56 protein-coding genes, 1 tRNA gene, 1 other RNA gene and 1 pseudogene (1 of these 59 running past the window's edge) are annotated in these 55,943 nt (G+C 65.3%); 37 read left to right on the top strand and 22 right to left on the bottom strand.

The genetic code is table 11. The features are described 5' to 3' along the window. The 8 genes from ACX80M_RS09355 to ACX80M_RS09320 form a co-directional block, all read left to right on the top strand. A protein-coding gene (locus ACX80M_RS09355) for a LacI family DNA-binding transcriptional regulator (protein WP_252602152.1) crosses the window boundary here: on the top strand, nt 1-453 show its 3' end. 609 nt of this gene lie to the left of the window's left edge; only the last 453 of its 1,062 coding nucleotides appear in the window; its start codon lies off the left edge, out of view; its stop codon occupies nt 451-453. A gap of 81 nt (nt 454-534) precedes the next feature. Next, nucleotides 535-1,941 carry a glucuronate isomerase gene (uxaC, locus tag ACX80M_RS09350; protein WP_252602155.1) on the top strand — a complete coding sequence of 469 codons (1,407 nt, stop codon included), beginning with the start codon at nt 535-537 and terminating at the stop codon, nt 1,939-1,941. Beyond that, nucleotides 1,938-3,365, top strand: a complete 1,428-nt coding sequence (locus ACX80M_RS09345; protein WP_374210049.1) for a mannitol dehydrogenase family protein — start codon at nt 1,938-1,940, stop codon at nt 3,363-3,365. The genes uxaC and ACX80M_RS09345 overlap by 4 nt, the downstream gene beginning before the upstream one ends. 300 nt (nt 3,366-3,665) lie before the next feature. Then, the gene (uidB, locus tag ACX80M_RS09340) at nt 3,666-5,081 is read left to right on the top strand and encodes a glucuronide transporter (RefSeq protein WP_459309435.1); all 1,416 of its coding nucleotides are present in this window, start codon (nt 3,666-3,668) and stop codon (nt 5,079-5,081) included. 45 nt (nt 5,082-5,126) lie between these two features. After that, entirely contained in the window at nt 5,127-6,356 is a 1,230-nt protein-coding gene (manD, locus tag ACX80M_RS09335) for a D-mannonate dehydratase ManD (protein WP_056348669.1), read from the top strand. 56 nt (nt 6,357-6,412) lie between these two features. Beyond that, nucleotides 6,413-8,692 carry a gluconokinase, GntK/IdnK-type gene (locus tag ACX80M_RS09330; RefSeq protein ID WP_459309493.1) on the top strand — a complete coding sequence of 760 codons (2,280 nt, stop codon included), beginning with the start codon at nt 6,413-6,415 and terminating at the stop codon, nt 8,690-8,692. Between the two features lie 127 nt (nt 8,693-8,819). After that, nucleotides 8,820-9,401, top strand: a complete 582-nt coding sequence (gene pyrE, locus ACX80M_RS09325; RefSeq protein ID WP_252602161.1) for an orotate phosphoribosyltransferase — start codon at nt 8,820-8,822, stop codon at nt 9,399-9,401. A gap of 70 nt (nt 9,402-9,471) precedes the next feature. Next, nucleotides 9,472-10,512, top strand: coding sequence for an alpha/beta fold hydrolase (locus ACX80M_RS09320; RefSeq protein ID WP_459309434.1), 1,041 nt, complete (start codon nt 9,472-9,474; stop codon nt 10,510-10,512). Here ACX80M_RS09320 and ACX80M_RS09315 read toward each other — a convergent pair. Further along, nucleotides 10,509-11,339 carry an HAD-IIA family hydrolase gene (locus tag ACX80M_RS09315; protein ID WP_252602164.1) on the bottom strand — a complete coding sequence of 277 codons (831 nt, stop codon included), beginning with the start codon at nt 11,337-11,339 and terminating at the stop codon, nt 10,509-10,511. The genes ACX80M_RS09320 and ACX80M_RS09315 overlap by 4 nt on opposite strands. Before the next feature lie 61 nt (nt 11,340-11,400). Here ACX80M_RS09315 and ACX80M_RS09310 point away from each other — a divergent pair, with 61 nt between their 5' ends. The 6 genes from ACX80M_RS09310 to ACX80M_RS09285 all read left to right on the top strand — a co-directional run bounded on the left by ACX80M_RS09310 (nt 11,401) and on the right by ACX80M_RS09285 (nt 15,221). After that, nucleotides 11,401-12,084 (top strand): TrmH family RNA methyltransferase, encoded by a 684-nt coding sequence (locus tag ACX80M_RS09310; RefSeq protein WP_459309433.1) that lies wholly within the window; start codon nt 11,401-11,403, stop codon nt 12,082-12,084. 224 nt (nt 12,085-12,308) lie between these two features. Next, entirely contained in the window at nt 12,309-12,512 is a 204-nt protein-coding gene (locus ACX80M_RS09305) for a hypothetical protein (protein ID WP_252602169.1), read from the top strand. A gap of 48 nt (nt 12,513-12,560) precedes the next feature. Next, nucleotides 12,561-13,226, top strand: a complete 666-nt coding sequence (locus tag ACX80M_RS09300) for a lipase family protein (protein ID WP_459309432.1) — start codon at nt 12,561-12,563, stop codon at nt 13,224-13,226. Continuing rightward, entirely contained in the window at nt 13,196-13,564 is a 369-nt protein-coding gene (locus ACX80M_RS09295; protein ID WP_252610078.1) for a lipase family protein, read from the top strand. The genes ACX80M_RS09300 and ACX80M_RS09295 overlap by 31 nt, the downstream gene beginning before the upstream one ends. A gap of 212 nt (nt 13,565-13,776) precedes the next feature. Further along, nucleotides 13,777-14,796, top strand: coding sequence for a class II fructose-bisphosphate aldolase (gene fbaA, locus ACX80M_RS09290; protein WP_056348649.1), 1,020 nt, complete (start codon nt 13,777-13,779; stop codon nt 14,794-14,796). A 2-nt stretch (nt 14,797-14,798) separates the two neighbouring features. Beyond that, complete coding sequence (locus ACX80M_RS09285) at nt 14,799-15,221, top strand: DUF3151 domain-containing protein (protein ID WP_252602174.1); 423 nt, start codon at nt 14,799-14,801, stop codon at nt 15,219-15,221. Between the two features lie 139 nt (nt 15,222-15,360). Here ACX80M_RS09285 and ACX80M_RS09280 read toward each other — a convergent pair whose 3' ends face one another. Beyond that, entirely contained in the window at nt 15,361-15,990 is a 630-nt protein-coding gene (locus ACX80M_RS09280) for a uracil-DNA glycosylase family protein (RefSeq protein WP_056348638.1), read from the bottom strand. A gap of 308 nt (nt 15,991-16,298) precedes the next feature. Between ACX80M_RS09280 and ACX80M_RS09275 the strand changes: the two genes are divergently transcribed. From ACX80M_RS09275 to ACX80M_RS09255, 5 genes are all read left to right on the top strand, one after another. Next, nucleotides 16,299-17,363 (top strand): M14 family zinc carboxypeptidase, encoded by a 1,065-nt coding sequence (locus tag ACX80M_RS09275; protein ID WP_459309431.1) that lies wholly within the window; start codon nt 16,299-16,301, stop codon nt 17,361-17,363. A gap of 244 nt (nt 17,364-17,607) precedes the next feature. After that, entirely contained in the window at nt 17,608-18,897 is a 1,290-nt protein-coding gene (locus ACX80M_RS09270; RefSeq protein WP_056348633.1) for an adenylosuccinate synthase, read from the top strand. 255 nt (nt 18,898-19,152) lie between these two features. Continuing rightward, a complete protein-coding gene (locus ACX80M_RS09265) occupies nt 19,153-19,494 on the top strand; it encodes a YegP family protein (protein WP_252610083.1) in 342 nt (113 codons plus the stop codon). A 281-nt stretch (nt 19,495-19,775) separates the two neighbouring features. Next, nucleotides 19,776-20,327, top strand: a complete 552-nt coding sequence (locus ACX80M_RS09260) for an RNA polymerase sigma factor (RefSeq protein WP_252602176.1) — start codon at nt 19,776-19,778, stop codon at nt 20,325-20,327. Beyond that, entirely contained in the window at nt 20,324-21,103 is a 780-nt protein-coding gene (locus ACX80M_RS09255; protein WP_459309430.1) for a hypothetical protein, read from the top strand. The genes ACX80M_RS09260 and ACX80M_RS09255 overlap by 4 nt, the downstream gene beginning before the upstream one ends. A gap of 47 nt (nt 21,104-21,150) precedes the next feature. On the opposite strand, the gene ACX80M_RS09250 is transcribed toward ACX80M_RS09255, so the two are convergent. From ACX80M_RS09250 to acs, 4 genes are read right to left on the bottom strand one after another with little or no spacing between them, the layout of a single operon-like run. Then, entirely contained in the window at nt 21,151-21,645 is a 495-nt protein-coding gene (locus ACX80M_RS09250; RefSeq protein ID WP_252602180.1) for a CoA-binding protein, read from the bottom strand. Further along, entirely contained in the window at nt 21,642-22,997 is a 1,356-nt protein-coding gene (locus tag ACX80M_RS09245; RefSeq protein WP_252602182.1) for an O-acetylhomoserine aminocarboxypropyltransferase/cysteine synthase family protein, read from the bottom strand. Before ACX80M_RS09245 ends, ACX80M_RS09250 begins: the two co-directional genes overlap by 4 nt. Further along, entirely contained in the window at nt 22,997-24,187 is a 1,191-nt protein-coding gene (gene sfnG / locus ACX80M_RS09240) for a dimethylsulfone monooxygenase SfnG (protein ID WP_252610089.1), read from the bottom strand. The genes ACX80M_RS09245 and sfnG overlap by 1 nt, the downstream gene beginning before the upstream one ends. Next, nucleotides 24,184-26,400, bottom strand: coding sequence for an acetate--CoA ligase (gene acs, locus ACX80M_RS09235; RefSeq protein ID WP_459309429.1), 2,217 nt, complete (start codon nt 26,398-26,400; stop codon nt 24,184-24,186). The genes sfnG and acs overlap by 4 nt, the downstream gene beginning before the upstream one ends. Before the next feature lie 273 nt (nt 26,401-26,673). On the opposite strand from acs, the gene ACX80M_RS09230 reads away from it, so the two are divergent. Next, complete coding sequence (locus ACX80M_RS09230; RefSeq protein WP_252602191.1) at nt 26,674-27,099, top strand: CoA-binding protein; 426 nt, start codon at nt 26,674-26,676, stop codon at nt 27,097-27,099. Here ACX80M_RS09230 and ACX80M_RS09225 read toward each other — a convergent pair whose 3' ends face one another. Then, complete coding sequence (locus tag ACX80M_RS09225) at nt 27,100-28,128, bottom strand: isopenicillin N synthase family dioxygenase (protein ID WP_252602194.1); 1,029 nt, start codon at nt 28,126-28,128, stop codon at nt 27,100-27,102. Nucleotides 28,129-28,173: 45 nt separating this feature from the next. On the opposite strand from ACX80M_RS09225, the gene ACX80M_RS09220 reads away from it, so the two are divergent. Together ACX80M_RS09220 and ACX80M_RS09215 are read left to right on the top strand one after the other, a co-directional pair. Continuing rightward, nucleotides 28,174-28,590 carry an MmcQ/YjbR family DNA-binding protein gene (locus ACX80M_RS09220; RefSeq protein ID WP_252602197.1) on the top strand — a complete coding sequence of 139 codons (417 nt, stop codon included), beginning with the start codon at nt 28,174-28,176 and terminating at the stop codon, nt 28,588-28,590. Continuing rightward, nucleotides 28,551-29,135: a DUF1990 family protein gene (locus ACX80M_RS09215; RefSeq protein ID WP_252610103.1), complete on the top strand. Its 585-nt coding sequence runs from the start codon at nt 28,551-28,553 to the stop codon at nt 29,133-29,135. Before ACX80M_RS09220 ends, ACX80M_RS09215 begins: the two co-directional genes overlap by 40 nt. Before the next feature lie 41 nt (nt 29,136-29,176). Here the strand turns inward: ACX80M_RS09215 and ACX80M_RS09210 are convergent, their stop codons facing one another. Then, on the bottom strand, nt 29,177-29,422 hold the full coding sequence (locus ACX80M_RS09210) for a hypothetical protein (protein WP_459309428.1): 246 nt from the start codon (nt 29,420-29,422) through the stop codon (nt 29,177-29,179). Nucleotides 29,423-29,426: 4 nt separating this feature from the next. Between ACX80M_RS09210 and ACX80M_RS09205 the strand changes: the two genes are divergently transcribed. From ACX80M_RS09205 to ACX80M_RS09190, 4 genes are all read left to right on the top strand, one after another. Next, nucleotides 29,427-29,774: a hypothetical protein gene (locus ACX80M_RS09205; RefSeq protein ID WP_459309427.1), complete on the top strand. Its 348-nt coding sequence runs from the start codon at nt 29,427-29,429 to the stop codon at nt 29,772-29,774. Between the two features lie 34 nt (nt 29,775-29,808). Continuing rightward, nucleotides 29,809-30,126, top strand: coding sequence for a putative quinol monooxygenase (locus tag ACX80M_RS09200; protein WP_459309426.1), 318 nt, complete (start codon nt 29,809-29,811; stop codon nt 30,124-30,126). 30 nt (nt 30,127-30,156) lie between these two features. Further along, complete coding sequence (locus tag ACX80M_RS09195; RefSeq protein WP_459309425.1) at nt 30,157-30,450, top strand: DUF503 domain-containing protein; 294 nt, start codon at nt 30,157-30,159, stop codon at nt 30,448-30,450. 117 nt (nt 30,451-30,567) lie between these two features. After that, a complete protein-coding gene (locus ACX80M_RS09190; RefSeq protein ID WP_459309424.1) occupies nt 30,568-31,509 on the top strand; it encodes a hypothetical protein in 942 nt (313 codons plus the stop codon). Between the two features lie 70 nt (nt 31,510-31,579). Here the strand turns inward: ACX80M_RS09190 and purL are convergent, their stop codons facing one another. From purL to purS, 3 genes are read right to left on the bottom strand one after another with little or no spacing between them, the layout of a single operon-like run. Beyond that, complete coding sequence (purL, locus tag ACX80M_RS09185; RefSeq protein WP_459309423.1) at nt 31,580-33,910, bottom strand: phosphoribosylformylglycinamidine synthase subunit PurL; 2,331 nt, start codon at nt 33,908-33,910, stop codon at nt 31,580-31,582. Next, the gene (gene purQ / locus ACX80M_RS09180; RefSeq protein WP_252610117.1) at nt 33,907-34,680 is read right to left on the bottom strand and encodes a phosphoribosylformylglycinamidine synthase subunit PurQ; all 774 of its coding nucleotides are present in this window, start codon (nt 34,678-34,680) and stop codon (nt 33,907-33,909) included. Before purQ ends, purL begins: the two co-directional genes overlap by 4 nt. Nucleotide 34,681: 1 nt before the next feature. Further along, the gene (gene purS, locus ACX80M_RS09175; protein ID WP_056348600.1) at nt 34,682-34,933 is read right to left on the bottom strand and encodes a phosphoribosylformylglycinamidine synthase subunit PurS; all 252 of its coding nucleotides are present in this window, start codon (nt 34,931-34,933) and stop codon (nt 34,682-34,684) included. 261 nt (nt 34,934-35,194) lie between these two features. Between purS and ACX80M_RS09170 the strand changes: the two genes are divergently transcribed. From ACX80M_RS09170 to ACX80M_RS09160, 3 genes are all read left to right on the top strand, one after another. Then, nucleotides 35,195-35,380: a hypothetical protein gene (locus ACX80M_RS09170; RefSeq protein WP_252566883.1), complete on the top strand. Its 186-nt coding sequence runs from the start codon at nt 35,195-35,197 to the stop codon at nt 35,378-35,380. Nucleotides 35,381-35,476: 96 nt separating this feature from the next. Further along, entirely contained in the window at nt 35,477-35,701 is a 225-nt protein-coding gene (locus ACX80M_RS09165; RefSeq protein ID WP_459309422.1) for a hypothetical protein, read from the top strand. 414 nt (nt 35,702-36,115) lie between these two features. Continuing rightward, nucleotides 36,116-39,280: a S8 family peptidase gene (locus ACX80M_RS09160; protein ID WP_445260465.1), complete on the top strand. Its 3,165-nt coding sequence runs from the start codon at nt 36,116-36,118 to the stop codon at nt 39,278-39,280. Nucleotides 39,281-39,361: 81 nt separating this feature from the next. Here the strand turns inward: ACX80M_RS09160 and ACX80M_RS09155 are convergent, their stop codons facing one another. From ACX80M_RS09155 to ACX80M_RS09140, 4 genes are read right to left on the bottom strand one after another with little or no spacing between them, the layout of a single operon-like run. Next, the gene (locus ACX80M_RS09155; protein WP_252602213.1) at nt 39,362-39,715 is read right to left on the bottom strand and encodes a serine protease inhibitor; all 354 of its coding nucleotides are present in this window, start codon (nt 39,713-39,715) and stop codon (nt 39,362-39,364) included. Continuing rightward, the gene (locus ACX80M_RS09150) at nt 39,712-40,644 is read right to left on the bottom strand and encodes a 3-methyladenine DNA glycosylase (protein WP_252602215.1); all 933 of its coding nucleotides are present in this window, start codon (nt 40,642-40,644) and stop codon (nt 39,712-39,714) included. The genes ACX80M_RS09155 and ACX80M_RS09150 overlap by 4 nt, the downstream gene beginning before the upstream one ends. Continuing rightward, nucleotides 40,622-41,197, bottom strand: coding sequence for an SSI family serine proteinase inhibitor (locus tag ACX80M_RS09145; protein WP_252602216.1), 576 nt, complete (start codon nt 41,195-41,197; stop codon nt 40,622-40,624). The genes ACX80M_RS09150 and ACX80M_RS09145 overlap by 23 nt, the downstream gene beginning before the upstream one ends. 40 nt (nt 41,198-41,237) lie before the next feature. Then, nucleotides 41,238-41,720 (bottom strand): MarR family winged helix-turn-helix transcriptional regulator, encoded by a 483-nt coding sequence (locus tag ACX80M_RS09140; RefSeq protein ID WP_252602218.1) that lies wholly within the window; start codon nt 41,718-41,720, stop codon nt 41,238-41,240. 82 nt (nt 41,721-41,802) lie between these two features. Between ACX80M_RS09140 and ACX80M_RS09135 the strand changes: the two genes are divergently transcribed. Together ACX80M_RS09135 and ACX80M_RS09130 are read left to right on the top strand one after the other, a co-directional pair. Beyond that, on the top strand, nt 41,803-42,045 hold the full coding sequence (locus ACX80M_RS09135; protein WP_252602220.1) for a hypothetical protein: 243 nt from the start codon (nt 41,803-41,805) through the stop codon (nt 42,043-42,045). A 132-nt stretch (nt 42,046-42,177) separates the two neighbouring features. After that, nucleotides 42,178-42,393: a hypothetical protein gene (locus ACX80M_RS09130; protein ID WP_252602242.1), complete on the top strand. Its 216-nt coding sequence runs from the start codon at nt 42,178-42,180 to the stop codon at nt 42,391-42,393. 144 nt (nt 42,394-42,537) lie between these two features. Here the strand turns inward: ACX80M_RS09130 and ACX80M_RS09125 are convergent, their stop codons facing one another. After that, a complete protein-coding gene (locus ACX80M_RS09125; protein WP_252602223.1) occupies nt 42,538-43,896 on the bottom strand; it encodes an aspartate kinase in 1,359 nt (452 codons plus the stop codon). A 281-nt stretch (nt 43,897-44,177) separates the two neighbouring features. On the opposite strand from ACX80M_RS09125, the gene ACX80M_RS09120 reads away from it, so the two are divergent. Together ACX80M_RS09120 and ACX80M_RS09115 are read left to right on the top strand one after the other, a co-directional pair. Further along, nucleotides 44,178-45,071, top strand: a complete 894-nt coding sequence (locus tag ACX80M_RS09120; protein ID WP_459309421.1) for an ABC transporter ATP-binding protein — start codon at nt 44,178-44,180, stop codon at nt 45,069-45,071. Further along, nucleotides 45,068-46,219 carry an ABC transporter permease gene (locus ACX80M_RS09115; protein WP_252602229.1) on the top strand — a complete coding sequence of 384 codons (1,152 nt, stop codon included), beginning with the start codon at nt 45,068-45,070 and terminating at the stop codon, nt 46,217-46,219. Before ACX80M_RS09120 ends, ACX80M_RS09115 begins: the two co-directional genes overlap by 4 nt. Before the next feature lie 145 nt (nt 46,220-46,364). Here ACX80M_RS09115 and recR read toward each other — a convergent pair whose 3' ends face one another. From recR to ACX80M_RS09095, 4 genes are all read right to left on the bottom strand, one after another. Then, nucleotides 46,365-46,964, bottom strand: coding sequence for a recombination mediator RecR (recR, locus tag ACX80M_RS09110; protein ID WP_056348564.1), 600 nt, complete (start codon nt 46,962-46,964; stop codon nt 46,365-46,367). Between the two features lie 63 nt (nt 46,965-47,027). Beyond that, nucleotides 47,028-50,384: a DNA polymerase III subunit gamma and tau gene (locus ACX80M_RS09105; protein WP_459309420.1), complete on the bottom strand. Its 3,357-nt coding sequence runs from the start codon at nt 50,382-50,384 to the stop codon at nt 47,028-47,030. A gap of 66 nt (nt 50,385-50,450) precedes the next feature. Then, nucleotides 50,451-50,547, bottom strand: an RNA gene (gene ffs, locus ACX80M_RS09100) — signal recognition particle sRNA small type. Nucleotides 50,548-50,752: 205 nt separating this feature from the next. Next, entirely contained in the window at nt 50,753-51,079 is a 327-nt protein-coding gene (locus tag ACX80M_RS09095) for a hypothetical protein (RefSeq protein ID WP_459309419.1), read from the bottom strand. A 311-nt stretch (nt 51,080-51,390) separates the two neighbouring features. Between ACX80M_RS09095 and ACX80M_RS09090 the strand changes: the two genes are divergently transcribed. After that, a tRNA-Ser gene (locus tag ACX80M_RS09090) sits at nt 51,391-51,478 on the top strand. 102 nt (nt 51,479-51,580) lie between these two features. Here the strand turns inward: ACX80M_RS09090 and ACX80M_RS09085 are convergent. Next, complete coding sequence (locus tag ACX80M_RS09085) at nt 51,581-52,498, bottom strand: oxygenase MpaB family protein (protein ID WP_459309418.1); 918 nt, start codon at nt 52,496-52,498, stop codon at nt 51,581-51,583. Nucleotides 52,499-52,991: 493 nt separating this feature from the next. Here ACX80M_RS09085 and ACX80M_RS09080 point away from each other — a divergent pair. Continuing rightward, nucleotides 52,992-53,345: pseudogene (locus ACX80M_RS09080) on the top strand (M23 family metallopeptidase); the annotation flags it as partial. A 74-nt stretch (nt 53,346-53,419) separates the two neighbouring features. Here the strand turns inward: ACX80M_RS09080 and ACX80M_RS09075 are convergent. Further along, nucleotides 53,420-54,013, bottom strand: coding sequence for a hypothetical protein (locus ACX80M_RS09075; RefSeq protein WP_459309497.1), 594 nt, complete (start codon nt 54,011-54,013; stop codon nt 53,420-53,422). A gap of 130 nt (nt 54,014-54,143) precedes the next feature. On the opposite strand from ACX80M_RS09075, the gene ACX80M_RS09070 reads away from it, so the two are divergent. Then, nucleotides 54,144-54,671 (top strand): glutathione peroxidase, encoded by a 528-nt coding sequence (locus ACX80M_RS09070; RefSeq protein WP_308216219.1) that lies wholly within the window; start codon nt 54,144-54,146, stop codon nt 54,669-54,671. A 122-nt stretch (nt 54,672-54,793) separates the two neighbouring features. After that, the gene (locus ACX80M_RS09065) at nt 54,794-55,726 is read left to right on the top strand and encodes a phosphodiesterase (RefSeq protein WP_252603158.1); all 933 of its coding nucleotides are present in this window, start codon (nt 54,794-54,796) and stop codon (nt 55,724-55,726) included. The last annotated feature ends 217 nt before the right edge of the window (nt 55,727-55,943 follow it).

Below are 55,943 nucleotides of genomic sequence, written 5' to 3'. Positions count from 1 at the left end.
GCGGGGCCGCCGCAGTCCTGGATGTCCGAACGCCGTTGGGAGGGTGTGCAGGCAGCTTGCGAATGGTCCCGGCTCGAAGCCGTGCGGCTTGAGTCCAGCAAACCAACGGTCGACGGCGGCCGGCAGACTGCGCGCGATGTCCGCGCCAGCGGTGCCACCGCGGTCATGACGTACAACGACTTGCTGGCCATCGGGCTCATGCAGGAGCTCCAGGCCGCCGGCATGGTGGTGCCCGACGACATCAGCATCATCGGCTTTGACGACATCTTCGGCGCGGATTTCACGACGCCGCCGCTCACCACGGTGCGTTCGCCGCTGGGGGAATGCGGCGAGGCTGCCGCGACGCGCCTGTTGGACTTCCTCCACGGGAGCGGGGAGCAGGCCGGCACTTTGAGCGTGGAGACTGAGCTGGTGCTGCGCGGGTCCAGCGGTAGGATCCTGCCCGCGAAGTGAGTCCTGGACAGGCCGATTCCAGCATTTGGCAATTCATGGCAACCGGTTGACAAAACGAGGCGCCAGGCAGATTATTGATCTATGTCACAGTCGATTGCTGCCAACCCAGACAGGCTCCTGCCCGCCGACCCAGGAACGCGCAGCATTGCGCGGGACCTCCTTGCGCGCGTACAGGACCTCCCCATTATCTCCCCGCATGGCCACGTTGACGCCGCCGTCATCGAGCACAACACGCCGTTCCCGGACCCGGCAGCGCTGCTCGTCAGCCCGGACCACTACGTCACCCGCCTGATCCACGCCAACGGCGCCCCCCTGGACAAGCTGCGCGCCGGCGGTTCCACCACGCCCGGGTCACGCGAAATCTGGCGCACGTTCGTGGATGCCTGGCCCCTCTTCGAGGGCACGGCCTCCGGATACTGGCTGCGCAATCAGTTCAACAGTGTCTTCAATCTGGACGCAGACCTGGGCGAGATGTCCGCTGACGCCAGCTATGACGCCATCACCGCCAAACTCGTGGAGCCGGGCTTCCGTCCCCGCCAGCTGTTCAAGGACTTCAACATCGAGGTCCTGGCCACCACGGACGATCCCCTGGACAACCTGGCCAGCCACAAAGCCATCGCCGAGGACGCCTCGTTCAATGGCCGCGTCCTGCCGACCTTCCGCCCGGATGCCTACCTGAACATTGCGCACCCCACCTGGAGTGCCAACGTTGACCGCCTGATCGAAACCGCCGGTGACGGCGCCAACGGCTACGCGGGCTACATCACGGCCCTGGAAAACCGCCGCCGCTACTTCGTGGAGCACGGCGCAGTCTCCGCAGACCACGGTGTGGCCACTCCGGCAACGCTCAAGCTGGACCGCGCCGAAGCCGAGAGGATCTTCGAGCTCGCCCGCGCCGGCAAGGCCACGGCCGAGGACCGCAACACCTTCGAAGCCCACATGATGTACCAGATGGGCCGGATGTCGGTGGAGGACGGCCTGGTTATGACCATCCACCCGGGTTCGTTCCGGAACCACCACACCGCAACGTTTGATGCCTTCGGCGCGGACACCGGCCACGACATCCCGTTCGCCACCAACTACACCGAGGCCATCCGACCGCTGCTGCAGGACTTCGGCACGGCCAAGGACTTCCACCTGGTGCTGTTCACCCTGGACGAGACCGTGTTCTCCCGCGAACTCGCACCGCTCGCCGGCTTTTACCCGTCCGTCTACCTGGGCGCACCCTGGTGGTTCCTGGACGCTCCGGATGCCATGCTCCGGTTCCGCTCCGCCGTTACCGAAACGGCCGGTTTCTCCCGTTCTTCCGGGTTCATCGACGACACCAGGGCGTTCTGCTCCATCCCCGCCCGCCACGATGCGTCCCGCCGGATCGAAGCCTCCTTCCTGGCCCGTCTGGTGGCCGAGCATCGTGTCAGTGAAGACCGCGCCCACGAAATCATCGTGGACACGGTCGATTCTTCCCCTCGAAGGGTTTTCAAACTGTGAGCATCGAACAGACCGACGCAACAGCCAAGACGGCCGAATCCCTGCCGCAGCTGGACCGGACCTTGCAGGCTTCCGCCAAACCGCCGGTGCGGATCGTCCACCTGGGACTCGGTGCCTTCCACCGCTCGCACCAGGCCTGGTACACCAGCCAGGCCAGCGACGCCGCCGGCTGGGGTATTGCGGCTTTCACCGGCCGCCGCCCGGATGCTGCCCTGGCCCTTGCCGAGCAGGACGGCCTCTTTACGCTCGTGGAGCGCGCTGACAGCGGAGACTCGTTCGCCGTCCTCGGCAGCATCGTTGAAGCGGTCGACGGCGCGAACGTGCAGCGGCTCGCAGAGCTCGTTTCGGCACCGGCCACCGCCATGGTCACCCTGACGGTCACCGAAGCGGCGTACCGCCTCGGTGCCGACGGACAGCTGGACACTACGGCGCCCGACGTCGCCGGCGACCTTGCGCTGCTGGCTTCCGGCAGCGGAAACCCGTCGACGCCGCTGGGCCGGCTGGTCTTCGCCCTCGCCGCGCGCCGGGCTGCGGGAGCCGGGCCGCTCGCCGTTGTCTGCTGCGACAACCTCGCCAACAACGGCACGGTAGCCCGCAACGCCGTGGCGGGCCTGGCACGGGCCTGGGACGCGGAGCTCGCTGCCTGGGTCGAGGAAAACGTCAGTTTTGTCAGCACGTCCGTGGACCGCATCACGCCGCGCACCACGGAAGCGGACATCGCCGCCGTCGAGGCCGCCTGCGGCTACCGCGACAACTCGCCTGTAGTGGCAGAGCCTTTCACCAACTGGGTGCTCAGCGGCGATTTCCCGGCCGGCCGTCCACGCTGGGAAGATGCCGGCGCGGTCTTCGTTGACCACATCGAGCCTTACGAGAACCGCAAGCTGTGGCTTCTGAACGGCGCTCATTCCCTGCTGGCCTACGCCGGCCAGCTCCGCGGACACACCACGGTGGCGCAGGCCCTCGCGGACCCGCAGTGCCTGACCGCCGTCGAAAGCTTCTGGGACGAAGCCGAGGCGAACCTGTCCGGCGCCGCGGCCGGTGGCGCGGACCTGCAGATCCCGGCGTACCGCGCTGCCCTGCTGGCCCGCTTCAGCAATGCGCGCATTGCCCACCACCTGGCCCAGATCGCCATGGACGGCAGCACCAAGCTGCGCATGCGGGCCGTGCCTGTCCTCTTGGCCGAACGGGCCCAGGGCAGGTCCGGTGCCGCTGCAGCGCTGATGATCGCGGCCTGGATTGATTTCAGCGCCGCGGCCGAGACGTTCCAGGATCCGCTGGCAACTGAAGTGGCCGCGGCCAACCAGCTGGAAGGCGCAGAGCGCGTGCGGGCGGTCCTGGCGCTGGTGGATCCTGCCGTCGCAGCGGACGACGCCGTCGTGGAACTCGTTTCCGGCCTGCTCGGCACATTCCCGGCGGACGCCTAAGAATCACGCTCCAGCAGCCCTTCTGCTTCATAAAGAACAGCACTGCCCGGTCCAGGCGCCTGGACCGGGCAGTGCTGTTTCGATGACCTGCAGTTACATGAAGTTTCAACAGAAATTCATGGCAACCGCTTGCCATTTTATTGCCAAGTGACTAGGATTACAGGCAGAGAGAAAAACACTGCGATACGCCCGTCGGAGGCGGATTCTGCCGGCTCCAGCATCGCCAAAGATTCACCGCTTCATAGCATTTCAATAATTTTCGCTGGCCAACACGGCGGCAAGGGTAAAGGAGCCCAATTCATGAAAAAGCTAAACAAGCTCAGCATCATCGGCTATGGCGCCGGCGATGCAGCCAACAACCTCGCATTCACCACCGCCACCATGTTCCTGTTGGTGTACTACACGGACGTTGCCGGCATCTCCGCCGCGGCTGCCGGAACCCTGCTGCTCGTGGTCAGGCTCTTTGACGCTTTCGCTGATGTCTTCGCCGGCCGGATCGTTGACCGGACCTACAGCAAGCGCTTCGGTAAGTTCCGGCCCTTCATCATGTTCGGCTCCATCCCGCTGCTCCTGCTGAGCGTGGCAACGTTCTCCATTCCGCAGCTGGGTGAATCCGGCACACTGCTGTACGCCTACGTCACCTACGCCGCCCTAGGCCTTGCCTACAGCCTCGTGAACATTCCGTACGGCTCGCTGGCCGGCGCCATGACGCAGGATCCGGGAGAGCGCGCCAAGCTGGGTTCGGCCCGCATGGTGGGCGCCCTGCTGGTGGGCTCTTCGCTGGGTATCTTCGTTGCGCCGCTGATCAAGCCCGGTGCCGATCTCCAGTCGACGTTCACCACCATCACCCTGGTGTTTGTGGTCATCGGGGCGGCGCTGTACTTCTTCACCGCATTGACCGCCAAGGAACGCGTGCACCGCGCCGTCCCCAAGGTGACGTTCAAGCAGAGCGTGGACACGCTCAAAGGCAACAAGCCCCTCTTGATGCTGTGCCTGAGCTCCTTCTTCTTCCTCTCCGGCTACCTCGCCCTGACCTCCGTGCAGCTGTACTACCTGCGCGACGTCCTGGGCCGCCTGGACCTATACCCCGTACTGTCCATCATCCAGCTGGCGCTCACCTTCTTCCTGGCCGCCTTTATGCCCAAACTTGTCCGTAACGTCGGCAAGAAGAGCGTCTACATCTACTCTTCGCTGGTCACTGTCCTCGGCGGTGCGATCATCTTCTTCGCCCCGGCCGGCCAGGTCTGGATGGGCTTTACCGGCCTCGTGGTCAGCCTGGTGGGCGTCCTTGCCGTCAACATCGTGGTGTGGGCGCTGGAAGCCGACACTGTGGAGTACGGCGAATGGCGGACCGGTGTCCGCACCGAAGGAATCACGTACGCCCTGTTCTCCTTCACGCGGAAATCCGGACAGGCTGTGGGTGGTGCCCTGGCGGCATACGCCCTGGCACTGGGCGGCTACAAGTCCGGAGCGGCCCAGACCGCGGACGCCCTGTTCGGCATTCAGATAGCGGCGGGCGCAATCCCCGCTGTGCTGACTATCCTTGCGGTATTGGTAATGACCAAGTACTCGCTGACTGATGCCAAGCACGCGGAAATCCTCAGGGAAATCCAGGAACGCCGGACCAAAACGGTGGGAGCCGTCGAGGACGCTGACGCCAGCATCACCGCTGATGCTGGCACCCCGGTTGGCGCCGGCAAAACTGCCGGCCACTAACTCCCAGCACCACAAACTGACCAGAAGTCCCCGAAAGGATCTGCCGTGAAAATCATTGCCGCTGAAGTCTTTGTGACAAGCCCGTCACGTAACTTCGTGACCCTGCGCATCACTACGGACGACGGGGTCACCGGCATCGGTGACGCCACGCTGAACGGCCGCGAACTGGCTGTTGCCGCCTACCTCAAAGAGCACGTGGCCCAGCTGCTGATCGGCAAGGATCCGCACAAGATCGAGGACACCTGGCAGTTCCTGTACCGCAGCTCCTACTGGCGCCGCGGGCCGGTCACCATGGCCGCAATCGCCGCCGTGGACATGGCCCTGTGGGACATCAAGGGCAAGATGGCGAACATGCCGGTCTACCAGCTCCTGGGCGGCGCTTCACGCAACGGCCTGCGCGCTTACGGCCACGCTTCCGGCGCTGACCTCGAGTCGCTGTTCGATTCAGTCCGTGAGCACCTGGAACTGGGTTACAAGTCCATCCGCATCCAGACCGCTGTCCCCGGCATCAAGGCCGTCTACGGTGTGGCCGCGCAGGCCCAGGCCTCGGGCGAACGCTACGACTACGAGCCCGCCGGCCGCGGCGCGTTCCCCCAGGAAGAGGACTGGGACACCCGCGCCTACCTGCGCCACCTGCCCACCGTCTTTGAAGCCGTGCGCAACGAGTTCGGCCCGGAAATCCCGCTGCTGCACGACGGCCACCACCGCATGACCCCCATCCAGGCCGCCAAGCTCGGCAAGGCCCTGGAACCGTACGACCTCTTCTGGCTCGAGGACTGCACCCCGGCCGAAAACCAGGAGGGCCTGCGCCTGGTCCGCCAGCACACCACCACCCCGCTGGCCATCGGTGAAATCTTCAACACCGTGTGGGACTACCAGACCCTCATCAAGGAACAGCTGATCGACTACGTCCGCGCAGCCTCCACCCACTTCGGCGGCATCTCCCCGCTGAAGAAGGTCATGGACTTCGCCGCCCAGTACCAGATCAAGTCCGGCTTCCACGGCCCCACGGACATTTCCCCGGTGGGCTTCGCCGCGCAGTTGCACGTTGGCTTGGCCATCCACAACTACGGCATCCAGGAATACATGCAGCACTCGGACAAGACCAACGAGGTCTTCGAGCAGTCCATGACCTTCAAGGACGGCTACCTGCACCCGGGCGACAAGCCCGGTATCGGCGTCGAATTCAACGAGGAAGCCGCGGCGGCGTACCCGTACCAGCAGGCGTACCTGCCGTACAACCGCCTGGTAGACGGAACGGTGCACGACTGGTGACCGCCACTACATCGCCTTCCACAGCAGGAGGAGCTTCCGGCCCGCGCGTCATTGTTATGGGCGTCTCCGGCTGCGGCAAGACCACCATTGGTGACCTGGTGGCCCGCGAGCTGGGCGTTCAGTTCCTCGACGGCGATTCCCTCCACCCGGTGGAGAACGTCGCCAAGATGGCAGCGGGCACTCCGCTGACCGACGAGGACCGCTGGCCGTGGCTCGCCACGGTGGGCTTTGAACTGGCAGCTGCCAAGGGCGGCCTGGTTCTGGCCTGCTCGGCTCTTCGCCGCAGTTACCGCGACGCCATCCGCGCGCAGGCGCCGGGTACGGTGTTCCTGCACCTGCATGGCAGCAAAGAGGTTCTGAGGGCACGGACTGAAGGCCGCTCCGGGCACTTTATGCCGCCCGCGCTGCTGGAATCCCAGCTGGCCACCCTCGAAGCGTTGGAAGCCGATGAGGCAGGCATTGTGGTGGACATCGCCGCTCCAGTGGACCAGGTCGTGGCCGACGCGTTGGCCGGCATCGCAGCTGCGGTGACTGCCGCCGTCGGAAATTCCGCCGACGAAAGTGCCGCTGGTGCCGCTGGCACCCCAGTGCGCCAGTTCGACGTCGACCTCCAGGCCGCGCCGTTCAACCTCGATGACGCAGCGATCACCTGGGTGAACACCACCCTGGAATCGATGACGCTTGAGGAGAAGATCGGGCAGCTGTTCATCAACCACAACAACGATTACTCCCCGGAGTACCTCGACGGTGTGCTGGAGAATTTCCATGTGGGCGGCATGCGTTACCGGCCAGGCCCCTCCGCTGCCGTGCAGGAACACATCCGGCACGCGCAGTCGAAGTCCAAGGTGCCGCTGCTGGTGGCGTCCAACCCGGAAATGGGCGGCGCCGGAAGCTGCGACGACGGCACGTTTGTGTCCACGCACCTGCAGGCAGGCTCGCACCCGGACAAGTCCATCGCACGCCGGATGGGGCAGGTTGCCGGCGTTGAAACCGCAGCCCTGGGCTGCAACTGGGCCTTCGCCCCGATCGTGGACATCCACTACAACTGGCGGAACACGGTCATCTCCACCCGGGCCTTCGGCAACACGCCGGAGATCGTGGTGGAACGGGCCAAGGAATACTTCGACGGCATCAGTGAATCTCCCACGGCCTGCGCCATGAAGCACTTCCCGGGCGACGGCATGGACGAGCGCGACCAGCACGTGGTCACGTCGTACAACACGCTCGGTTACGACGAGTGGAACAAGACGTATGGCCACGTGTACCGCGAAATGATCGGGCACGGCGTGCAGTCCATCATGATCGGGCACATCGGCGCGCCGGACCTTTCCCGGCACTTCCGCCCGGGCCTGGCGGACAAGGACATCCGTCCTGCCACCCTGGCCCCGGAGCTGCTCCAGGACCTGCTGCGCGGCGAGCTCGGCTTCAACGGGCTCATCCTCACGGACGCCTCGCAGATGATCGGACTCACCCAGGCCATGAAGCGCAAGGACCTGGTTCCTGCGACCATCGCCGCCGGCTGCGACATGTTCCTGTTCTTCCGCAACGCCGACGAAGACTTCCAGTACATGCTGGACGGCTACAAGTCCGGCGTCATCACGGAGCAGCGCCTGCACGACGCCCTGCGCCGCATCCTGGCCCTCAAGGCCTCGCTGGGGCTGCACCTCAAGGACCGCAACGAACTGGTTCCGCCCGTGGAGGCACTTGCTGTGATCGGCAGCGAGGCGCACCGTGCCATCGCCGCCGAGATCGCGGACAAGACCGTCACCCTGGTCAAGGACACCGCCAACAACCTGCCCATCCGGCCGGAAACGCACAAGCGGATCCGCCTGTACGGCATCTCCGGCGGCTCGGACTTCACCATGGCAGATCCGCTGGGCTACCTCGACACCGTCAAGGAGGAACTCGACGCCGCAGGTTTTGAGGTCCATGTCTTCAAGACGGCGCCCCAGCGCATTGCCGCGGGCGAGACCGGCGTGAACTTCATGTCGGTCATCTCGGAAGAAGCCACCGGCGACTACGCGGACAAGTACGACGCGGCGTTCGTGTTCGCCAACGTCAAGGGCTTCGCCCAGGAAGCGGCAATCCGGATCAAGTGGTCCACCCCGATGGCCGCGGAAATCCCTTGGTACGTTACCGAGGTTCCCACGGTGTTTGTGTCGCTGAACCAGCCCAACCACCTCATCGACGTGCCGATGGTCAAGACCGCCATCCACGCCCATGCGGGAACTGTGGAGGCCATCCGCGCCACCATCGAGAAGATCATGGGCAAGTCTGAGTTCCAGGGGACATTCAACGAGAATGTCTTCTGCGAATCCTTCGACACCCGGCTCTAGGGTTATCGCTGGGGTTCTAGACTGACGACTCGCAGACGGACTGGCGCTACGCGGATACGCGTAGCGCCGTTCCTTTTCTGCGTCACAGGGCCATTTCCGCGTCGAGGCCTCCAGTAAACTGGACACCATGACTGCCACCCCTGATGCTGCTTCCAACACTGCTGCCCGTGCCCGCCTGCTGGAACTGATCAAGGAACTTGCCGTGGTCCGCGGCAAGGTGATCCTCTCCAGCGGTGCCGAGGCCGACTACTACATCGACCTGCGCCGCATCACGCTGCACCATGAGGCCTCCAAGCTGGTGGGACAGGTCATGCTGTCACTGACGGACGACGCCGGAATCGACTTTGAGTGCGCCGGTGGCCTGACCATGGGTGCTGACCCCGTGGGCACCGCCGTTATGCACGCTGCGGTGGACGCCGGCCGCACCGTGGACGCGTTTGTGGTCCGCAAAGCCCAGAAGTCCTACGGCATGGGCCGCCAGGTTGAAGGTCCGTCGGTTGACGGCCGCAAGGTCCTGGTGCTGGAGGATACGTCCACCACCGGCGGCTCCGCCCTCACCGCTGTTGAGGGTGTCCGGAAAGCCGGCGGCAACGTGGTGGCCGTGGCCGTCATTGTGGACCGGGACACCGGTGCCAAGGAAAAGATCGAAGCCGAGACCGGCGTGCCCTACCTGTTCGCCTTCGGCAAGGACGAGCTGGGCCTCTCCTAGCGGGTTCACGCCAGGGGTTACACGGCGCCGGGGTTGCAGCGGCGGCTTCCGCTGTGGCTACGGTAGAGGTGTGCCGTACAGGGGGGAAGCAGATCCGCAGGAACAGCGAGGTGCTCATCAATCCCGGCTGCTGGCCAATGCCGCCGCACTCAAGCGGTTTTCGCGCCGCGGGTTCCTGGCCGGCACGGGCGCCTCGGCCCTGCTGGCGGCGGACATGCTGGTCACCCGCCATGTCCAGGCGGAGCGGCAGGTCAACCGGATACTGCAGGTCGCGGACGACTTCGCCGACGCCTACTACCCGAACGCCAGCTGGTTCCTCTTCCCCGGCTACAAGACAAGCTGGGAAGAGGCGCTCTGGATCCTGAACGCGATGCGTGGTGCGCTGAACAAGCGCGGCCAGCTGGCCGCCGTCGGCTATTCCAACCTAGGGCTGGACATCGACGAGGTGGTAATCGCCGTCATCGAACATGTCCGGGCGAAAAAGCTGACCAAGCTTTTCTTCTACGGCCACAGCTTCGGCGGCATGGTGGCCACCCAGGTGGCCGCGCGGCTCAGGGAATTCCACGGCGTGGAGGTTGACTTTATCCTGCTGGACTCCAGCCCCTACAGCCGGAGCGACGTGCTGGACGAGAGCTGGTTCGACGGCGTGGTGTTCCTGTATGAGAGCGGCTTCCGGGTCCCGTCCGTGGTCCGTGGCAGCTACGAACTGGGGGAGCGCGTCATCCACAAGGACGAGCGGACCTGGCGGCAGATCCTGGACCAGACCATGGAGCAGCTGTCCCCGATCGCCCCGTCCAGTGTGCTCATCCAGTCCGAGTCGGCCTACATCTACCACTTCGACGGAAACCGGTTTGTGGACAAGCTCGGCGCCACGCGGATGGCGTACATCGGCAACCCGAAAGACCGCACGGTCCGGTACCAGACGGCCAAGGACGCGTGGTCGGCAGCGTTCCAACCCCACATGGTCTCCATGGACCTGCAAACGGACGGGGCCCTGCCGGCGCACGCGAGCCCGGGCTGGAATCCGCTCATCTACCGGCCCATCGTGGAGCGGCTGATGGACGACTTTTTCCCGCTGCCCCGCGGTGGCTCGAAGGTGACGGTCTTCTAGATCTGGTTCTTCAGGTCGGCCACGGAGTCCAGCACCTGGTTGGGCCGGAACGGGTAGGCGGCAATGTCTTCGCGCTGCGTAATGCCGCTGAGGACCAGGACCGTGTGCAGGCCTGCCTCCATGCCGGCGATGATGTCGGTGTCCATCCGGTCCCCGATCATTGCCGTGGTCTCCGAGTGCGCATCGATCTGGTTCATGGCGGACCGGAACATCATGGGATTCGGTTTGCCCACAATGTACGGTTCCCGGCCGGTGGCCTTCGTGATGAGCGCTGCGATGGCGCCCGTCGCGGGCATCGGGCCGTCCTTGGACGGGCCGGTGGCGTCCGGGTTGGTGGCAATAAAGCGGGCCCCGGCCAGGATCAGGCGGATGGCCATGGTGATGGCCTCAAAGGAGTAGGTACGGGTTTCGCCGAGCACCACATAGTCCGGGTCCTGGTCGGTGAGGATAAAGCCTGCCTCGTGCAGCGCCGTCGTCAGCCCTGCCTCGCCGATGGTGTAGGCGCGGTTCCCGGAGCCGGAACCCCGCACCTGGTCCTTCAGGAAGGTGGCGGTGGCCAGCGCGGACGTCCAGATGTTCTCCTCGGGGATCTCCAGCCCGGAGGCCCGCAGCCTGGCGGCCAGGTCGCGGGGCGTGAAGATCGAGTTGTTCGTCAGCACCAGGAACCGCTTGGACGTGTCCACCCAGCGCTGGATCAGTTCGGCGGCCCCTGGGACGGCATGGTTTTCGTGGACGAGTACGCCGTCCATGTCTGTTAGCCAGCATTCGATCTCCTGGCCGCTGCGGTAAACCGCCGGTGAACCCTGTACCTGGTCTGCTTCTGCCACGTTTACCTCCGCCGGTGATGAATGCTCCAGTGGTCCAGTCTAGTGTTGAGGGGTGAAACAAATGCCCGGAAACCCAGTCGAACCTCTTCCGATTCCAGCGGAGGAGCCAGCGCCCGAGGAGGCGCCGGAGCCAAAGGCGGAGGTCGGCGTCGGGCCCTGGGAGGGTTCGTGGCCGGAAGGTGACCACTGGGATCCGGACCTGCTCGCCGACGGCGACCGCCGCAACGTGGTGGACCAGTACCGCTACTGGAAGCATGACGCGATCGTGGCGGACCTCGATTCGAAGCGGCACAACTTCCACATCGCCATCGAAAACTGGCAGCACGACCTCAACATCGGCACCGTGGTGCGCACCGCCAACGCGTTCCTCGCCAAGGAAGTCCACATCATCGGACGACGCCGGTGGAACAGGCGCGGGGCGATGGTTACCGACCGTTACCAGCACGTCCGCCACCACCCGACCGTTGAGGACTTTGTGGTGTGGGCGCAGGGGGAGGGGCTCGTGATCATCGGGATCGACATCTTCCCGGATTCCGTGCCCCTGGAGACGTATGAGCTGCCCAAGGACTGCGTCCTGGTGTTCGGCCAGGAAGGGCCCGGGCTGACGCCGGAGGTCCACGAGGCGGCCCTTGCCAGCCTGTCCATCGAGCAGTTCGGCTCCACGCGCTCCATCAACGCCGCCTCCGCCGCCGCGATCGCCATGCACGCCTGGATCCGCCGGCACGTCTTTAGCCAGCCCGTCTGACCCCGCGCAACTTCTGAACCCCGCCGAGATGGCATTTCACGGCAGTCCCGGGCTCCGGCATTGCCGTGAAATGCCATCTCGATGCAGGCGCGGCTGGCCCCGGCGTTGAATCCGAGATGAAACTATCGGTAATCTTCGTGAATCCCTAGGTCTATAAGTTACCCGCCAGTAGCATCTGGCTTGGATCACACTCATTGGCGAGTGTGGCACTGACTGGAGGTTCAATGAAGCATCCTTCTGTACGCGTCTGTTCGGCCATTATGTTGGCCGCGGTTCTCACCTTCGGTTGTGGCGCGGTGGCCTACGCCGCTCCGGCACCTGCCCTTACACCGGCGACGACGGCCAACCCGCTCGACTTCTACTTCACCCCCGCCTCACTTCCGGCCAACAACGGCGACCTGGTCCGGACGGAGCCGTCTGTCTTCTAGGTCGATCCGCTCAAGACCATCCGGGCCCAGGCCTCCGTGCAGCGCATCATGTACCGCTCCGTGAACAGTTCCGGGGCGCCCGTCGCCGTGACCGGCACAGTGCTGGTGCCGTACGCGGCCTGGACCGGGTCGGGCCCGCGTCCGCTGGTCAGCTACGCCGCCGGAACCCAGGGGCAGGGGGACCAGTGCGCGCCGTCCCGGGCCATGGCCACCGGCGAGGAATACGAAGGAATCTTCATCGCCGGGCTGCTGGCGAGGGGCTACTCGCGGGCGGTGACCGACTATGAGGGCCTCGGCACGGCCGGCAGCCACACCTACATGGCGCGCGAATCGCAGGCGCATGCCGTTCTCGACGCCGCCCGTGCGGCCCAGCGGCTGGGGAACCCGCAGATCATGCCCGGCGGCCCCGTAGCCCTGGCTGGCTACTCGCAGGGCGGCGGCGCCTCGGCAGCCGCCGTCGAGCTTGCACCCCAATACGCTCCGGAACTGAACCTCAAGGGTGCGTACGCGGGGGCGGTTCCGGCGGACCTTCCCGCCGTCGGACGAAACCTCGACGGCGGCCTGTATACCGGCTTCCTGCTCTATGCGGTGACGGGCATGGGCGCCGCCGGCGGACTGGACCTGAGCCCCACCTCAACGCCGCAGGGCGGGCGAAGCTGGCGGCGACAGACAACGAATGCACTTTGCAGTCGATCGCCTCAAGCGGCTTCCTGAACACTGCGCAGCTCACGGTTTCGGGGCAGAAGCTGAGCTCGCTGCTGGAGCTCCCCGAGCTAAAAACCGTCATTGCCGCACAGAAGATCGGCAACGGCCGGGCGTCGCAGGTCCCCGTACTGCTCTCGCACAGCGTCCTCGATGACGTCATCCCCTACGACCAAGGCAGGCAGCTGGCCAAGCGCTGGTGCGCCGCCGGATCGTCGGTGTATTTCGATGTCACGGCCGGGGCCACCCACATCGGCGGCTACGCGGCCGCCATCCCGCAGGCGTTCATCTTCCTGGAGCGCCGCTTCTCAAACCGGTCCGCAGTGAGCAACTGCTGGCTGTACGGCTAAACCCCCTGCACGAGATGGCATTTCGCGGCAGTCCCGGGCTCCGACACTGCCGTGAAATGCCATCTCGGTGCGGCATGTGAGCGTAAGTGTTACCGGCCCGCGTGACCCGAAACACTGCCCCTGCACAGAAATGGCTAGGATGGTGGCTAGCCGTAAGAGGTCTACTCTCCAGGGTCACAACCCATAGACGAAAACTCAGCATAGGAGTCACCATGCCCATTGCAACCCCAGAGATCTACTCCGAGATGATCGACCGTGCCAAGGCCGGAGGCTATGCATTCCCGGCCGTCAACGTCACCTCCTCGCAGACGCTGAACGCCGCACTGCGCGGCTTCGCCGAGGCTGAGTCCGACGGCATCGTCCAGGTGTCCACCGGCGGAGCCGCCTACTGGTCCGGCGCGGCCACCAAGGACATGGTGGCCGGTTCGCTCGGCTTCGCCGCGTTCGCCCGGGAAGTTGCCAAGAACTACGGCGTCAACATTGCCCTCCACACCGACCACTGCCCCAAGGACAAGCTGGACGGCTTTGTCCTGCCGCTGCTCGCAGCTTCGGAGGCCGAGGTCAAGGCCGGCCGCAACCCGATCTTCAACTCGCACATGTGGGACGGTTCGCACGAGCCGCTCAACGAGAACCTCAGCACCGCGCGCGAACTGCTGGAACGCACCGCCGCCGCGAAGATGATCCTCGAAGTTGAAATCGGCATCGTGGGCGGCGAGGAAGACGGCGTGGAAAACGCCATCAACGACAAGCTGTACACCACGGTGGAGGACGCTCTGGCCACCATTGAAGCCCTCGGCGCCGGCGAGAACGGCCGCTACATCACGGCCCTGACCTTCGGCAACGTGCACGGTGTGTACAAGCCCGGTGGTGTGAAGCTGCGCCCGGAGATCCTCAAGGACATCCAGGCCCAAGTGGGAGCCAAACTTGGCAAGAACAGCCCTTTCGACCTCGTGTTCCACGGCGGCTCCGGTTCCTCCGACCAGGAGATCGCCGACGCCGTCTCCTATGGTGTGATCAAGATGAACATCGACACCGACACCCAGTACGCGTACACGCGTCCCGTGGTGGACCACATGTTCAAGAACTACGACGGCGTGCTTAAGGTTGACGGCGAAGTGGGCAACAAGAAACTCTACGATCCGCGCGTCTGGGGTGCCTCCGCCGAGGCGGGCCTGTCCGCCCGCGTCGTCGAGGCAACCAAGCAGCTGGGTTCCGCTGGAAAGACCTTCTAGGAATGTCCGACGAGTTCCGCAAGAACCTCATGGGCCCGGAGCCAACGCTCCTGCCTGCCGAGACCGACGTCTACGCGCAGCTGGACGCCGGCGCCGAAGCCCTGGACCTGGTTGAAAAGCACCCCACATCGTCGCTGTTGTGGGCTGTCCTGGCGGAGGAGGCGTGGGCCGAGGGCCGCACCATCGATTCCTACGCCTACTCGCGCGTTGGCTACCACCGCGGGCTGGACTCTCTGCGCCGCAACGGCTGGCGCGGCGTGGGTCCCATCCCGTGGGAGCACGAACCCAACCGCGGCTTCCTGCGCGCGCTCTACTCGCTGGGCCGCGCGTCCGCGGCCATCGGCGAGGCCGAGGAACCGGAACGCATCGAGAAGTTCCTTAACGACTCGGACCCGGCAGCCAAGGCAGCCATCGAGGGCAAGTAGTTTGAAGAGCAACGCNCCAATAAACCACGTCTTTGGGCAGAAAGTGACCCCGCATTGCTTGTTAACGAACGACGGCGGGCGGTCACCTTTTCAGAAAGGTGACCGCCCGCCGTCGTTCGGTGGTTGAGCGTTCCGTTGGTTAGACCTTCGCGAGCCCTGTGCGGGCCATGGCGTCGGTGTAGACGACGCGCATTTCCTCAAGGTACTGTTCCTGCCGCGCGGGCGTCCCGGCGAAGGCGCGGCCGCTGAGGGAGCGGACCTTGTAGGTCTTCAGCCCGCGGCGCCAGAGCAGCGGAACTTCGGTCTTCAACAGCAGGTTGGCCAGGCGGTTGGCTTCGGTGCCGTGGGCCACGATCACCGAGGCGCGGGGGACCACGGCGAGGAACTTCAGGAGCGGCTTGAGGCCGGCGGAAATCTGGTCCGGCGTGAACTTGCCGTTGACCTCGCCGGGGGTGTGCCACGGGTGTACGTTCCACGGCATCACGAACTCGGGGCGGAGGCCCAGCTTCCACTGGATGCCGAGCATGCGGGTGGCGGCGTCTTCGTCGCCGGCGGTGATGAAGCCGGACGGGTCAGCCTCGCCGATGTTGGAGTAGAGGCTGATGATGCGGCACTCGTCCACGTCGTGCATGGGGTCGACGTACGGGACTTCGGTGTGGGGCTTGACGCTCTGCAGGGAATCGCACAGCTCGTTGACGGCGGCAACGTTGGGCTCGTAGCGGCGGCTCAGGAGCTGTTCACGGAGGGATTCGGGGGCCAGGGCTGTCATATAGTGCAATGTCTCCTGCGGGGCTCGGCGATGCTGCCAATCCGGAAAATGGGCGCGTGATGGGCGCGCCCGTCCGGCGTGGTTTGAAATGTGGTGTGGACCGATTCCTGGTCGATCTCTATCAGTTTAGCAAGCCCCGCGAAATGCGGGGCCCGGCCCTAACCTCCCGTGATGGACGGCACAGGGCGATCAGTCTTTGTCAAGTTAATTGACAGCTTTCGTTTAGCTTGATTGGCTTCTGTGACAGCCCGCAATAAGGACGTTGCGGCTGGTCGCACCCTCCATGCAGTCGAGAGAGGTAACGTACCGTGAACAAAACCCTGGCAACTTTAAGGACCGCGGCCGTATCCGGAGCCCTGGTTCTGACGGCACTCGCCGCGCCGGCACCGTTGGCCCAAGCCGTGGGCGAAGGCCCCAACTATGACGGCAACGGCCAGATCACCACCTCGAAACTGGCAACCTATGACGAGTTGGTCTCCTTCCTGAAGGATCAGGACACCCGCCAGCCAGCCATGGATCTGGAAGTGATCGGCCAGACTGTCAAGGGCCGGGACATCCACCTGGTGAAGTACATTTCGGACCCGGCCAAGCCCACCATCCTGTACCTGACCCAGCAGCACGGAAATGAGCAGTTGACCACCGAGGGTGCCATGGCATTCGTGAAACACCTGGGAACCGGGAAATCGGGGGACATCCTGGACGGAGTGAACATCCTCATCGTTCCCATGCTCAACGCCGACGGCGCGATGGGAGATGTGAACTTCCCGCTGGATGATTACCTGGCCAAGGGCGACCGCCACATGACGCGGTACAACGCCGAGGAGGTGGACCTGAACCGCGACCACGTCGCCAAAATCCAGCCCGAAACCCAGGCCCTCCACACCAACGTCATGCGGAAGTACAACATTGACTACATGATCGACCTGCACCACCAGGGCACCCGGAGCGAACGCGACGGAAAGCTGGTCTCCGGGTCCATCCTGTACCCCACCACGCCCAATGCCGATCCGGCTGTTGTGGAAATGTCCAAGCAGTTGGGCGCCGTGGTCTTCAACAACGTCGATTCCACCGGTTGGGGCCACTTGGGCAAGTATGTGGGCGGCAGCGCCGAGACCATCAGCCGCAACGGCATCGCAGTGGAGTACGGGATTGCTACCCTGCTCTTCGAAATGCGTGGCATGTCTGATCACTATCCGGACGGCTACGCCCTCGGGCTCCGCAGCAACGGTTACCTGATCCAGCAGACAGTGACCACGCTGACGGCCACTGCGGCGGCCATCGCTGACGGTTCGATTGCCGACGCCGATACGTCCTTCTGGGACAGCCTGGACACCCAGACGTCCCGTCCCGGCGAGGAAGCTGACGACGAGTAGTAGACGGCGGGAAGTCTGCCCGTGGTCCTTTGCCGCGCGTGAAGGGCCACGGGCACCCTATTGAGTGGACGAAGTCCGTGATCGGCTAAACTTGGGTGGTAAGAGCCCCGGACTCTTGCGTGGTTGGCCGCCGTAGAGGTCCGGCCAGGCTATGGCCTTCGGGGCATTCTCATGAACGGCGCTACGCAGGCCTGCCATTTCGGTGGACGGACCTGTGCGGCCCGAACGAATGGGGGAGGATCCCATGCCAGCAATCGTGATCGTAGGAGCCCAGTGGGGCGACGAAGGAAAAGGCAAGGCCACCGATCTTCTGGGCGGCCGCGTTGACTACGTCGTAAAGCCCAACGGCGGCAACAATGCCGGGCACACCGTCGTCGTAGGCGGTGAGAAGTATGAGCTCAAACTCCTTCCGGCCGGCATTTTGAGCCCCAACGCGATTCCGATCATCGGCAACGGCTGTGTGGTGAACCTCGAGGCCCTGTTCCAGGAGATCGAAGGCCTGCAGGCCCGTGGCGCGGACACGTCCAAGCTGCGCATCTCCGCCAACGCGCACCTCGTGGCGCCCTACCACCAGGTCCTGGACAAGGTCACCGAGCGTTTCCTCGGCAGCCGCGCCATCGGCACCACCGGCCGCGGCATCGGCCCCGCCTACATGGACAAGGTGGCCCGCCTGGGCATCCGCGTCCAAGACGTCTTCGACGAGTCCATCCTCCGCCAGAAGGTGGAAGGATCCCTGCGCCAGAAGAACGAACTCCTGGTCAAGGTCTACAACCGCCGCGACATTGTGGTGGACGAGATCGTGGACTACTTCCTGGCTTTCGCCGAGCGCCTGCGCCCGCTGGTCATCGACAGCACACTGGTCCTCAACAACGCCCTGGACGAGGGCAAGGTTGTGCTTATGGAAGGCGGCCAGGCCACCTTCCTGGACGTGGACCACGGCACCTACCCGTTCGTGACCTCCTCCAACCCGACCGCCGGCGGCGCGTCCGTTGGCTCGGGCATCGGCCCCACCCGGATCTCCCGCTCCATCGGCATCATCAAGGCCTACACCACCCGTGTTGGCGCCGGACCGTTCCCCACCGAACTGTTCGACGAGATGGGCATGTACCTGCAGAAGACCGGTGGCGAGTTCGGCGTAAACACCGGCCGCCCGCGCCGCTGCGGCTGGTACGACGCCGTCCTGGCCCGCCACGCTTCCCGCGTGAACGGCTTCACGGACTACTTCGTCACCAAGCTGGACGTCCTCACCGGCATCGAGCAGATCCCGGTCTGCGTTGCCTATGACGTTGACGGTGTCCGGCACGACGAAATGCCCATGACGCAGACCGAGTTCCACCACGCAGTGCCCATCTTCGAGTACTTCGACGGCTGGACCGAGGACATCACCGGTGCCCGCACCCTGGAGGATCTCCCCGAGAACGCCCGCAACTACGTGCTGGCCCTCGAAAAGCTCTCCGGCACGCGCTTCTCCGCGATCGGCGTCGGCCCGGACCGTGACCAGACCATCGTGGTCCACGATCTGATCAACGACTGACAGCCTGTAAAGCACGACGACGGCGGGTCACCTGAAAGGGTGGCCCGCCTTTGTCGTCACTTGGGGGAATTTACACAGGCTTAACGCAGCCGGTCTTGTGAGGCAGTAGACGGGCCGGACAGACTCTTAAGCACACCCTGAACTGATCAGTTGATCATTCGACCAGACCCGCAGGTGCCGGACGCAGAGATGCTTCCGGGACCGCCCGTGGCGACGATGCCGCCCGGACGGGACCCCAGACCGGAAGGATTTATCATGGCCGGGAAGTTTGAAGTTTTCTTGGATTCGGATTCACATTTCAGGTTCCGCCTCACGGCGCCGGATGGCACGGTGATGGCTGTGTCCGGGGCTTTTGAGGACAAAGCCGCAGTGGTTGCCGGTATCGCCGCCGTCCGCGAATGCGCCGGGACAGGGCTGGTCACCGATCTCTGCCCCGCCGCCAAAGTTTCGCGGACCGCCCCCGCCCCCACGTCCGTGGTGGTCCCCGCCCAACTCCAGCCGAACTGCGGGGACCAACGCGTCCCCGCCACCAGGGCGCACACTTTTGTTATGGCCAAAGCACCGCGCCTGGGGGTGGCCGCCCCGCGCTGGATTTGAGGCGCGCTGGGCCTGAGCTGGGCTGGGCCAGAACGCGCTGGACGTAGCCAGCCCTGCCCGACGTTACGCTCCCGGAAGGTTTTTTGTCCGACGGCGTAACCCCTGCGGTGCGAAGAGCGATTACCCCTATGAAGCGCCGGCCTGGAACTTGTCCCCCATCATGTTCCAGGCCGGCTCTTTTGTTACTGGAAGGTAAGGTTGGCTGGCGAGGGCATTCCGCGTGCGACGTGCGGGCCCCAAGCTGAGCAAGCCCAGTCCCCTCCACCGAAGGCCCTGTGTCCGTGACCGATGCACTGACAGACGACGTTCTGCGTGCGCGCGCCCGCGATCCGGAGCTCTTCAGTATCGTGTACCGAACGTACGCGCCACAGGTCCTGGGCTACCTCACAGCCCGCGGGGTAGAAGATCCGGAGGCGGTTATGCAGGAAGTCTTCATCGCCGTCCTGCCACGGCTGCAGAAGGTTACCGGCGGCGTGGCCGGGCTGCGCACGTTTGTCTTCTCCGTGGCGCACGCCAGGATGGTGGACGATCACCGGAGACAGCAGCGCACCCCCAGTAAACTCCCGTTCGAACCCGACCTCGACGGACGCGAGGAGTCCTCGGCCGAGACTGAAGTGCTGCACCGGATCTCGCCGCAGGAAGTGGCCGATCTCCTCAAAGAATTGCCGGATGAACAGCGGGAAGTGCTGTCGTTACGCCTCGTCGCGGGCCTCACAGTGGACCAGGTGGCCGCTGTGATGGGCAAGAGTGCCGGCGCCGTCAAACAGCTCCAGCGCCGTGCATTGATCCGGCTGCGCGAGCAGTCCGCAGTGAAGGAGTACGTGGCGCCATGACCTCCAATGCCAGCTCCCTGATCGGTACTGTGGACGAAATGCTCCTTGACGCCGGTGGAACCGATTCCGCCGGGCTCCGAAAAACCCTGCTCGCGCTGGGCTCCCTCGCCTCCCTGCCGGTCCCCGAACCCGGCCCCGAACTGGCCGCACTCTTGTCTGGCCAGACCCACCAGCTCGCCCGGCACCGGCTCCTCCGGAAGCACCGGACCACTGTTGTGGGCCTTGCCGTCATCGCGGGGATGGGGCTGGGCGTCACCGGGGTGGCCGCCACCGCATCTCCGGACGCGCAGGCCAGCAGTTCCATCCAGAAGTTGTTGCAGGACTGGGCTCCCGGCTGGTCCATCGCAGGGACTCCCGCCGCCAGCGGGACCGCCGCAAATCGGACAGAGGCGCAGTTGCCCGCGGAGCCGGCAACCCGCGACGACGCAGCGCCGGCACAGCCGGAAAATGTTGAACGGGAAACTGCCCCGCCGGCGAACGGTCCGGAAAACGCAGGCCAGAACCGGGGCGCGGAGCCGGCCGGCCGCGGAAACGGTACGCCGTCCGGCAAGTCAAGGACGGACGACGGCGGCGTGCCGGGGAACGCTGCGAGCGTCACCCGTGACGCCGCTGCCGAACTCGACAAGGCCGGAAAGCTGGTTGCCGGTACCCTGGCCGAAGCCGGAACAGCGGCAGAGTCCCCGACGTCGGCCATGGTACCCCCGGCACTGACAGAAAAAACCGGGGCCGGCAAGGCCGGACCCGGTTCAATCTGGCTGAAGAAGTTCAGCCGTTAATCAGGTTTGCTTCAGGGAACGCCTGTCCGCCAGGAAGAGCATCTCCGTCAGGAAAGCAACTGCCGCTTGGAGGAGATCACGCCGGTGTCGAAGCCGGCCAGGTGCAGCCCGCCGTGGAACCGGGCATGCTCGATCTTCACGCAGCGGTCCATCACCACGTTGAGCCCGGCGGCTTCCGCGTCCGTGGCCACGTCCTCATGCCAGGAGCCGAGCTGCAGCCAGAGGGTTTTGGCGCCCGCCGCGACGGCTTCGTCCAGGACGCCCGGGAGGTCACCGTGCTTGCGGAACACATCCACGATGTCCGGGCTTTCGGGAAGATCGGCCAGTGAGGCGTACGTCGGTTCACCAAGGATCTCCTTGACCACGGGGTTCACGAAGTACACCTTGTACCGCGTGGACGATTGCAGGTAGGTTGCCACAAAATAGCTCGCCCGGGACGGCTTGTCCGAGGCGCCCACGATCGCAATCGAGGTGGCTGCGCGCAGCAGGTTCAGGCGCTCCGGAGCGGAAGGTCCGGTCCAGGTACGTTCGCCGGTTCTCATACGTTCGCTCCAACCGTGCAGGAATCCGCTTCGGCGGTTGAGCTCGCCTCGGTGGTTGAGCCCGTCGAAACCGAGGCCGCGTCCAGTGCCTGGTCCAGGTCCCACAGGATGTCGTCGATGTCCTCCAGGCCCACGGAAATGCGGACCAGGTCCTCGGGAACGCCCGCCGATTCCAGTTGGACCGGGCTCAGCTGCTGGTGCGTGGTGGAACCCGGGTGGATCACCAGGGTGCGGGAATCGCCTACATTGGCCAGGTGTGAGGCCAGCTGTAGGGATTCGATGAACTTCTGCCCGGCCGTGCGGCCGCCCTTCACGCCGAAGGAGAAGACAGAGCCGGGGCCCAGGGGCAGGTACTTCTTCGCGCGCTCAAAATGCGGGTGCGAGGGAAGCCCGGAGAAGTTGACGTAGGCCACGCGGGGATCGGCCTCGAGCCATTCGGCCACTGCCTGGGCGTTCTTGAGGTGCTCATCCAGGCGCTGCGGCAGGGTTTCCACGCCCTGCAGCAGCTGGAACGCCGAGAGCGGGGAAAGTGCCGGGCCGATGTCGCGGAGCTGTTCGCAGCGCAGCTTGGTGAGGAAGCCGTATTCGCCGAAGTTGCCCCACCAGGAGACATTTCCGTAGGACGCCACCGGCTCGGTCATGGTGGGGAACTTGCCGTTGCCCCAATCAAACCGGCCGCTCTCCACGATCACGCCGCCCAGCGTGGTGCCGTGCCCGCCGAGGAACTTCGTGGCGGAGTGGATCACGATGTCGGCACCGTGTTCGATCGGGCGCACCAGGTACGGCGTGCTCAAGGTGGCGTCGACCACGAGGGGGACGCCGGCGTCGTGCGCTACCTTCGCGAGGGCCGCCAGGTCCTGGACTTCCGACGACGGGTTGGCCACCACCTCGACGAAGATCGCCTTCGTGTTCTCCTGGACCGCCGCGGCATAGTCCGCGGGGTCGGTGCCGGGAACGAAGGTGGTGTCCACGCCGAAGCGGCGGAGGGTCACGTCCAGCTGGGTGACGGTGCCGCCGTACAGCTGGGATGCCGCCACGATGTGGTCGCCTGACTGCGTCAGCGCGGCGAAGGTGATGAACTCCGCGGCCATGCCCGACGACGTTGCCACCGCTCCGATGCCGCCCTCAAGCGAGGCGATGCGCTCTTCGAACGCTGCCACGGTGGGGTTGCCGATGCGGGAGTAGATATTGCCGTACTTCTGCAGGGCGAAGAGGTTGGCGGCGTCCTGGGTGTCCTTGAACACGAAGGACGTGGTCTGGTAGATGGGCACCGCACGGGCGCCGTGCTCGGCGTCGGGAGTGCCGCCGGCGTGCAGCGCGCGGGTGCGGAAACCGAACTTGCGGTCAGCCATCAGACAGCCACCGACTCGGCTACAGGTGTGTTGGAGAGATCGAGCTCGGTGCCGTGTTTGCGGGCCAGGTCGGCTTCGAGTTCGCGGACGATCGGCAGGATGTCCTGGCCGAAGGCGGCGACTTCCTCCTGGAAGTGCAGGTAGCCGGTGAGGAAGAGGTTCACGCCGATCTTCTTGTAAGCCACGATCCGTTCGGCGATCTGCTCCGGGGTGCCGATCAGCTGGGTCTTGAAGCCGTCGTTGTACTGGACCAGGTCCTCGAAGCTGGAGTCGGCCCACATGCCCTTGCCGTCCTTGGTGGACGCGCCGGCTTCCTGCACGGCGTCGCGGAAGCCCTGGACTGCCGGCTTGTGTGCCTTCTCAACGATTTCGCGCAGCGTATCGCGGGCTTCCTTCTCGGAATCACGGGCGATCACAAAGCCGTTGAGGCCGAACCGGGGAGCGGCCAGGGCGCCGTCGGTGCCGCGCTTCGTCTCACCTGAAGCGGCCACCACGCCGGCGATGTTCTCCTTGAAGCCTTCCAGGTCCTTGCCGTTGGAGAAGTACCAGTCAGCCACGCGGCCCGCGGTGGCCTGGGCCGCCGTCGAGTTGCCGCCGAAGAAGACCTCGGGGTGGGCGCGGCCGGGAACGTCGACGGGGGCCGGATTCAGGGTGAAGTCCGTGATGTTGTAGTACTTGCCGGCCTGGCTGTACTCCTGCTCGGTCCACAGTCCGCGCAGCACCTTGATGAATTCCTCGGTGCGGACGTAGCGTTCGTCGTGCTCCAGCCAGTCGAGGCCGAAGTTGGTGAATTCGTTCTTGAGCCAGCCGGAGACGATGTTGACGGCGGCGCGGCCGTTGGAGATGTGGTCCGCGGTGATGATGTATTTGGCCAGCACACCGGGGTGCCACATGCCCGGGTGGACGGCGGCGATGACCTTGAGGCGCTCTGTGGCGGCGAGCAGGGCCAGGGAGAAGGACGTGGCCTCGTGCTGCTTGTCGGCTCCGTAGGAGGCGGCGTATCGGGTCTGCGTCAGGGCGTATTCGAAACCGGAGTTCTCGGCGATCTGCGCGAGCTTCTTGTTGTAGTCAAAGTCCCAGCCGGTGCGCTGTTCGATGGTGGAGACCACCAGGCCGCCGGAAACGTTCGGCACCCAGTACGCAAACTTGAGCGGCTCTGAAAGGCGGGCAACGTTGCTGATGTCTGTCATGAGTTTTCCTTTACTAGGGCCCGCTCGCGCAGGACGTCCTGGATTCCGGCGATCGCCGGTTCGTTTTGGAGGGAGGTGGTGTCGCCCAGGGCGGTCCCCTCGAATAGTTGGGTGAGCAGCCGGCGCATGATCTTGCCGCTGCGCGTCTTCGGTACGTCAGGAACGACGACGACGTCGCGCGGCTTCGCGATCGGGCCGATCGCCTTCGCAACGTGGTTGCGGAGCTCCTCGGTGGTTGAGCTTGTCGAAACCCCGCGCTTTAGTACGACGAAGGCGACAATCGCGTGCCCGGTCTTGGGATCGGCCACCGGACAGACGCCGGCCTCCACCACGTCCGGGTGGGACACCAGCGCCGACTCGATCTCGATGGTGGACAGCAGGTGGCCGGAGACGTTCAGCGTGTCGTCCACGCGGCCCAGGATCCAGATGTCGCCGTCGGCGTCGTACTTCGCGCCGTCGCCGGCGAGGAACCAGCCCTGCTCCACATACTGGCTCCAGTAGGAGTCGTAGTAGCGGCGGGGGTTGCCCCAGACGGTGCGCGCAATGGCGGGCCCGGGCGTGTCAACCACAATGAAACCCTGGACGCCTGGCGGCACCGTATTGCCGGCGTCGTCCACGATCCTGGTACTGACGCCCGGCAGCGGGCGGGCCGCGCAGCCGGGCTTGAACTCGGTATCCGTGGGGGCGGGGGAGAGGATGGTGGCGCCGGTTTCGGACTGCCACCACGTGTCCACCACGGGTGCGGTGCCGGCGCCGACATTCTGGCGCAGCCAGCGCCAGGCCTCGGGATTCACGGCTTCGCCCACGGTCCCGAGCATCCGGATGGAGGAGAGGTCGTAGCTGTCCGGCACGCCGTCCGGGAACCAGCCCATGAGGGAGCGGACCAGGGTGGGCGCGGTGTAGTACTGCGTGACGCCGTAGCGTTCGATGATTTCGAAGTGGCGGCCCGGGTGCGGGGTGTTGGGGGTGCCCTCGAAGATCACCTGGGTGGCGCCGTTGGAGAGCGGGCCGTAGATCTCGTAGGTGTGCGCCGTTACCCAGGCGAGGTCCGCGGTGCACCAGTGCACATCCTGGTCGCGGAGTGCGGGGTCCGGGTTGCTGAAGAGGTGTTCGAAGCTCCAGGACGCCTGGGTCAGGTAGCCGCCGGAGGTGTGGACCAGGCCCTTGGGCTTGCCGGTGGTCCCGGAGGTGTACATGATGAACAGCGGCGTTTCGGCGTCGAACGCCTCCGGTTCGTGGACTTCCGCGGCGCTCCCGACGGCGTCATGCCACCACACGTCGCGGCCTTTAATCATGGGGACGGCGGCCAGGTCCTCCGGCGCCGTGGTGCGGTTGATGACCAGCACGTGTTCGATGGCGTTGTCCCCGGCGACGGCGGCATCCGCGTTGTCCTTGACGGGCACGGCGACACCGCGGCGGAACTGGCCGTCCGTGGTCACCAGGAGCTTGGCGCCCGTGTCCTCGACGCGGAACTTCAGGGCTTCGGCGGAGAAGCCGCCGAAAACGAGCGAGTGGATGGCGCCGATGCGGGCCACGGCGAGGGTGATGATGACGGTCTCGGGGATCACCGGCAGGTAGATGACCACGCGGTCACCCTTGGTGATGCCCAGGGCCAGCAGGGCGTTGGCGGCCTTGGAGACTTCGCGCTGCAGTTCCGCGTACGTGATGGCTCGGCGGTCCCCGGGCTCCCCTTCGAAGTGGAGGGCCACCGTGCCGCCGCGGCCATTGGCTACGTGGCGGTCCACGCAGTTGTAGGCGACGTTGAGCTTGCCGCCCTCAAACCAGGTGATCTCCGGGCCTTTGCCGGCTGCGGGGTCGGCCGGGACGCGGCGGTGGGCCGTGTGCCACGGCTTGCCTGTGATTCCTTCGGGCTGCGCCCAGTCCAGGCGGAGGGCCTGCTGTTCCCAAAATGCCACATTGTCCGGCTGGGCTTCGCCGCGTGTTTCTTCGTGCTCCGCCGTGTGCTGAGTGGTGATGGTGCTGCTGTGGCGCGCCGGCCCTCCCGACGGTGCGCCGTGCACTGCGACGTCGTTGGGCTCGGTCGAGGACCATCCCGATGAGCTGCTGGAAGGGCCGGGCGCGTCACGCAGCCCTGCTTCGACCGCCGTCGCGTTCGAAGTGGATTGGGGAGAGCCCAGTGTGGCGGCCGCTGCTGCGGCGCTGACGGGACTCGGGGTGGATAAAGGCGTGGCAGAGGATACTTCTGATGTCATAGATGTGCTCCATCGATCCTGGCGGTAGCACCCTTCGCTGTGTGCCGAGGATGGTCGCCTCAACGGGTACAGCGTTTGGTCAGGGATGCTGCGGCTTCATCGATCCAGGTCTCTCGGCCGCTCGGGATGGTCACTACCACTACAGCCGAACCGCATGCCTTGCGCCAAATCATGGTCTGTGGGACGTAATATTCGCTCACGCGAGTATTGACGCCAGCTATTCATTCAAATATTCGATCAGGGGCCGCTCAGGGGACGATGTACGCTTGCATCATGGTCCACGTCAACGATCCTGCCGTTATTGAGCGCCTGATGCGAAACAAAGGGCGGTGGGCCATCGTGGGCCTGACCACCAACGAGTGGCGTGCCGCCTACGACACCTCGCTGTTTATCCGCGACCGGCTCGGGATGGACATCATCCCCGTCAACCTTCCCGGCGACGCCGTCCACGGCGAAACCGGGTACCGTACCCTGGGTGAAATTCCCTCCGAAAAGCAACCCCTCGACGTCGTCGACTGCTTTGTGAACTCGCAGAAGGTCGGTGCGGTGGTGGACCAGGCAATTGCCGTGGGCGCCAAAGCCGTGTGGCTGCAGCTGGGTGTTATCGACGAAGCGGCAGTGGACCGTGCCAAGGCCGCCGGCCTGGACGTGGTGATGGACGTTTGCCCCGCGCAGCAGGCGTGGAAGTACAACCTCTGATCAGCGCTGCATCAGCTCCGGGTAGTGGCGTTCGGTCACATCGGGATGGGCGCGCATGCGGCCCTTGAGCATGTTCAGGCCAAAGGACGCAAGCATCGGGTTGGACGGATCGTCGGAGATGCCGCGTGCCTGGGCTTTGAGCTCCGGAGGCAGCGGCACCGGATCGATGACAGCGTCCAGCCGCGGCGACCAGAAGAACGGGACTGAGTAGCGGTCCACGCCCGGTGGCGGCGCCTTGACCCGGTGGATCGTGGCGGCAAGGAATCCTTCCGTGGCCACCTCCAGCATTTCGCCCAGGTTCACCACGAGTGCCCCGGGAACAGGCTCAACCGGCGCCCATTCAGTTGTCCCGGGCGGCAGCACTTCGAGGCCGCCCACCTCGTCCTGGAGGAGGAGGGTGACAAAACCGTAGTCAGCGTGGGAGCCAACGCCCTGGTTCCCGGCCGCCTCCACCACACCGCCGACGTAATGCACCAGCTTGCCCATCCACGCGGGTTCGTTGCCGAAGGGCTCGTCGAAGTGGTCCTCCGGCAGTCCCAGGGAAACCGAGATGCCCCTCAGCAGCTCCATGCCCACACTGGACATCAGGTCGGCCCAGGCCATGGCCGCCGGCTTGAGCTCCGGCAACGCCTCATCGGGCCACATGTTGTGCCCTTGAAGAAGCCAGTACGGCTGGTCGGCCGGATAGTTGTGGACGGGCTCGCGCTCGGGGGAGTAGTCGATCTGCTCGCGGGCGTCGGCCCGTCCCTGCGTGACTTCGGTGCCCATCCGGGTGTAGCCGCGGAAGTGCGGGGAAATCCTGTTGTCCAGCTTCATCCGCTCCTCGAGGGGCAGATCGAAGAAGCGTTTGATGAGGGCCAGCAGCTCGTCGGCCTGGCCGGGGGCGGCGCCGTAACCGGTGATTTGGAAGAAGCCCACGTTGTGGGCGGCGTCCCGCAGCTGGTCAATGAATTCGGGGCTGAAGGAGCCGTACGGCTGGCGTGCGGCGCTCATGTCCAGAACGGGAATGGTGGCCTGATCGGGTGACATCTTCGCAGACTAGCACCGCCGGGAAGGGCTTTGTAGGCTCGGTCCATGGACGCAGCCCAACTCAAGGCAATATGCCTGTCATTTCCCGGTGCCTTCGAGGATTTTCCCTTCGGCCCGGAGACCTCCGTGTTCAAGGTCCGGGCTGCCGTGGCAGGTGGCGCGCGGCATGAAGCCAAGATGTTTGCCGCGTCCGCCATGAACCCCGACGACTGGTCCGTGAGCCTGAAATGTGAACCCGCCCTGGCTGAGCAGCTGCGGGCCGCACACCCTGAAATCACCGGCGCGTGGCACATGAACAAGACGCACTGGAACGGCGTGCGGCTGGATGGAAACCTGCCTGATGCCATGGTCCGGGACATGGTGGAGGATTCCTACGACCTGGTGGTGGTCTCCCTGAGCCGCAAGCAGCAGGAGCAGCTGGGGTGGGCGCGGCTGTCCGGGTCTTCGGGCGGGCCCCGTTGACGGGGAAGCGCCTGGCTCCCGGCGGCCTCAACTATCCGGGCATCGGCTTCACCGAACACGGCCGGGCGCCGGAAGGTTACCCCTGCCTCGTATCGCGGGAGTACCTGGGCGATGGACCGGCGGTCTACCGCCGGGTGGCGCACGGAATCCTTATATGGGAACTGCAGCGTCGGTCTGGACTGCGCGTCCGGACCGAGTCCGACGTCGTGATCCCCGGCGCTCGCGTGGTGAGCGGGTTCGGTGTCGGGCCTTTCCGTATCAATGCCCCGTGCGAGGTGGTCTGGGTGCGGCGGCCGGTGCCGGGAGACGGCCCCCAGTCAGCGGGCTTCGGCTACGGCACGCTGCCCGGCCATCCTGAACGCGGCGAGGAAGCCTTCGAAGTTGAGATCGGCGCTGACGGGCTGGTGTTCCTGAAGATCACCGCCTTCAGCAGGCACGCGAACTGGTTCTACCAGGCGGGAGGCCTGCTGGCCCGGGCGGCGCAACGGCACATCACTTCGCGATACGTTGGAGGGGCACGCCAACTCGCCGCAGGTGAAAGCTGATCAGGAGAAGGTACATGCTGGACCAATCGACCCTTGACCGCCTATGGAATTTTGGGGATCCCGAGCTGTCCGAACAGCGCTTCCGGGACGCCCTTACTGACCCGACCTACGACACGTACGAAAAGGCCGAACTCGCCACGCAGCTTGGCCGGGCCATTGGCCTGCAGGGCCGCTACGAGGAGGCGGATGCCTTGCTGGACTCCGTGGACGGCGAGGAAGAACCCACCGTCGGAGTGCGGATCCTGCTGGAACGCGGACGCGTCCTGAACTCCAGCGGCCATGGCCATGGCCGTGCCCTTGTTCGAACAGGCAGCCGAGCTCGGCGACCACCTCGGCGAGGAGTTCCTCGCCGTCGACGCGCTGCGCGTGCTGGCCCTGGCAGACTCCGCCCACGCTGAACTGTGGACCCGGAGCGCCCTCGAATACGCGTCCACCGCCCACGATCCGCACACACGGCGCTGGATGGTGGCGCTGCACAACAACCTCGGCTGGACTTTCCACGGTGCCGGCCGGTTTACCGAGGCGCTGGTGGAGTTCCAGCTGGCCGAACAGTGGGCGGAACGGGCAGGAACCCCGGCGCAGCAGCAGGCTGCACGTGAGGCCATCCAGGCCTGTGACCTTGCCCTGGCCGCAGGTTGAACAACCCATACCCCTGCAACGGAAGGAATACCGCATGATCTTCATCGTCGTGAAATTCAAGGTCAAACCCGACTGGTCCGAGCGCTGGCTCGGCCTCGTGGACGCGTTTACCCAAGCCACACGCGCGGAGCCCGGCAACCTCTGGTTCGACTGGTCCCGCAGTGTGGATGACCCCAACGAGTTTGTCCTGGTGGAAGCCTTCAAGGACGACGCCGCCGGAGACCACGTCAACAGCACCCACTTCAAGCAGGCCATGGCGGACATGCCGCAGGCGCTGGCTGAGACGCCGCACATCATCAGCCGCCAGCTCGACGGCGACGGCTGGGACCGGATGGGCAGACTCACCATCTGACCCCGTCGGAGCGATCGATACGATTACTGCATGTGGATCGGCTGGATTGAATTCGACATCCTCCTGGGCGACGTCCAGAGCCTGAAGGAGAAACGCTCCGTCATCAGGCCGCTGCTGGCCGAGCTCAAGCGCCGCTTCGACGTGTCCGTCGCGGAGGTGGGGGACCACGACCAGTACCGGTGCTCGCAGGTGGGCGCCGGCCTGGTGGCAGCAGACCGGGCGCACCTCGTGGAGGTGCTCACCGCCGTCGAACGCTTTGTGGCCGCCCGGCCCGAGTTTGAACTGCTCAGCTCAAGGCAGCGGGAGCTCCGCAGCGACGACTGACCCCATCGATTGCTCCGTAGGCGCCCTTTTGAGTGCCCAAAACGGCGCCTACGGAGCAATCGATGAAGGCTGTGGATAACTTCTGCAGCGCACACCGTATTCTGCTCTGATGAATCCATGAAGACCCAGCGCCCGCTGCCCGAGGAACTACAGGACCGCCCGTTCACAGTTGTCGAGGCGGTGCGCGCCGGAGTGTCGCACAAGCGGCTGCGACACCGGACACTGCATCGGCTCGGCAAGGGGATCCGGTCGGAAAGCCCGACGGCGGAGCTCCCCTTGACTGACAGGGTCCGGCCCTTCATCGAGGTCAATGAGCGATGCGCCGCGTCGCACCTCACCGCGGCGGAGATGCTTCTGCTGCCGCGACGTCAGCAGAAGGGGACTCCAGAGATGTTTCATGTCATCAGGCCTGAGGGATCGGCACACCTGAACAGGCCGCACGTCATTGTGCACCGCATGAAGCTTTACAGCGATGAGGTCGCCACAGTTGACGGGATTCCCGTGACCACTCCGGAGCGAACCTGGCTGGACATGGCGGAAATGCTCACGGTGGACGAGCTTGTGGCCATGGGGGACAGCTGTGTTCGCGTGCCGAGGGCGGCGTTTGAGGACAGGGACATGCCGCTTTGCAGTTTGGCTGATCTGCAGCGAATGATCGACAGGCACAAGGGAAAGCGCGGGCTACGCAGGGCCAAGGAAGCCATCAGACTCATCCGCGTGGGATCTGACTCGCCGCAGGAGACTCTGTTGAGGCTGGCCATTGTGAGGGCGGGGCTGCCGGAACCGGAGTTGAACGTGCCGATCATCGGCGACGACGGTATACGCCATCACGAGCCGGACCTGTCCTACCGCAAGTACCGGATCGGGATCGAGTACGAAGGTGAACAGCACGGTGAGGATGGGCAGATCGTCCGGGACATCACGCGTTCTGAAAAGTACCACACGCTGGGGTGGACTGAAGTCAGGATTTCCAAGCGGCACATGCTCAATGACGCCAAGCCTGCGGTCGCCAAGGTTCGCTCCGCCCTTGTCCAGGCGGGGTGGCGGCCCCGGCCTTAACGAACGATTGCTCCGGAACCGCCGTTATGAGGGTTCAAAAGGGCAGTTACGGAGCAATCGATGGAGGGTACTAGCCGAAGTACTTCGGCAGGGTCGCCTCGTGGGCTTCGCGGAGGGCGGCCAGGGACATGGTGTCCACGCCGTTGATCTCCAGGTTGCCGCTGGCTGCGTCCACCACGCCGATGCGGGTGTGGGCAAAGCCGCGGGCCGTGCACATGTCCTTGAACCGGACCTCTTCCGAGCGGGGCACGCCGACAACCGCGCGGCCCTGGGACTCGGAGAACAGCGCCGTGAACAGGTCCACGCCGTCGCGGTCCAGGACGTCCTGCAGGGCGATCCGGGCACCCACGCCGTAGCGCAGTGCGGACTCCACCAGGGCTGCCGCGAGGCCGCCTTCGGAGAGGTCGTGCGCGGAGTCCACCATGCCGTCGCGGGACGCGTTGATCAGGATTTCACCCAGCTCGCGTTCGGCGGCGAGGTCAACCTTGGGCGGCAGTCCACCGAGGTGACCACGCATGTTGGCCCACTCGGAACCGTCCAGTTCAGCCGCCGTCGTACCCAGCAGGTAGATGGCCTGGCCGTCCTCACGCCAGCCTGACGGCGTGCGGCGGGCAACGTCGTCGAGCTTGCCCAGCACTGCCACCACGGGGGAGGGGTGGATGGGCGTGGTGCCGGTCTGGTTGTACAGCGAGACGTTGCCGCCGGTGACCGGGATGCCCAGCACCATACAGGCATCGGACAGGCCGCGGATGGCCTCCGCGAGCTGCCACATGACGTCCGGGTCCTCGGGGGAGCCGAAGTTCAGGCAGTCGCTGACGGCCATCGGTACGGCGCCGGAGGTGGCCACGTTGCGGTAGGCCTCGGCCAGCGCCAGCTGTGCGCCGTGGTACGGATCGAGGTAGGTGTAGCGGCCGTTGGCGTCGGTGGCCAGGGCAACGCCCAGGCCGGTTTCCTCGTCGACGCGGACCACGCCGGCGTCGTCCGGGAACGCCAGGGCGGTGTTGCCGCCCACGTACCGGTCGTACTGGTTGGTGATCCAGTCCTTGCTGCACATGTTCGGCGAGGCCACGAGCTCGGTGACGGCGGCAGCCAGTTCCGCGGGCGCGGAGGGGCGGCCGGTGTCCTGGACGGAGCCGGTGAAGGAATCGGCCTGGACGGAGTCCTGCCATGAGGGGCGGGCGTACGGGCGGTCATACACGGGGCCGTCGTGGGCCACGGTGCGCGGGTCGACGTCCACGATGACTACGCCGTCCCAGGTGATGATCAGGCGGCCGGTGTCGGTGACCTCGCCGAGCCAGGAGTACTCCACGGCCCACTTGTCCATCACAGCTTCGAACGCGGCGATGTTCTCCGGGGTGACCACGGCCATCATGCGTTCCTGCGACTCGGACATCAGGATTTCGCCCGGGGTCAGCGTGGGGTCGCGCAGCAGGACGGAGGTCAGTTCAACTTCCATGCCGCCGTCGCCGTTGGAGGCGAGCTCGGACGTTGCGCAGGAGATGCCAGCGGCGCCGAGGTCCTGGATGCCCTCAACGAGGGAACCCTTGAAGAGCTCCAGGCAGCACTCGATCAGGACCTTCTCGGCGAAGGGGTCGCCCACCTGGACGGCGGGGCGCTTGGACGGCTTGGTGTCGTCGAAGGACTCGGAGGCCAGCACCGAGGCGCCGCCGATGCCGTCGCCGCCGGTGCGTGCACCGAATAGGACCACCTTGTTGCCCTTGCCGGACGCGTTGGCGAGGCGGATGTCCTCGTGGCGCATCACGCCGACAGCCAGCGCGTTAACCAGCGGGTTGCCCTGGTAAACAGAATCGAAGACCATTTCGCCGCCGATGTTCGGCAGGCCCAGCGAGTTACCGTAGCCGCCGATGCCGGCAACGGCGCCGTGCATAACGCGGGCGGTGTCCGGGTGGTCGATGGCGCCGAAACGCAGCGGGTCCATCACGGCAACCGGGCGGGCGCCCATGGAGATGATGTCACGGACAATGCCGCCGATGCCGGTGGCAGCACCCTGGTAGGGCTCCACGAACGACGGCGAGTTGTGGGACTCGATCTTGAACGTCACGGCCCAGCCGTCGCCCAAGTTGGTGACGCCGGCGTTTTCGCCGATGCCCACCAGCATGTCCTTCTTCATCTCGTCGGTCACCTTTTCGCCGAACTGGCGCAGGTGGTTCTTCGACGACTTGTAGGAGCAGTGCTCGCTCCACATCACGGAGTACATGGCCAGCTCGGCGCCGGTGGGGCGGCGGCCCAGGACCTTCACTACTTCATCGAACTCGTTCTGCTTCAGGCCCAGTTCGGCCCACGGCAGTTCGGTGTCGGGCGTTTTGGCAGCGTTCTCGACAGTGTCGATATTGAACTTCTTGGTCTCGATAGGCTCGACCACCGAATTGATCTCGGTCATTTGTTGCCTCCCACAATCTTGTTCAGTACGGAGGTGAAGAAACCCAGGCCGTCGGTGTCGGACCCGCCGATCCCGTCCAGGGATTCGGGGCCGAAGCCAACTTCCACCGCGTGCTCGGGGTGCGGCATCAGGCCCACCACGTTGCCGGCGGCGTTGGAGATGCCGGCGATGTCGCGGCGCGAGCCGTTGGGGTTGAAGCCCACGTAGCGGAACACCACGCGGCCTTCAGCCTCGAGCGCGTCCAGGACCTTGTCGTCCGCGATGTACTGGCCGTCCTGGTTCTTCAGCGGAACCGTGATTTCCTGGCCGGCCGTGTAGTCGAGGGTCCAGGCGGTGTTGCTGTTTTCCACTCGCAGGACCTGGTCGCGGCACATGAACTTCAGGTGGTCGTTCTTGATCATGGAGCCGGGCAGCAGGTGCGACTCGGTCAGGATCTGGAAGCCGTTGCAGATGCCCAGCACGGGCAGCTTGGCATCGGAGTTGGCGGCGTCGATGATTTTGGACATCAGCGGCGCGAAGCGGGCAATGGCACCGGCGCGGAGGTAGTCGCCGTAGGAGAAACCGCCGGGGATCACGACGGCGTCCACGTCACCCAGGGTGGTGTCCGCGTGCCAGAGCGGCACTGCAGTGCCGCCGGCGAGCCGGACTGCACGGGCGGCGTCGCGGTCGTCAAGGGTGCCTGGGAACGTTACAACGCCGATCCGGGCACCGGCGAGCCGGGGCTCGGCGGCGACGGCGATTGCCTCGCCGATCAAGGGAAGTTCAGTCATCTCAGGCCTCGACGACCTCGACGTTGACGACGTCTTCGATAACGGGGTTGGACAGCAGGGTCTCGGCGGCTTCGCGGGCCTGGGCCAGGATTGCGTCGGTCACCTCGCCCTCAACCGTCAGTTCAAAGCGCTTGCCCTGGCGGACAGAGCTAAAGCTGGTGAAGCCCAGACGGGGGAGTGCACCCACGATGGCCTTCCCCTGCGGGTCCAGAATCTCGGGCTTGGGCATGACGTCAACAACGATCCGGGGCATCCGGCAACTCCTGTGCGTGAGCATTGGGTAAGGGCGCAGCGGAGTCACGCCGTCTTACGCCGTTCCGGGATGCTGGGGACGTTCTTTTTCGAACAGTGTGGACGGGCGCTCCGCGAGCTTGCTAGGCCATTCTACCGGGCCGAGCGCCGCACCCTGTATTCGGTGGGATCGGCCACAGTCATCGCGGCGGGGCGGGCTTTCGGGAGGTGGAGGACGACGGCGGCTATGGCCTCGTGGAGCAAGCGTCACTAGGATTACCGCATGGCTGAAAAATCGAAATCTCTGCTGTTGCCGATGATGGCCGTGGCCGTTTTTGCCGGGTTGGGCCGGATGGTTATGCAGAAGATCAAGGCGGACCGGGCTGCCCGGGAAACGCGCGTGGCCGGCCCCGTGGACGAAAAGACCCGCCAGTGGATCAGTGACGTGGTTCGGACGCCCAGGCAGTAGGCGCCCACTCCTTATCCACGCCTCAAGTCTTTGCCCAAGCCTCAACCGGGCGTCCCTGAGCGGGGGCGCCCGTTTTTGTGCCCGCTGCACGTGCCGGTGCTGGCTCTCCAGCCGTCGCAGCCCGAGACGGTCCCTGTCCTCGCCGTCCAGGACCTCGAGGAACAGGCGGCTCCGTTCGACCTCGGCACGCAGGACAAGTACCGCAACGGCCAGAAGGTGACCCTGGAGGGTTTCGACTACGGCCAGTGGTACTACGTGTACCTGAACAAGAAGAGCTACCGGATCGGCTGGATTTTCCCCACCACCGACAACACGGTGTAGTTCATCCTGCCCTCAGGTGTGCAGAGCGGCCGCGACGGCGTGGTGGTGCTGGACAAGGACGGCAAGCAGGTCTCCTTCGACCGCCTGCAGGTAACGCCCAAGGGTTGAGCCAGGTGATTTCCTAGCACCAAAGAAGACCTCCGCGCGGAGCTGGACATTTCCAAAGTCCGGCCCGCGTCGGGGTCTTTCTTTTGTGCCTTCCCGGCCCCGCCTTGTAGCTGCATGATTGACGTATACACCTGATGTGTCCTATGTCATATTCAGCTCTCAGTCTGTACTGTTTGTAACGGCTGGTCACAGCATTACAAAATCTGTAATGTCGTGTGCCGTTCCCAGCTGCTCCAGACCGGCAACGTGGCCGGCCGTTCCTCGTGAAAGGTGTAGTCGCTCGTGAAATCAACTGGAAAAAGCCCCATTCGGGGCGGGGGACTCCGGAAAGCAGCGGCATTGGCCGTGGGCTTGCCGCTGCTCCTTTCTTCGATGGCGATGAGCCCCGCTACCGCGGCGCCCGCTGAAGCAAACACGGCAGTTGCCTCAAAGAAGATCAACCCCGGCGACTACCCCGCCGGCCGCTACATTGTGGTCCTGGCCGAGAAGCCGGCGGCCACCTACGACGGCGGGACTCCCGGACTCGCAGCGACGAAGCCCCAGAAGGGCAGCAAGCTTGACGCCGACCGGCCGGAAGTCCAGCAGTACCGGGCGCACCTTGAGGGCAGGCAGAACGCTGTGGCCGGGTCCGAAAGCGTCCGGATCAAGCGCCAGTACACGGCTGCCATCAACGGGTTCTCGGCCGATTTGACCGCCGACCAGGCCGCTAAGCTCGCCAAGGACCCGGCCGTCCTCATGGTGGCACCGGACACGGAGAACGCGCCGGATTACTCCACTACAGACTTCCTTGGGCTCAGCGGTGAAAATGGCATCTGGAAGACTGCCTTCGGCGGGCAGGAGAATGCCGGCAAAGGCGTCGTAGTGGGCGTTATTGACTCCGGCTACACACCCTCCAACCCGTTCTTCGCCGGGGACGACGTGCAACCCCTCGCCGGCCAGGCCCAGATGGGCGCCCCGTACCGCACCGCAGACGGCAATATCGCCATGCTCAAGTCCGACGGCGACACCTTCGTTGGTGAGTGCCAGAAGGGGCAGGGGACCGGGGCTGCGTTTGACGGCAGCGCCTGCAACTCCAAAGTACTGAGTGCCCGCTACTTCGCTGACGACTTCATGGCGTACGTGGCGCCGGAGAACCGCGCGCCCGAAGAACTGATTTCGCCTGTGGATGTGGGAAGCCACGGGACGCACACCGCCAGCACTGCCGCGGGCAACGCGAACGTCCGGGCCAACCTTGGTGCAACCGATATGGGCATCACCAGCGGCGTTGCGCCGGCGGCTAAGATCTCCGTCTACAAGGTCTGCTGGGAGGACGACAACCCAGCCACAGGAGGGTGCTACAGCTCCGCCTCCGTGGCCGCGATCAATCAAGCCATCCTGGACGGCGTGGATGTGCTCAACTACTCCATCTCCGGCAGCACCTCAACCACCACGGACCCGGTTTCCCTGGCTTTCCTTTCCGCGGCGTCCACGGGAATCTTTGTTGCCGCATCCGCCGGAAACTCGGGACCCACGGCAAGCACCGTAAACCACGGCGCTCCGTGGCTGACCACAGTGGCCGCGAGCTCCTTCTCCACGGAGTTGCAGGGAACCGTCGAATTTGAGGACGGCAGCAAGTACCGCGGCGCCAGTCTTATGTCCGCTCCCGTTCCTGCGAGCAACGTTGTGCTGGCGGCAAGTGCCGCAGCCGCCGGCGCAGCAAACCCGGAACTGTGCGCACCCAAGGCGCTGGATCCCGCCAAGGTGACAGGGAAGATTGTTGTCTGCGACCGCGGGGTGGTGGACCGCGTAGCCAAGAGCGCCGAGGTGCAGCGCGCCGGCGGCATCGGCATGATTCTGGTCAACGTAACCACCTCCTCCGAGGACCTTGACCGCCATGCAGTCCCGACAGTGCACGTGAACCCGCCAGCCACGCAGCAGATCAAGGACAAGATCATCGCCAACCCCGGCATCAAGGTCTCCCTGGTAAACACGGACACCACCGGCCTTCCGGCCGCGCCTCAGCCTCAGATCGCCGGGTTCTCCTCCCGGGGCCCGCTGCTTGCCGCCGGCTCAGACCTGCTCAAGCCTGACGTGGCGGCGCCGGGTGTGGCAGTGCTGGCAGGCGTTTCGCCCATCGGTTCCGGCGGCGACCAGTTCGGCATGATGTCCGGGACGTCCATGGCCGCGCCGCACGTGGCCGGATTTGGCGCCTTGATCCTGGCCAAGAACCCCACATGGTCTCCGGCCACCGTCAAGTCAGCCATGATGACCACGGCAGCTGATATCAAGAACGCAGACGGCAGCCGGAACGGTGACGTGTTCGCAACCGGCGCTGGCCACGTGGACATTGCGCGGGTCCTGGATCCCGGCCTCGTCTACGACAATTCCGAGGACGACTACCTGAAGTTCATTCAGGGAACGGGCCTGGACATGGGCATCCGGGGTCTCGGAACAACCGCACCGCGGGATATGAATGTTGCCTCGTTCGCGCTGGGGGCACTCACCGGCAAGACAGAGGTCACGCGGACTGTCACCGCGCTGACCCCAGGCGTTTACCGGGCCAAGGCCAGCGTTCCTGGCGTCAAGGTGACGGTCACGCCGTCGATCCTTAGCTTCAATGCTGCCGGCGAGAAGCGCACCTTCAAGGTCAAGTTCGAGAACACCAGCGCTGCCCTGGGGCAGTTTGCCATGGGCAACCTCATCTGGCAGGGTGCCGGCAAGAACGTGGCATCGCCGGTGGCCGTCCGCCCGCAGTCAGTGGTGGCACCGGCAAACCTGGCGTTTACCTCGGAAGGAGGCCAGGGGCAGGGCGACATTCCGGTGGTTTCGGGCACCAACGCGCCTGTGAAGATTACTTTGGACGGACTGTCCAAGGCTGACTCCTCGGCCATCGAACTGGTGCCAGGGCCGCTGGCCCTGGAAACGGACGCGTCCAACTTCGCCAAGGAGGTCACCGTTCCGGCAGGATCGCCGTTGGCAAAGTTCTCCGTCTTTTCCTCGGACGAGGCCGCCGACTTCGACATGGTGGTCTTCAACCCGGCGGGCCAGGCCCTGCTGGCCCAGACGGCCTCTGCCAGTGAATCAATTTCGGTTCCGAACCCGGCTCCGGGCGTGTACACGATTTTTGTGAACCTCTACGCAAGCCCCAATGGGCAGCCCACGAAGGCGTCCGTGGACGCTGCGGTGTTGGGAGCCAACGTGGGAAATGCCACTGTGACCCCCAATCCGCTGCGGCTCGGGAACGGCCAGTCGGGCATTCTGAAGCTCCAGTGGAAGGACCTCGCTGAAGGCTCGTATATCGGCCGAGTGACGTTCGCGGGTTCGAGCGCGCCCACCTTCGTATCTGTGGTTGTCACACCAGGCAGTGCTTTGGTGGTCCCTGCTGATGAAACTGCCGATGACCCTGCCAACGACAAGAAGGACAAGGTCGAAAAGGAAAAGAAGAAGCAGGAGGTCCCGGAGTTCTCCGGAAACCGCAATATGGATCTCTAGCCCTTCAGCAACAGCATGGGAACGCCGCCGGACCGCTTGGTTCCGGCGGCGTTCCCGTTTTGCGGAGGCTGCCGCCGATGGTCAGATTTCGCCGCGGGAACCAGTTGTCCCGCCGAACAGGGGAGCCATGGCGCGCCAGCGGGAGATTTCACAGCCATCGGTTCGCCGGAAAGTCACACTGACGGGACGGCCGTTGATGGAGCCGGTCACAACGGCCACCTGCGGCCCGCCGTATTGCTGCGTGCAGAGTTTCGGGGGGGCCGGTTTGGGAAAGAAGATGTCCTCACCGAAGCGTTCCATCGCTGACAACGCTGCTGCGGAATCGGGCACGGTACAACCGTCAGCAGGGCGGCCATCGCGGACTATCAGCCGGAACTCGTACTCGGGGGAGTCGGGGTCTTCCGTGACCCTGATGGTCAGCTCGAGGTCCTTCATACGGTCCCCGCAGTTCGAAGCGGTGCCAAGGCCTGCGCCAGGCGACCTCGGAGCCCAGTAGCCTCACCGGCGAAGGCGCGCTGATGCTCAACGTAGGCCGCTTTGCCTTCCGCGGTTTCGATCCGAATGGGCGGGTAACCCCACTCCGCGAGGTCGTAGGGGGAGGCCTGCATGTCCATGGCCCGGATCCGCCAGGACAGTTCGAAGCAATCCATGACCAGTTCGCTGGGAAGCGCGGGCAGCAGTTTGTACGCCCACTTGTAGAGGTCCATGTTGGCGTGCAGGCAGCCCGGCTGTTCCATGTGCCGCTGGTTTTCGCGGCTGGGCGCCAGTTCGTTCAGCGCAATCGCGTCGGGCGTGTAAAAGCGGAAGGCGTCGAAGTGTGAGCACCGTATCCTGTTGTCCTCCACCACTTTGTCCGTGCCGGCCGAACCCAGCCTCAGTTGCAGGTATTCATGGCGCAGGTCGAATTTGTCCTGTCGGTAGACCATGGCCCATTCGTGCAGCCCGAAGCAGCCGAACTGCGCGGGCCGGGCAGCGGTGCCGCGAAGAATGATGTCCGCGAAGGCCACCGCCTCCTGCCGGTCGGCCAGGAACCGGGCGCGGTCAAAGGTCACGGCAGGGGTTCCTGGCGGCAGCCCAAGGGAGGCGAGTTCGCCGTCGTCGAGCGTTTTGTAGTGCTTCCAGCCCATGCGGGCGGACGCCGCTTCCGCGGTCAGTACGACGCCGGCTCCCGGGTGCCAGCGCAGCAGCTGGCCAGGCTTCTGGGTGTAGTAAGTGAAAAGAAAGTCCTCCACCGGGTGCTTCCTACCTGCCGAGCGGCGGGCAAGGTAGGGATCCGAGTAACGGCGGACGCGTTGGGCGTGCGCTTCTTCGCGGGCACGCCAGGCCTCGGCCGTCAGCAGGCTACGTTGCTCCACCGCTGGCACCCAGGACGTCCTGGGCTGCGTTCCAGGCACCGATTTCGCAGCCGTTGGTGCGCGCGAACGTGGCATCCACGGGAGTATCGTCCACAATCCCGGTGACCGTGGCGGTCTGCGGGCCGCCGTATTGTTCGGTGCAGGCCACGTCTTTGCTCTTGGGGGCCGGGCTGAGGAGCGCAGCGTTGTTCTTGAGGGCAGCGCACGCAGCCTCCGGCCTGGGGTGCTTGCTCTCAGCCGTGGGGAGGCCGCCGCGGCAGACCAGCGTGTAGTTCACTGCCGCTTCGGTGGGAGAGGGCCTGACCATGATGGCAAGCTCGGCGTTGCCGGCGCCGGGGCCTGCCGTCGGGGCCGGGGGTGCTGAAGGGGACGGCGCAGGGACGGTAATCTCGGTGTCCGGAGCGGGGGAGCCGGAGGCGCCCGGGCTGGCGGAGGAGCTGGTTGTGGGGCTGGCTGTGGGGCTGGCGGATGAAGTCCCGGTCCCGTCAGGCGTGCCCGTACAAGCGGCGAGCCCGGCAATGGCGAGGACCGCCAGCAATGGCCGTACTGTTCGCAAACGCATGGACCCTCCTAGGTTGCTGCCATTTTACGCCTTGCCGCATTTATTCCCCGGCGGGTTGCCCGTTGGATCCGGCGGAGGCGGCGATGAGCCCCATCATGGATTTGTGCAGCGCGCCCACCTGCTCACGGGTCAGCCCCAGGCGTTCCATCATGGTGCCCGGGACAGCAATGGCCTGCTGACGCAGCGCGGCGCCGGCCGGGGTCAGGCCCACGGCAAGGGTGCGTTCGTTTCCGTCCACCCGCTGGCGGGTGACAAAGCCGGCCTCCTCCAGACGCCGAAGTAGCGGTGAGATGGTGGCCGGGGCCTGCGCCAGGGCTTCACTGATGCTGCGCAGGGTGCGGGGTGCTGACTCCCACAGGCACAGCATCACAAGGTACTGCGGGTGGGTGAGTCCGAGCTTTTCGAGGACGGGCTTGTAGGCGCCCACCACGCTTCTGGATGCCACGGTGAGGGCAAAACAGAGCTGTTGCTCCAAGAGGAGGTCATCGTCCTGCTGCCGCGCAGCGCCGGCCAGTACCGTCATAACATTTCCTCCAATAGTTAGTGCACTAATTGTTAGCGTACACTGGAGCGGGTAATTGTGTTCTATCGAAGAGGTCACTTTCATGGGCAAAGGCAAGTCAGGCGATAAGGGCAACGCATCCCAGCGGTTCATGCGCGCAACCGGCAAGCTCAGGGCGATTTTCGGCCCGGCCAACCGCAGTTCCCTGGTGCATGACATGACCGAAGAGAACCGGGCACTCCTGGTTCAGCGCGAGCGGGAAACCCAGCAATGGGAAACGGTCACCCGCCCGGACGGCAGCACCTATGTTGTGCCCAGGAACCCGGACGACCAGTCCCTCCGCTGACGCTCCCCGGCCTCCCCACCATGCCCAACCTCACCAGACCAATTTTCGGGCGGCGGGCGTAAAATAAGGGCACTGACTCCACAAGGAGGCAGTGGCTCTTTCGCCCGCAACGCGGGAAGGGGGGTGGAAACAATGGGACATGCGCTCACCGGTTTTATGCACGCGACTGACAGGCTCCGCTTTGTCTTCGGGCCGGCAACGCGTCTGGACACGGATTCGCCCGTGGTCCACAAGCATGATGAGTTCGAGCAGGCCTCTGACGAGGATCTTTCCCACTTCGTGGTGGAAACCGATTCCGAAGGTCATCACTACGCCGTGCGCCGCGAAGAATTGGACAAACAGGGCTGAAACAAAAGCAACGCGGGGTCACTTCCGGCCCGATAACCTTCGTTTATCGGGCCGGAAGTGACCCTCCCCGCCCGCGCCCTAGCCTCGCAAGCTCGGCCAGGGAACCCTGCGGGGCGTGGGCCCTCGTTGCTTTCTAAGAGCGGCCTAGCGCCCGGTGCCGCCGTAGACGGTTGCCTCGTCCTCGCTGTCCAGGTCGAAGGCTTTGTGGATTGCCCGGACGGCGTCATCGAGGAGATCGGCGTGTGTCACCACGGAGATCCGGATTTCCGAGGTGGAGATCATGTTGATGTTGATCCCGGCGTCGGACAGGGCCTTGAAGAACGTCGCGGAGACGCCCGGGTGTGACCGCATGCCGGCCCCGATCAGGGACAGTTTGCCGATCTGCTCGTTGTATTCGATGTTCTCGAACCCGATGTCCGGCTGCGCGGCCTTGAGCGCTTCCAGGGCCTCCGCGCCTTCGACGATGGGGAGCGTGAAGGAAATATCCGTCCGGCCCGTGCCGTGCGTGGAAACGTTCTGCACGATCATGTCGATGTTCGAGTGGGCGTCGGCAATGACCTGGAAGATCGCGGCCGCCTTGCCGGGGATGTCCGGGACACCCACCACAGTGACCTTGGCTTCGGAACGGTCGTGTGCAACGCCGGAGATGATTGGCTGCTCCAAGGCAACTCCCTCTTGAGTGGTGATCTTGTCTTCGGCGCTGGGGATGACCCAGGTGCCTTCGTTCTGGCTGAATGAGGACCGGACATGCAACGGCACACCGAACCGGCGCGCATATTCAACGCAGCGCAGGTGCAGGATCTTCGCACCGGACGCCGCGAGTTCCAGCATTTCCTCGCTGGAGATGGTGTCGATTTTCTGGGCGGAAGGCACCACTCGGGGGTCAGCCGTATAGATGCCGTCAACGTCTGTGTAGATCTCGCAGACATCGGCGTCGAGTGCGGCCGCAAGCGCGACGGCGGTGGTGTCCGAGCCGCCGCGGCCCAGGGTGGTGATCTCGTTGGTGCTGCGGCTCATGCCCTGGAAGCCGGCCACGATCGCGATGTGCCCCTTGTCCAGGGCCGTACGGATGCGGTGCGGATCGACGTCGATGATTCGAGCCTTGCCATGGATGCCGTCGGTGATCATGCCGGCCTGGGAGCCGGTGAAGGACTGCGCCGAGGCGCCGAACTTGTTGATGGCCATGGCGAGCAGGGCCATGGAGATGCGCTCACCGGCGGAGAGGAGCATGTCCATCTCGCGGGCGGGGGCGGAGTCTGTCACCTGGGCGGCGAGGTCCAGCAGTTCGTCGGTGGTGTCGCCCATGGCCGAAACGACCACCACCACTTCGTTGCCGGCCCGCTGCGCGTCGACCACGCGCTTGGCGACGCGCCTGACTCCCTCGGCATCCGACACGGAAGAGCCGCCGAACTTCTGCACAATCAGCTGTTTGGTCACGGCAGTGCCTTCGGGCAGCTCCTGTGGCTGCGTTGCTGTGTGCACTTCGGAAGTGGGCGTACTCATGCGCGTACCTTCACTGGATCAATCGGAGTTCTGGAGGTCAGGCACGGCCTTGCGGCTGGACGGCGTGACGTGTCAGCCCAGTTTATCGCCGCCTGTGGCCGGACGCGGAATTGTGTCCAAATCTCAGCCTTCCGGCGGATACTGCGCCCGTCGGCTCAGGCGTAGGCTCATATAGTCAGTATGCATGAACGGCTTTGGGGGACAGGTGCTCGGGAAATGACAGAATAGGCATTCCGGCCCAGCCGGAAAGCCCGCGCCAGGACGGCATCAGCGCCACCGCGGTGAGCCGCAGCTTCGGGCAGGTGCACGCCGTCGAGCACATGGATTTCCATGCTCCGGCGGGAAAAGTCACCGCACTGATCGGCCCGAACGGTGCCGGTAAAACCACGCTGTTGCTCATGCTGGCTTCACTGCTGGCGCCGGATTCCGGCACTGTCACGATGGATGTGCTGGATCCGCAGCACCACCGCGCGGAAGTGCGGAAAAGGATTGGCTGGATGCCGGATACCCTGGGCGTGTGGGAGTCCCTGACCGCCCGTGAGATCCTCACCCAGATAGCCCGTTTCTACCGGCTGCCCAAGGCCGGAATCCCGCAGCGCGTTACAGAGATGCTGGACCGGGTCCGCCTGAGTGACCTTGCAGACCAGCCGGCCCGTGTCCTGTCCCGGGGGCAGCAGCAGCGCCTCAGCCTGGCCCGCGCACTGATACACGATCCGTCCGTGCTGCTGCTCGATGAGCCGGCGTCGGGCCTGGACCCGGGATCGCGGGTGGAGCTGCGCGTGATGCTGCGGCAGCTTGCGGCGGAGGGGAAGTCCATCGTTGTCTCCTCCCACGTGCTCAGCGAGCTGGACGAAATTGCGGACGCAGCGGTGTTCGTCAACCGCGGGAGGACGGTCCGGCACCAGACCACGGACGCGGCTGCCGCCTCCGGCAGGCGCTACGCCATCTCGGCAACCGACGGCGCAGCGCTCGCCGCCAAACTCACGGACTTGGGCCTGACGTTCCGGGTTGAGGACGGCCGCCGGCCGGCCGTCAGCCTGGTGTTGCTGAACGACGACGACGCCGCCCGCCTCCTGCGCGACCTGGTGCTGGCCGGCGTCGGGGTCAGCTCCTTTGCCCCCGCCTCGGGTGCCCTGGAAGAGACTTACATGAACCTTGAGGGGGAGCGGCGATGAGCCAGCTGACAGAACAAACGCAGCGCCCGCCGGCTTCCGGCTTTGGTGCCGGCTACCTTGCCGGCATCCGGGATGTGGTGGTCCTGGAACTCAAGCAGCGGCTCCGGTCCCGCGGCTGGTACATCATGCTGGCCATCTGGTTCATCCTGACGGGCCTGGTGACCTGGCTGACCTGGGCCAGCTGGAACGCCCAGCGCGAAGCCCAGCGCGCCTATTCCAACTTTCTGCCGCCCGACACCGGTCCGGGGTCCATGATCTTCGAAGTGGTCCTGGCCTTTGTCCTCCTCTTCGCATTGCTGGTGGCGCCCGCACTGTCTGCCAATGCCGTCAACGGCGACCGCGCCGGCGGGACCCTGGCCATCCTTCAGGTGACCCTGCTCCGTCCCGGCCAGATCCTGTGGGGCAAGTTCTTCGCCGCGTGGGCCGCCGCCCTGGCCTTCCTGGTTGCCAGCACGCCGTTCCTGGTCATCGGAGTGGCCCTTGGCGGCATGACGCCCGGCCATGTCATCGTGGCCCTCCTGATGCTCGCGGTTGAGGTGGGTGTGGTCTGTGCCATCGGCGTCGGAATTTCCGCGCTGGCGGGGCGTCCGCTGTTCTCGATTGTCGTCACGTACCTTGCCGTGGCCGGGCTGGTTTTCGGTTCCCTGATTGCCTTCGGCCTGGGCACCGGGCTCTCGCAGGGCACCGTCATGGCCAACCAGGCGCAGTACCGCAACTACGAACCGCTGCGGCCGGTACCCGACGAAACAGCGCCGCAGGAACCGGAGTACACCTGCTCCGGACCGCTGCGTGCCCAGCCAGCAGTTCGCACCGAAAGGGTGGCGTGGATGCTGGCCATGAACCCTTACGTGGTGGTGGCCGATGCCATCCCCTACACGGTCCGCGTCAACAGTGGCCTCGGAATGTCGTCACCGGTGGGGGCCATCGAATCCATCAGCCAGGGTGCACGCTACGCCATGGCCGGTCCGGAGGGCACCTACCCCTGCGCCAACGGGGAGGCCAAGCCGCAGTACCTGGCACAGTCCACTCCCTTGTGGCCGCTGGGGCTCGGCCTGCAGCTGCTGCTTGCCGGGCTGCTGATGTGGCTGGGCTGGCGCTCGCTGCGCACCCCGGCACACAGGCTGGCACGCGGAACCCGCATCGCCTAAGCCGGTGTGCCCGACGACGGCTCAGCCCGGCCCCCTGAACCCAGGCCAGGCCAGGCCGGGCTGGGCCAGGCCGGGTCGGGGCGCCGGTCTTCCTTAGCCTGTCTGCCTTAGCCTGTCGGCCTGACCAGGTCAGGGGCAGGTCCGCTCAGGTCAGGGCGTTGCGCCGGCCTTCGAATGCACGCCCGAGGGTGACCTCGTCGGCGTACTCAAGATCGCCGCCCACAGGCAGCCCGGAGGCCAGACGGGTCACCACGATGCCGATTGTCTTCAGCATCCGGGCCAGGTACGTGGCCGTTGCTTCGCCTTCGAGGTTGGGGTCGGTGGCGATAATGACTTCCTGGATGGCGCCGTCGTTCAGCCGGGTCAGGAGTTCCCGGATCCGCAGCTGCTCGGGCCCAACGCCGGCAATGGGGTTGATGGCTCCGCCCAGCACGTGATAGCGGCCGCGGAAGGACCGGGTGCGCTCCACGGCGAGGACGTCCTTGGACTCCTCCACTACACAAATGACTGACGGGTCGCGCCGGGGATCCCGGCAGATGTTGCACAGTTCCTGCTCGGTGACGTTGCCGCATACAGTGCAGAACTTCACGCGTTCCTTGACCATGGTGATGGCTTCCACGAGTCGCTTCATGTCCTGCGGGTCCGCTTCGAGGATGTGGAAGGCAAGCCGCTGGGCGGATTTGGGACCAACACCGGGAAGCCGTCCGAGCTCGTCGATCAGCTCCTGGACTGCACCTTCGTACACGTTTTCCTCTTTTGGCTTGGCTTGGGTAGTGAATGGAGTTGCGGGAGTACGTGCGCCAGGTGCCTAGAACCTCGCAACGATGGGGCTTCCGTCCGGGGACCGCTCCTCGATCAGCTTCCCGCCCAGAATACGCTCGACGGCGGCGCGTCCAAAGACACCGGATTCCTCGATGGTTTCATCGTCCGCGCTCGGTATGTCCTGGACGTAGGTTGCGGCGGCAGCCCTGGCCGGCGCCTTGGCACGCCCGGCTTCGGCCTCGGGGCTGTTGGACAGGCGCTGGTAAAGACTCTGCCGGGCGGCAGCAGCGGACTCGGATGTCGCCGGTGCCGGCTGCAGGGGTGCGGCAGCCGGAGCAGTCGATGCCATGGCGTACTCACGAACTTCAGCCGGTTCGGGAACGGCTGCTTCCACTGGCGGGACTGCCGGGGCTTGGCTGGCTGGCGCCGGGTTGTTGGGCGCCGCGGATTCTGGTGCGGGGCCTTGTAGTGCGGGGGTCTCTGGCGCGGAGCTCTGCGGTGCAGCTGAATGTTGTGCTGCTGAATATAGTGCGGGGATTTCGGTGGTTGCGGTGGGGGCTACGGGCGGCAAGCCCCAGCTGGCGTCGGCATCGGACTGGCTGACGACAGCTGACGTCTTGGGGACCTGGGCGGTGGCCGGCTCGTAGCTGGGCGCAGGAGCGGTTGCCGTGGCCTCTTCCGGGACGGACGTGTTCAGGCTTTTGCCAACATTGGGCTCGGTGCCAACCACCCATACGCCCGGCGCCTGCTCGACGGCCCGGCCCCACGGGTCCAGTGCCGGATCGGGTTGTGAAGGAGCGGCCGATGCCGCACCGGAGGACCTGCTAGCTGGGGAGGTCTTTGCTGCTGCAGCCTTTGAAGCACCTCGAACGGGCCGCTTGGCGGGTGCGGCCGCTGAAGGCTCAGGCTGTGAAGGCGACAGGCGTGGGGCAGCCGCAGCCGAGGGATCCCAGTCCATGGGTGGTTCCTCGTCCAGCGGCGGAGCATCTTCGTCGCGCGGGGGACCCCAGTCGTCATCGGAGTAGGCATACGAACCGGCGGTGGCATCCGGCTCAGCTGGTACCGGCTGTCCCTGGGCGGCTGGTACCTGGGCGGCCTCAGTGGCTGCCGACGCGCTGACGTCGCCAGTGTGCTGGACAGTTTCCGCAATAGCTGCCGCGCCTGCAGTCGGTGCAGGTGCAGCAGTGGCAGGAGGCACGGCCGGTTCGGGAGCACGCGTCGCGGAGGAGGGGGCTGGCGAAGGTGCCGGCGCGGTGGCCAGGACGTCAGGCGTGGAAACGGCGCTGGCAGGGGCCAGGCCCCACGCGACATCGGCTGAACTGGCCGGAGCTTCCGGGCTGGCATCCGGACTAGCGGGAGCTTTTGGGTTTGGCTCAGCGCTCGCTGCCCTGTTGGTGCCACCGGCGACTGCGGTGATCTGGCAGTCGATGCCCACTGTTTTGTGGATCGCCTGCCGCAGGTTTTCAGCGTGATCAGCCCGGCCGAAGGCGCCAGCCAACCCGGTAGTGCTGAACGACAGTGTCAGGACCTGGCCGTCAAATGCACCCACCTGGGCGTTCGGCTCAACCAGGGCCCACGTGCTGCGCTTGATCTTGGAGAGTGTCTGCAGAACTTCCGGCCAGGCACGGCGCAGGACTTCGACGTCGCCTGTCCCGGCGGCCCCAGTGCTTGCCGCGCCAGTTCCTGTCGCACCGGTCGGTGCGGCAGTGGCAGGGGCATGGCCAACCGAAGCGGGCGCAGCCGGGGCAGGTGCAGCGGTGGCAGGAGCCGTGACAGCGTCGGTGCTTGCCGGCGGGGTAGCCGGGGAAACTGCGCGGGGGGCGTCTGCCCCGGTCTCTCGGGTGGGCTGACCGGATGCCTGCGGTGTGGGAGCGGGCCGCCTGCCTGTGGACTCGTCAACCGGCCAGTCGTTGGTGCTGACCCTGGGCGGCGTCAGCGACGGCCTGGTCTGTTCGGCTCCGGATACCTGTGGCCGGGCCGACCCGGGACCGGCAGCCGCTGACCCTGAAGGCAGCTGCGCAGCAACCGGCGCCGCAGCGGGCGCCTCAGAAACGGCTGGCGCAGAAACTGGTTGTATGGAAACGGGTGCAGCAGGAGCCGGCGCGGAAGCTGCTGGTACGGAAACAGGTGCAGCAGGAGCCGGAGTTGCCGCTGTCGGCACCGCGGAAACCGCAGCGGGTCCAGCCGAAACCGCAGCACCAGCCGGAGCGGGAGCGCCGACGTCGTTCCCGGCGTAATTCAGGCGCCGCTCCACGCGGTCGATCCGCGCAGCGATGCCGCGTTCCGTCTGTTCCGAACTGGGGAGCAGGATGCGGGCGCAGAGAAGCTCAAGGTGCAGGCGCGGAGACGTGGCGCCGGTCATCTCGGTCAGCGCAGTGTTGGTGACATCAGCGGCGCGGGAGAGTTCGGAAGCCCCGAGGTTGTGCGCCTGGTTCTGGAGCCGGGCGATCTGGTCCGCAGGCATGCCGCGGAGGATGACCTGGGCGCTTTCGGGCATGGCCTGGACGATGATGAGGTCGCGGAAGCGTTCCAGCAGGTCCTCGACGAAGCGGCGGGGATCGTGGCCGGTCTGCACCACGCGGTCCACAGCCCGGAAAACGGTGGCGGCATCTGAGGCGGCCACAGCTTCCACGACGTCATCCAGCAACGATGCGTGGGTGTAGCCGAGGAGGGCTACGGCAAGTTCGTAGTCGAGGCCGTTGGGTCCGGCTCCGGCCATCAGTTGGTCCAGCACGGACAGGGAATCGCGGACGGAGCCGCCGCCGGCCCGGACCACCAGCGATAGAACGCCGGGAGCCACGGGAACGTTTTCCTGGTTGCAGAGCAGCTCCAGGTACGCCATCAGCGGCTCCGGCGGGACAAGCCGGAAAGGGTAGTGGTGCGTGCGGGAGCGGATGGTGCCGATGACCTTGTCCGGCTCCGTGGTGGCGAAGATGAACTTGATGTGCTCCGGCGGCTCTTCAACGATCTTCAGCAGGGCGTTGAACCCGGCAGAGGTGACCATGTGGGCCTCATCGATGATGAAGATCTTGTAGCGGTCGCGGACCGGAGCGTACGTTGCGCGCTCGCGGAGGTCGCGGGCGTCGTCGACACCGCCATGGCTGGCGGCGTCGATCTCGATGACGTCCAGGGAGCCTGAGCCGCCGCGGGCCAGTTCAATGCAGCTGGGGCACGTACCGCAGGGCGTATCTGTGGGGCCTTGGGCGCAGTTGAGGCAGCGGGCCAGGATGCGGGCGGAGGTGGTCTTTCCGCAACCGCGTGGGCCGGAGAAGAGATAGGCGTGGTTGACACGGTTTTTCCGCAGTGCCGTCATCAGCGGCTCGGTGACATGTTCCTGCCCGATAACGTCAGCGAAGGAGTCCGGGCGGTATCTGCGGTAAAGGGCGGTGGTAGTAACAGTCACGAGAAAACCCTACCAATCCGGGCAGACAATCAGGATCCCTCGCGGACGGCCGCCCTGTGGGGAAATAGTAAAGACCCCCCATGCACCCGCCAGAGCCCGTTTACCCTTGCTACCTTCCGGTCCTGGGGGAGTTCAACAGGATGACGCCACATGAGGGGCCGCAGACAAGTTTACCCGAAGATTCAGGAAGGTCCGGACGGCCCGGACTGCGGCCGGCCGTGGCCCGGCCGGGTGCCCACTCGCGGCCCGGAATTTCCTGATGAGCTGCCCGGACCCGCTTGAGCGGTGCTGGCCCGCACCGCTCAAGCGGGCCACGGCCGCGAAAGCTGGCGCAAAGGCGAAAGCGGGTTCAAAGGCCCGGACGCCAGCTAGCGTCGCCAGCCGTCCACCGGCCAGGTCATGAATGCGGGCTCCTCGTAAGGGTGCGCCGCGCGCAGGGCCAGCACAACGGCGTCGAGCATCTCTTCCTCCACAACGCACTCCACCCGGGTTTCCGGCACGCGTTCGACCGCACAGACGGCCCCGATGAACGGCTCGGCGCCAGGCGACGGAGTGAAGCGCCCGGTGCCGGGGGAGGTGAATGTGCAGTGCGAATAGTTCCCGATCCTGCCCGCGCCGGCGTCCCCGATTGCCGCGAGCAGCGGCTCCGTGTGTGTCTCCGGAACGTAAACCACCAGGGCGTGCAGCTGTGTCATGGCCTCATCCTGCCAAGAAGGCAGGCTAATGGGCAGCGATTTTCATTGCTTATCCGGCGGGTAGGGCCGATCATGGATATGTACACCGATTGGGGCAATCTCAAGGTTGTGAGCTGCGGGGCCTGGCTGGAGGGCCGGACCCGGCAGCTCAACGGTGTATCGGAGGAATGGGCGCATTGGGGGCGTCCATTTTTACGTTAACGGGCCAGCTGGAGCCCGGATTGCCGCGTGCGGTAACAGTCCGACGGGCCAATTGGGCGATGCCGGAATGTTCAGGTAGTCTAGTATCTGCTTTTGATTCGAAAGCAGCTGGAGAATTCGCCTAGCGGCCTATGGCGCACGCCTGGAACGCGTGTTGGGTTAACGCCCTCGGGGGTTCAAATCCCCCATTCTCCGCCAGCCAAAAACCCGGTTCTGACCTCGTCAGGGCCGGGTTTTTGCTGTCCTCCAGCCAGGCGATGACCCATGGCTGGAGCCCAGCTGCCCAGCCCGGCGGCCAGGTCACGTGCCCGCGTAGCCCAGGCGGTGGAGGCGCTCCCGGGCCGCTTGTTCGCTGGGTCCAGGCCCGCGTCCAAGGGCAAGATGTACGACGCCGAGAGTCACCTTCGTTGCCAGCCTCACGGGGAGCGGGAACGGCCCCAGCCGGGGGACCTGGAGCCCCAGCATGCGGCGGTACTTCGGCTCAAGGCTGTAGACGGCGCCGGCGAAGATGATCCGGTAGCCGGGGCGCAGCAGCGGATGCAGTGGCGGGTTGCGGATGAACTCAACGGTCTCGGCAACCCTGCTGTCCGTCACCAGCTCACCGTTGTTATACCAGCGGTCCAGTTGCTCCCGCATTTCGGCCTCGCTCAGGGGCGGATCCCCCACGCCCATCAGCTGTCCGGCCTGGGCCCACTCGCGGACATAGGCGTCGGGGCCGCCGGGGATCCCGGCACCCCAGATTTCGTGGGCCGAGAGGAAGGCGTCCACGAACGCGATGTGGACCCATCGGGCGAGTTCCGGATCGTTGGCCGAGTAGCTCCGCTCGCCGCCGTGCCCGTCACTGTAGGTCCCCTGTACAGGCTCATGCAGGCGACGGACCCGGGCGGAAGCCTCGTCGGCGGCGGCCTGTGGGCCATAGGTGACGGTGAAAATCCAGCGGATGGTCCGGGCCAGCCGGCTGAGCGGATCTGCGCGGAAGTCGGAGTGCTCGTGGATTCCCGCCAGCGCCCCGGGGTGCAAGGCCTGCATCAGGAGCGCGCGGACCCCAGCCACAATGGTAGCCATGGAGCCGTGCACCGCCCAGACGGCCGAGCCGGGAAGGTGATAGCCGGCGTCGTCCCCTTCGGCCAGCCGCGGAACCCAAGCGGGCTGACCGTCAGTGCTGCCGGTGAATACCCGTTTGATTTCGCCCTGCCATTCCCTGAGGAAATTTCGCATGTCACTATTCTCGCCCAGAAGCCGGCGGGCACGGTTCTGAGGGGTGATCCACATAATGTCCGCAGCGGGACCGGCGCGGGGGTTCACAGGCCCGGGTCTTTGTGGTCCCATGAGATGGTAAGTCCGTCTGGATCCGGGGTCTGGCGGGCCAACCCGGGAGTGACGAGTGGGCAATCATTGGGGATCCGGCCGGGAGAAGGAGCCCGCGGGCGGCTGTGCCATAGCTGTGCGCGTGCTGGCCGCCAGCGCCGTTGTTGCCGCGTCACTCTGCGCCGTCGGCCTCCCTGGATCGTCCCCCGTTGAACTCCGCCCGGCAGCTTCGCCGGCGGGTGCCGGACATGTTGGCCTGCCTGGGCTGGCCGGTGCTTTCCTGACGGACAGCCGGGCCTTGGTTCCCTTTAACCGCACAGTGGTCAGGACGATCGCCAAGGGCGGGAGCGCTCCGCTTAACGTGGCCGCCACCGGGCTCACCCGCCCCCCGGAGGGGTCCCTCATGGCGCCCCTTGAGCTCCTCACTTCAAGCTCTCCATTCGGGTACAGGGTCAGCCCGATCACCGGTGCGGACGGCGATTTCCACCTCGGCCAGGACTTCGCTGCAGGCTGCGGCACCAGGGTTTATTCGGCCGACGCAGGCGTGGTCCGGGCCGCCGGGTGGCACCCCTGGGGCGGCGGCAACCGCGTGGAACTAGACCACGGCAACGGGCTGATCACCACGTACAACCACTTGGAGGCTGTGGCGGTCCGGACGGGGGACTCCGTGCAGGTGGGCCAAGTCATTGCCCGTGTGGGCACCACGGGATGGTCCACCGGCTGCCATCTGCATTTCGAAACCATCCTCAACGGCAAGCACACCAGCCCGCTGAACTGGACACTTCTGCGCATTCGTCAGTTGGACGAACTCGAGGACATAGCCATGGTCAGCTATGCCAAACCCGTGGACGTCGGCGCGCAACGCTGGGCCATCCCGGTCGCAGAGGACAACAGCCACACGGTCCTGGGCGGCGAAGAGGAACTGTCCGAACCGCCGCCGGTGGAGGGATCAGTGACAACGTCGGGACCGCCGGACGAGGCACCCACGGACGAGCCGTCGCCGGACGCTACCTCGCCTGAATCCGCATCGCCGGACCCGACTGCGACTGAAACAGCGACAGAATCTGCGACAGAATCAGCCACTTCGACGGCATCGCCCTCCCCGACGCCTTCCACGCCCCGGGCAACGCGGACGCCGACGGGAACCTCAAGCGCCACGCCGACGACGACGTCACCCACCCCCACGGGCACCTCACCTGCCCCCACGGGCACTTCGCCTGCCCCCACGGGCACTTCGCCTGCGCCGACGACGAGCGCGTCGCCGTCTCCGACGCCCACTGTCTCCAGGTCGTGGCCGTTCAGGCCTACCTCGCGCCTGACGCCGACGCCGGCGCCAACGGTGGAGCCAACAGCAACAACGAGTAGCGGGTCCTCAGCCGAAACAGCGTCGCCCTCGCCCTCGTCTCCTACGACAGCTACATCCACCGCCACGCCTACCGACACCGCAACATGGTCCGAGTCGGCGGGACCCTGACAGAGAACTCCCAGACTGCACCCGTACCCTTGATGGTTGGCAACGAATCACCTGCATGACCAACCTTTCAAGGACGGCGCTGTGACAGACCTGTACACCATTCCGCTCACTCTCAACGACGGCACTGAAACCGACTTTGGCCGGTTCAAGGGCAACGTGGTGGTGGTTGTGAACGTGGCGTCAAAGTGCGGTTTCACTCCGCAGTACGCGGGCCTGGAGACGCTATACGAGAAGTTCCGCGACCGCGGCTTCGATGTGCTCGGAGTTCCGTGCAACCAGTTCGCCGGCCAGGAGCCAGGCAACGACAGCGAGATCGCCGAGTTCTGCGAGCGGAATTTCGGTGTCACTTTCCCGCTGACGGCCAAGGCCAACGTGCGTGGTAAGGACCAGCATCCGCTCTATGCCGAGCTGACCAGGTTCAAAACCAGTGTGCTGCCCGGCCTGGTGAAATGGAACTTCGAGAAGTTCCTGGTCAACCGCGAGGGCGAGGTGGTGGCACGCTTCGCGCCCACCGTCGAACCGGACTCCGCCGAGGTCATCGATGCAATTGAAGTGGCACTGGCAGAATTTGACGGACCGGCGGCCACAACCGAACTTTCCTGGGCTTAATTCTTTAGTTTTTTCCAACTTGGCCGCAACAATTTACCCACAGTTTGCCAATTGTCTGATTGGATAATAGTTACTGAAGGGTAGAAGGGAAACGCCGTTTCCCACCAACCACAGAGGCAGCAATGAAGCACATCGAGGCCGAACACCCCCGGCCACGCCACTTCCTTCTCCACCTGAGCGACCCCCACCTGTTGGGAGGTCCGGATCCCCTTCACGGCGCAGTCGACAGCGAAGCCAAGCTCATTCAGCTTTTTGAAGAGGTCAAGGCTTCCGGTGCCCGGCCCGAGGCCGTGATCTTCACGGGCGACCTCGCCGACCAAGGCGACCCTGAAGCCTACGCAAAGCTCCGGGCCATTGTTGATCCCGCCTGCGAAGACATGGGCGCCCAAGTCATCTGGGCCATGGGCAACCACGACAACCGCGCCAACTTCCGGACCGGGCTCTTGGACGAGCCGGCGAGCGATGCGCCGGTGGACCGAAGCTACTTCATCAATGGCCTGCGCATCATCACCATGGACACCTCGGTCCCGGGTTACCACCACGGCGAGCTAAGCCCGTCACAGCTGGGGTGGCTCACCCGCCAGCTTGATACCCCGGCCCCCGACGGCACCATCCTGGCGCTCCACCATCCGCCGGTCCCGTCGGTCTTGGACCTTGCCGTGCTCGTGGAACTGCGGGACCAGGCAAGCCTGGCCTCCGTGGTCCGCAACTCCGACGTCCGGACCATTCTTGCCGGGCATCTGCACTACTCGACCACCGCCACCTTTGCGGGGATTCCTGTCTCCGTCGCCTCGGCCACGTGCTACACCCAGGACCTCAACGTCGCCGTGGGCGGTACCCGCGGCCGGGACGGCGGGCAGGCCTTCAACCTGGTACACGTGTACGAGCACACCATTGTCCACTCCGTGGTTCCGCTGGGGCGCGCGGCCACCGTCGGCGAGCATGTCACCTCGGAAATGACTGCCGAGAGACTGGCCGCGGCGGGCGTCAGCATCCCTGACAACGCCAAAACAGGAGGCGTCAGGAAGGTAGCCCTTCCGAACTACGCTATCTAGCGCGCAAAGCCCGGCGGGTCGGAAGCCCTGACGTGGGCGCGACCAACGTCAGGGCTGCGAGCGTCAGAGGGTGTGCGTCAGGAATATAGGTGATCGCTTTTGAGTCCGTGACGAGGCTAATCTGGTTGTGAATATAACAACCAGATGAGGAGTGGCAATGGTGAACCGATCCTTGGAAGAGCTGGAGGCGGAGCGTGCCGGGCTCTATGGGCAGCTG

The organism is Pseudarthrobacter sp. MDT1-22 (assembly GCF_054511035.1).
The sequence above is the reverse complement of the archived record's forward strand: the minus strand, read 5'-3'. Positions and strand labels throughout refer to the sequence as shown.

Excerpts from the sequence above, each read along its gene's own strand:
- acs (WP_459309429.1), bottom strand. The coding sequence starts at position 26,400 with ATGACATCAGAAGTATCCTCTGCCACGCCTTTATCCACCCCGAGTCCC.
- ACX80M_RS09225 (WP_252602194.1), bottom strand. The coding sequence starts at position 28,128 with ATGTCACCCGATCAGGCCACCATTCCCGTTCTGGACATGAGCGCCGCA.
- ACX80M_RS09265 (WP_252610083.1), top strand. The coding sequence starts at position 19,153 with ATGGCCGGGAAGTTTGAAGTTTTCTTGGATTCGGATTCACATTTCAGG.
- ACX80M_RS09130 (WP_252602242.1), top strand. The coding sequence starts at position 42,178 with ATGGGACATGCGCTCACCGGTTTTATGCACGCGACTGACAGGCTCCGC.
- ACX80M_RS09220 (WP_252602197.1), top strand. The coding sequence starts at position 28,174 with ATGGACGCAGCCCAACTCAAGGCAATATGCCTGTCATTTCCCGGTGCC.
- fbaA (WP_056348649.1), top strand. The coding sequence starts at position 13,777 with ATGCCCATTGCAACCCCAGAGATCTACTCCGAGATGATCGACCGTGCC.
- ACX80M_RS09170 (WP_252566883.1), top strand. The coding sequence starts at position 35,195 with ATGGCTGAAAAATCGAAATCTCTGCTGTTGCCGATGATGGCCGTGGCC.
- ACX80M_RS09285 (WP_252602174.1), top strand. The coding sequence starts at position 14,799 with ATGTCCGACGAGTTCCGCAAGAACCTCATGGGCCCGGAGCCAACGCTC.
- ACX80M_RS09145 (WP_252602216.1), bottom strand. The coding sequence starts at position 41,197 with ATGCGTTTGCGAACAGTACGGCCATTGCTGGCGGTCCTCGCCATTGCC.
- ACX80M_RS09280 (WP_056348638.1), bottom strand. The coding sequence starts at position 15,990 with ATGACAGCCCTGGCCCCCGAATCCCTCCGTGAACAGCTCCTGAGCCGC.
- ACX80M_RS09255 (WP_459309430.1), top strand. The coding sequence starts at position 20,324 with ATGACCTCCAATGCCAGCTCCCTGATCGGTACTGTGGACGAAATGCTC.
- ACX80M_RS09115 (WP_252602229.1), top strand. The coding sequence starts at position 45,068 with ATGAGCCAGCTGACAGAACAAACGCAGCGCCCGCCGGCTTCCGGCTTT.
- ACX80M_RS09210 (WP_459309428.1), bottom strand. The coding sequence starts at position 29,422 with ATGGCCATGGCCGCTGGAGTTCAGGACGCGTCCGCGTTCCAGCAGGAT.
- purS (WP_056348600.1), bottom strand. The coding sequence starts at position 34,933 with ATGCCCCGGATCGTTGTTGACGTCATGCCCAAGCCCGAGATTCTGGAC.
- ACX80M_RS09125 (WP_252602223.1), bottom strand. The coding sequence starts at position 43,896 with ATGAGTACGCCCACTTCCGAAGTGCACACAGCAACGCAGCCACAGGAG.
- ACX80M_RS09310 (WP_459309433.1), top strand. The coding sequence starts at position 11,401 with ATGCCCGGAAACCCAGTCGAACCTCTTCCGATTCCAGCGGAGGAGCCA.
- ACX80M_RS09245 (WP_252602182.1), bottom strand. The coding sequence starts at position 22,997 with ATGGCTGACCGCAAGTTCGGTTTCCGCACCCGCGCGCTGCACGCCGGC.
- ACX80M_RS09270 (WP_056348633.1), top strand. The coding sequence starts at position 17,608 with ATGCCAGCAATCGTGATCGTAGGAGCCCAGTGGGGCGACGAAGGAAAA.
- ACX80M_RS09065 (WP_252603158.1), top strand. The coding sequence starts at position 54,794 with ATGAAGCACATCGAGGCCGAACACCCCCGGCCACGCCACTTCCTTCTC.
- ACX80M_RS09155 (WP_252602213.1), bottom strand. The coding sequence starts at position 39,715 with ATGAAGGACCTCGAGCTGACCATCAGGGTCACGGAAGACCCCGACTCC.
- ACX80M_RS09195 (WP_459309425.1), top strand. The coding sequence starts at position 30,157 with ATGTGGATCGGCTGGATTGAATTCGACATCCTCCTGGGCGACGTCCAG.
- ACX80M_RS09330 (WP_459309493.1), top strand. The coding sequence starts at position 6,413 with ATGGGCGTCTCCGGCTGCGGCAAGACCACCATTGGTGACCTGGTGGCC.
- ACX80M_RS09250 (WP_252602180.1), bottom strand. The coding sequence starts at position 21,645 with ATGAGAACCGGCGAACGTACCTGGACCGGACCTTCCGCTCCGGAGCGC.
- uxaC (WP_252602155.1), top strand. The coding sequence starts at position 535 with ATGTCACAGTCGATTGCTGCCAACCCAGACAGGCTCCTGCCCGCCGAC.
- ACX80M_RS09230 (WP_252602191.1), top strand. The coding sequence starts at position 26,674 with ATGGTCCACGTCAACGATCCTGCCGTTATTGAGCGCCTGATGCGAAAC.
- purQ (WP_252610117.1), bottom strand. The coding sequence starts at position 34,680 with ATGACTGAACTTCCCTTGATCGGCGAGGCAATCGCCGTCGCCGCCGAG.
- ACX80M_RS09305 (WP_252602169.1), top strand. The coding sequence starts at position 12,309 with ATGAAGCATCCTTCTGTACGCGTCTGTTCGGCCATTATGTTGGCCGCG.
- ACX80M_RS09200 (WP_459309426.1), top strand. The coding sequence starts at position 29,809 with ATGATCTTCATCGTCGTGAAATTCAAGGTCAAACCCGACTGGTCCGAG.
- ACX80M_RS09135 (WP_252602220.1), top strand. The coding sequence starts at position 41,803 with ATGGGCAAAGGCAAGTCAGGCGATAAGGGCAACGCATCCCAGCGGTTC.
- purL (WP_459309423.1), bottom strand. The coding sequence starts at position 33,910 with ATGACCGAGATCAATTCGGTGGTCGAGCCTATCGAGACCAAGAAGTTC.
- uidB (WP_459309435.1), top strand. The coding sequence starts at position 3,666 with ATGAAAAAGCTAAACAAGCTCAGCATCATCGGCTATGGCGCCGGCGAT.
- ACX80M_RS09140 (WP_252602218.1), bottom strand. The coding sequence starts at position 41,720 with ATGACGGTACTGGCCGGCGCTGCGCGGCAGCAGGACGATGACCTCCTC.
- ACX80M_RS09085 (WP_459309418.1), bottom strand. The coding sequence starts at position 52,498 with ATGCGAAATTTCCTCAGGGAATGGCAGGGCGAAATCAAACGGGTATTC.
- pyrE (WP_252602161.1), top strand. The coding sequence starts at position 8,820 with ATGACTGCCACCCCTGATGCTGCTTCCAACACTGCTGCCCGTGCCCGC.
- ACX80M_RS09300 (WP_459309432.1), top strand. The coding sequence starts at position 12,561 with ATGTACCGCTCCGTGAACAGTTCCGGGGCGCCCGTCGCCGTGACCGGC.
- sfnG (WP_252610089.1), bottom strand. The coding sequence starts at position 24,187 with ATGACAGACATCAGCAACGTTGCCCGCCTTTCAGAGCCGCTCAAGTTT.
- ACX80M_RS09095 (WP_459309419.1), bottom strand. The coding sequence starts at position 51,079 with ATGACACAGCTGCACGCCCTGGTGGTTTACGTTCCGGAGACACACACG.
- ACX80M_RS09190 (WP_459309424.1), top strand. The coding sequence starts at position 30,568 with ATGAAGACCCAGCGCCCGCTGCCCGAGGAACTACAGGACCGCCCGTTC.